We start from the raw sequence: 56,100 nt of genomic DNA on the forward strand, positions 1-56,100 counted from the left end.
AGATCTCATGAAAGTCTCCGCCAATCAGCAGCCGGGATGGCGGTGATGCTTAACCAAACGTCTAGGCTAGCAAAAAGTTGCTGCGCTGCACAATATTTTCTGAGCGGGCCGCGTTTCCGGGTGCGCGACAGCTCGTCAGCGAGGAACTTCGGCCGGGATTTGGCGTTGAAGTTGTCGATTGACAGCATTGATGCTGCAAGCCAACGAGGCTTTTCAGATGTCGAACAAACCCAACTTCTTCTCTTCCTTTGCAACCCTCGTCGCCGATTTCTCGGGAAAGCCGTTCACCTTCGTAGCGGCGCTGGCGCTCGTGCTTGCCTGGGCGATTTCCGGCCCGTTTTTCGGCTATTCTGAGACCTGGCAGCTTGTGATCAATACAACCACGACTATCATCACCTTCCTGATGGTATTTGTCTTGCAGAACAGCCAGAACCGTGACGGGAAGGCGGTCCAGGCCAAGCTTGACGAACTCATCCTGACGAGCCAGGCCGCCAACAAGTTTGTCGGTATCGAAAAGCTGGAGGAAGAAGAACTGAGGGAAATGAGCAAGACGCTTGCCGCGCAAGCCGAATGCGTTGAGGAAAAGGCGGATGAGAAATCTGCCACGGAGGCAGCCTCCACCTGATGCACAGGCCTCGATGCGACGCGGTTTAGTTCATCGTCTCTGAGGTCTGGTCGTGATGTTGCCGGCGCATTTCCTCGATGGCCTCTGCCTCTTTCTTCTCAGCCGCAATCCAGTGATTTCCGGCCTTACTTGATCGGATCAGTTCGTCGAGTTTGGCATGGAGCGCCATCATGTCTCGATTTTGCGAGTGCTGCACCAGCAGCAAAATGAAAAATATAATAAGTGTACCGACCATGTTGGTCAGCAGAAGCCACTGCCGAGGGAAAGAAAAACTAAGGCCGACTGCCGTCCAGATGGTTACGAAGGCGACCAGCGTGCCAACGGCCACACGATGCCCTGCCCATAAGACGGCTAAGTCGGAGATCTGTCGAAAGCACCAGCGCATACGGCTCTCCACAGCGCACCAGACGGAAGAAGGTTGCGCGCCCCACATGGTCTAAAACCCGCGTTTGCGCGGGTTTTAGATTGCGACAACTCATCCCCACCGCGACAAGACGGTCAATTCAATTTGACCGACGGTTCCCGGCCCCAGACACGCAGTTTGCCAAGTACCTTGATAAAGGCCGCGACATCCCCTGCCGCTCTAAGCTTGATCACGCCCTCATCCAGTGAATCGGCAATTCCGGCCTTCTGCATGAGGGGCAGAGCTGTTTCCACATAGCCGATAAACTTGCAGTGCACGAAGGCATCCGACACGAAATCACGGGCCGTTGCCTCTTTCAGGAGATCGCTGCTCCCCTCTGAGGAAGGGAGGAGCGCGACGGCGTCGTAGAGCACCGAAGGTCCGCCGTCGATCATCTGATGCGCCTCGATCCAATTGCCGTCCGAGAGCGTCACGCCGCCGATCTTTGGCGCGATCACTTCGAATGTTGCCCTCTGTTCGGTGATCTCAGCAAGCAGCGCCTTGAAGATAGCGGCATCGCTACCATCGGTGACAAGAATGCCGAGCTTGCGTCCTTCGAACCGTTTCGGACCGCGCTCGATAATGCTGAGCGCCGGCGACGGCTCGAGATCCTGGCGCGTCGGCATGGCGGCATCGGCAGGCTTCGGCATCGATTTGAAGCCGAGTGCGTGGCCGACCTTGCTGGCCAAAGTCTCATCGATGTTCATCAGATGCGAGACCATGCGTTCGCGAATGACAGGTGTCTCGACCTTGCTCAGTTCGAAGATCAGCGCTGCCGCGATATGGCGTTGCTCCGGCGGTGTCTGGCTGATGAAGAACTGTCTGGCCTGGCTGTAATGATCGGCAAAGCTTTCCGGCCGCAACCGGACTTTGGGACCCTGCTCCTCGGCGGGGAAGTGACGATAGCCCTGAACCGGCGACTCTCGCGGTCCCTGATTCCAGGAGTTCGGCTGGTAATTGACCCGTCCGACAGGATTGCGCATCGCCATATGGCCATCCTGCTGGAAATTGTGGAAGGGACATTTCGGAGCATTGATCGGCAGATGGGTGAAATTCGGACCGCCCAGACGTTTCAGTTGCGTGTCGAGATAGGAGAAGTTCCGTCCCTGCAGAAGCGGGTCGTTGCTGAAATCGATGCCGGGCGGAACGTTCTGCGTCATGAAGGCGACCTGCTCGGTCTCGGCGAAAAAGTTTTCGGGCATCCGGTCGAGCACGAGACGGCCGACCGGTTTGACCGGCAGGGTCTCCTCGGGAATGATTTTCGTCGGATCGAGGATGTCGAAGTCGAACGTATCGGCGAAGTCCTGATCGAAGAGCTGGACACAGAGCTCCCATTCCGGGAAGTTTCCTGACTGGATCGACTGCCAGAGGTCGCGGCGATGGAAGTCCGGATCCGCACCGTTGATCTTGACCGCTTCGTTCCATGCGACGGATTGCAGGCCAAGTTTCGGTTTCCAATGGAATTTGACGAAGGTCGATTCATCGGCGGCGTTGACGAAGCGGAAGGTGTGAACACCGAAGCCCTCCATGAAGCGGAAGGAGCGGGGGATGGCGCGGTCCGACATGACCCACATGATCATGTGCATGCTTTCGGGGGTGAGGGTGATGAAGTCCCAGAAGTTGTCGTGCGCCGACTGCGCCTGCGGAAATTCCCTGTCTGGTTCAGGCTTCACCGAATGGACGAGGTCCGGAAATTTAATCGCGTCCTGAATGAAGAAGACGGGAATGTTATTGCCGACCAGATCCCAATTACCCTGCTGAGTGTAGAGCTTTACCGCAAAACCGCGCACGTCGCGCGCCAGATCAAAAGATCCCTTGCTGCCGGCGACTGTCGAAAACCGGACGAAGGCCGGCGTCTTTTCGCCAGGCCGCTGGAAAAGATCGGCCCGGGTATAGGCGGCAAGCGACTCGTATGTTTCGAAGTAGCCATGGGCGCCGTAACCGCGCGCATGGACGACCCGCTCCGGGATGCGCTCGTGGTCGAAATGAAAGATCTTCTCGCGAAAATGGAAATCATCGATGAGGGCGGGGCCGCGGGCGCCGATGCGAAGCGTATTCTGATCGTCGGAGACGGGGCCGCCTTGGGCTGTGGTCAGCACCGGCGAACCGTCTTCGGCAAACTGATGAAGCTCGCCGCCTGCACCCAGGTGCAGTTTCTGATCATGGATCGTTGCGCTGTCCGAGGGCGAGATCTTGGACGTCTTCTTGGCCATCTATTTTCTCCGGAAAAGGTTTGACTTAACCGAAGCTCAAAAATGGCCACATGTTCCGCTCGCCGCGAAATAAACTGCAACCTGGCGAAGGGCTGCGTTTCAAACAAGGCAACATAAATAGGGCGCGCGGCCTTTCGACCCCGCGCGCCCCGAGTTCATCCCGTGCCTTAGCGCCGGGAAGTGACGATCAGATCTTCCTCTTCGTCGCGTTGCGATCCGCCAAACGCCGCGGCGGCAGAGGCGATGAAAGCCCCGATCAGAAGTGAAAGCGAGCCGAGCAAGGCCGTGGTGGAGGCCGCCTTGCGTGCATCGTCGGCCGCTTTCTGGGCGGCGACCTTGGCGTCGTCGATGCGCTTCAGCACCGTGTCGACGCGGGTGCGTGCATCGGCTTCGGAAAGGCCGGTCCGAGAAGCGACGATGGTGGCAAGATAGGCCTTGTCATCATCGGGAATCTTGCCCTCGGCGGCGCCGTTGAGCAGGATGCGGGAAACCTCCGATGTTGCCGCGGCATCATTGGATGGGGCCGCTGCTCGCGCTTGATCGGGACGCAGCAATGCGTCGGTAAAATAGGACGTGGAGAGATCCACCGGCGAAGTTGCCGACGATGCAGCTGCCGTACCGGCGGCCGTGGCAGTCGATCCCACGGCATGTGCCGCCGAACCCACCGCTTGTGCACCCGCGCCGGCGAGCGACGTCAGCGACGACGCAAGAAACCCTGCGACGAAGATTGTCGCCAAAGCCCAGCTCAGGAAACCATGCGCGGTGTCACGGAAGAACACTTCATCTGTATGGACGGCCGCCCATTTCGTCCGCAGCCGGCCGGTGATATAGCCTCCGAGCGCGGAAGAAAGCCATTGCACGAGAACGAGCCAGATTGCTGCCGTGACGCCAAGCGTCCCGAGCGAACTGCCTTGCCCCGACCAGGGGGACACCATGGTCAGACCAAGCCCGGATCCCAGCAGCAAAAGGATGAGCGTCACGCCAATGGCTGCCGCGGCTCCCCCGAAGATGGGCCCCCATGTCATAGCCGATTTGGAGGATTCGACCGGAGTGGCAATCTCTCCGGAACCTGTCATTGAAATCGACATATCTGTTCCTATCGCATAAACAGAGCCAGAAGAATGATGATAGGCAGTGGAACACCGAGCAGCCAAAGTAGAATACCGCGACCCATGAGAGACCTCCTGTCAGAAACTGACGTTACGTTGTTGATGCCACTCAACTTTTGATCACGGTATTTGTTCCCGCCGGCTGATCGTCGATGATCTTCACACCGAGTTTTTAAGATCGACGAAAATCTTGGGCACTGCAGCTAACCCTGACCGAGAAGCGCGCCTATATCTGGGGACCCTAAAGTGATTTGGGGGTGAGTTCTGGGAAAATTCCTCTCCCGCTACTCCTAAGCGACAGCATTCGTGACTGCGTCAAAGCGTAACTGGAGAAGCATCAATGAACAGATTTCGGGCATTTGTAGCAGCCGGAGCAATCAGTCTTGCCGCGATGACCTCAGGCTGCTCGACACCGCCGAATTCATATGGCTCGGCATCGGGATATCAGCCGGGAGATTCCATGAACCCGGCCTGCGCCGATGGCTTCCGACCCGGCGACGGCCGTTCGTGCAGCTATTAAAAGGGAGGCGCTCGCATCTGCAAAGAGCGAGGGTATGGGGGAGAAGTCAGGCAGGCGCTCCGTAGTCGGGAGCGCTGGCCGGTAGGATCGCGATCGCGCCCGGACGTCATTTCCGTTTGATTGTAGCCCCAACGGCAGCGCCGAGCGCAATCCCGAACGTGATGCCGATCGCGACGTCGTCGAACAGAATCGGGTCGACCGCGGCGCCTATTCCAATTCCTATTGCCATACCGAGACGATATCTGGTTGCTGTGGCGGTAGTATGTGTTTGAAAAGGAGCTGCGAGCGCGGTCCCACGCTCCAATGATCAAGAGAGAACGGCCACGTGATCTCGTGGCAGCGACGTGACGTCAATCTGCCGCCCGACCCCATTCTAAAGTTAATGGCGGTCGCGTCCTGCCTCAGCCTCTACATCATTCGACCGTCTACGCAAAGCTGGCCGGTTCGTCGTTTGTTGCTTTAGTTAAAAGACGCCGGGAAGACCGGCTCCGGAGGTATCACGTCGATCAAGGCGCCGCCGGCGCCCCGATGGCGCAAACGACCGCGGCGACGCTGTTCTCTCGCGACCTGGATCTTCGGGCCTATGCCAACAATGTCACTGACCGCTCAAGCGCAATGCATCGATCAACTTGTGCACCTTGTCGGTCGCGTAAACGATATCCTCTCGGGGCAAATGCACCGTAATTTCGATCTCCTGCCATCGGCCGCCATTGTTTTTCGCGTAACTCACGGCGGCCTGTAGAGATCCGAATTCAACTGCGAGCGCATCAGCGATCCAGAACTGCACGGTGCAATCGGCTTCGGAATAGTCGGAGAGTGCTTTGAGTGGGTCTAGGGCCATGCGATCGGCTCTACACCCTTGCCGGTTCTTTGGCTACCGCAGGTGAAGCGCCGCCGCTGTTTTCGAGTCGCGCATAACGTTTGCAATCTTGCGCCAATGCGGTGCGCTAGGGCAGAATGATCGCGGATCGCGGCCTCTTGATGAGCCACCAGGAGCAAGCGATCACAGACGTCAGACTGGTTTCTAAAAGTGGGAAGAAAACGCCTGCCTTCGGATTTATTACGAAACAGGCGATTAACTTGAAAAATGGCTCCCCGGGCCGGATTCGAACCGGCGACCTGTCGATTAACAGTCGAATGCTCTACCGCTGAGCTACCAGGGATCACTGCTTGGCGCGGTGTGAGTGGGCTAATACAAATGCTTGTCCGATTTGCCAAGCGGTTTTTTCAAAAAAATGAAATGAACTTGTATTTGGGATGCCTGAGCCCATCTCTGGGGAATGACCAACGGGAATGATCGCGAACAGACGAGGGCCGGCGAAAGGCCACGAAAGCGGGCAGGGCGCTTCGGCATCGATCATGCAAGCGGCAGGCTTATGCTCGGCTCCTTCAGTATCGGAATGCCCCGTTCGCGCATCGCGCGGATGGCAATCGGCGTGGCCCTCATTCTTTGTGGGTTCTTAGGCTTCCTGCCGATCTTGGGATTCTGGATGCTGCCGCTCGGCTTTCTTGTGCTTTCGCACGATCTGCCTGTCGCGCGCCGGCTTCGACGGCGGCTGGCGGTCTGGTGGCACAGGCGGCGGAAACCGGCTGGCTGACAGTTGTCTCCGGAAAGGTTTGGCGGAACCCTGAATGGCTTTTGCCTTCATGGTTTATGGATTGTAAAATGCGAAAACGCGCCAATTGGTCCAGGTGAGGAAATGAAAGCATTTTTTATCGTCGTTGTGTCGGCGTCCGCGATTTTCTCAAGCGTTCCCGCCGAGGCTCTCGATAGCCGGGGTTTTGACGCCCGCGGCGTCTGCCGCCGTGCCGAAGGCTGCGTGGTCGACCAAGGTCAAGGCGGCGGCTATAACGGACCTCGCAACTATCGCAATTTCAATGGCCGGAACGAGCGTGATGGCAGCAACGATCGCCACCGCGACGATCGCCGTTATCGCAATCAGAACAGAACCGACAATGTCGATCCAGCAGCCAGCCGGCTTGCCGCAGGCCCAGCGATTGAGCCGGCCACGCCGCCTAAGCGAATTTTGGCCTAAAGCGCGTCGTAGTTAACTTGATTCATACGACGCGCTTTAGCTCCTTGTTTTTATGCATGTCGTTACCCGGGAACCGCTGCACACTTCCGGGCGACATGCATTAATTCGACCTGAGTTCGCTTTCCTCGAACACTCCACTGGGACCCGGATCGAGGCTGGTCACCATGAAGAGGCTGCAGACGGTAAGCAGGAGGACGAGCTTCAGCGCGTAGGAGACGGAGAGCGGATGTCGCCCACCCCGTGATACGCGGGAAGGCGCCACATAATAATTGTAATAGAAGTGCGGATCACTCGTTTCCAGCAGGTTCTGGTAGACGTGCGGCGGAATATCCGCGTGTTTCACCGGTGGAGAACCTGGAAATTTTACGTGGAGATCGCGGCTCTCGGCGTCGTATGCCGCATGCACGTGCTTCGATTTGAGGGCAGCCCAATCCATTGCAGCTCCTAGCACCCTCCCGGTGGCAATATGAGGCCTCAAGAACGATCGTCAAGCTGACAATTCGTTTCAAATGCAAACATTGGCAGGAAATGGGCTATCGTCACGGTCATGGAAATTCCAGCCTGCGCCCGCGCGGTCGGATAGGGGAATATGGCTTTTTGGGCAGCGGCGGAATGGCGTTTTTCCGAAATGCCCTCTTGCGATTTCCTTACGATCATTCTAAACGCTCGCCACGGCTCAGATAACGAGCGCGTGAGGCCTCGTGGCGGAGTGGTGACGCAGAGGACTGCAAATCCTTGTACCCCGGTTCAATTCCGGGCGAGGCCTCCAAAATTTTCCACACAACGTATATCGCCTGCCTGCGGCCCGTTAACGACGAGGCGTCGCGCCTGAGCGTAAGGCTACCAGATCCGCGGGCCGGCCGAAAAATCGAACTGCGACGGATTGATTCCCCTGAGGCGGTAAAGCGCCTTCAGGCCGCCCTTGCGGATTTCCGCCTGATATTCCAGATCGCTTGATCCCGACCCGCTACCGATTTCGGGACCGGCGCCGAGCAGCCGTCGCATGGCCTGCGGCGAAACGCCGGTGAAGCTGCGAATGTCGCCGCTGCTGTATTTGATCAGCAGCAGGCGGGCATCGGCATTGTAGTGAAGCACGTCGATATCGCGCGATTTTATCAAAAACGTTTGCATGCGCACACCCATAGCGAAAGGTGTGGGCGCCGCAACAAAATGGTTGACGTAACGTTAATGCGCGTGAGGCGGTCGAGGCTGGAAGTGCTGGCTACTGTTGGCGCCATGGGAAGCGGCCAGCGGGGTCGCGCCGTGATTTCAAACGAACCGAGCGCAAATGAAACCGGCGTCTGCCTGCATGAGATTGCTGCAGACGATATGCCGGGACTATCTCTGAGCGCCCTTTGGCGCCCAATCACTTCAGGGTCGTTTCGCCGTCAAGCAGCCCGCAGCAGAATATGCCGATGAGCGCTGCGACGATGAAAAAGTCGAACAGCGAGAAATACTCGAAAATTGCAGACATGGCCTGCTCCTCCTATTTCCTCCGTTGAAGATGATAACATGAAGGGGCAGGGGATTCCACGTTTGCGTTGCAACGCTTCAATCCCCCTGTGGCGCGGAAGATGCGCCTGCCGGATTCTTTACGCCGGAGGTTGCCAAGCCTTGAAAGCATCCGTGGCGGGGATTAAGAGACGAAGGACAGGAACCGCTTTCAAGAGCCAGAGGACATGATGGATTTCGAAGCAGCGCGCGCAAAGATGGTCGACACCCAGGTTCGCACGACGGACGTTACCTCGCATTCCGTGCTGACGGCGTTTCTCTCCGTGCCGCGTGAGGCATTCGTGCCGGAGAAGGCGAAGCTGCTGGCTTACATCGACAACGATGTAGAGATATCGGCCGCAGCACCGGGAAAGCCGGCCCGATTCCTGATGGAGGCATCGCCGCTTGCCAAGCTGCTGCAGCTTGCCGCGATCACCAAGAATGATTTCGTCCTCGAAGTCGGTTGCGGCACGGGTTACACATCGGCGCTGCTGTCGATCATTGCCGGCTCCGTCATCGCGCTTGAATGCGATGAGACGCTGGCCGCCGAGGCGAAGGCGCAGCTTTCCGGCTATGCCAAAGTCGAAGTCGTGACCGGACCACTCGAAAAGGGCTACGCTGCCGGCGCTCCCTATGATCTGATCTTCGTCAATGGCGCAGTCGAGGAGGTTCCGGCGGCTCTTCTCGGTCAATTGCGTGATGGCGGCCGTCTGATCACCGTCGAAGGTTACGGCAATGCTGCCCGCGCCAAGGTATTCGTCGCCGAGCGCGGCGCCGTTTCGGAAAACGTCTTCTTCAATGCCTCCGTGAAGCCGCTGCCCGGTTTCGCCAAGGCGCGCGAATTCGTTTTCTGAGGCCATTTTTATCGATGAATTCAGCAACGGGCGCCAATGGAGCCTGTTAGACCGGCTCATAGGCCTGCCTATCTCTCCGTCGTCATGCTCGGGCTTGTCCCGAGCATCTGGTGAGCCGGCTGCAGATCCTCGGCACAAGGCCGAGGATGACGCCGAGTAAAGAGCAAGGCCTGTTATCAATGCTCGGTTTTTTCGAGTGCCGCCGGAAAGCCTTCACAAACATCATTTACCCTGACGCCGCCATGTCGCAAACATCGGGTAACAAAACTGTGCATGGCCGCACTCATTTGATTCGCGATGATTTTTTTCACGTCTGAGGTATTCTAAGGTCGCGGTGATTCGGATGACCGCTCCACATCGTCCGGTCGTTGTTTTTGGATAACGGGGATTGAAATGGCTCAGCCAGGTGTAGCGCGTGAACCGTCCATGGAAGAAATTCTGGCCTCCATCCGCCAGATCATCGAAAGCAATGAGCCCGGCGCCGGCAAGGCGATCTCCGCATCCCTGCCGCCGGTCTACGGTGCCGATGAGGATGAGAACGGCTCCGAAATCCATCTGACGGTGGATGACACCTATGCCGGCGTGGAGTTCCCCGAACCGGCCATGCGCTCCTCCGATCCGCGTTTCGTCGCCGCCAATTCGGCCGGCACCGCCCCTGAAACAGAAGTGCCGGCCCGCGCCCTGTCGCTTGCCGATGTCGCCGCCCGCGTGCGCGCCGCCTCCGAGCGCAGCGCCGTACAGGCCGGTCAGGCACTGCGTGAGATTCCGAACGGCTTCCGCCAGCCCGAACCGCAGCCGGCAGTGATGCCGGAGCCGCCGCGTGCAGCAGTACCGCAGCCGCAGCCGACGCAGCCTGTTTTTCCTCCGGCTAGCGTTGCGCCCGTTCCGCAGGCGGTGATCGAGCCGGCCGAGCCGATCTATGCGGAAGCACCGCGGGTCGCAGTCGAGGCGCCGGCGCCCGCCGTTGAAACAATGCCGCCCGCTTTGGAACCCGCACAGTCGTCGGCTGAACGGTTCCTGCCGAGCGTCATGGACGAGGTCCAGCCGACGCTGCTTTCACAGGATGCCGGTCTGCAGATCAGCCGCTCTTTCGAGGAGCTCGCCGCCGCGATCGACGGTGCGGAGCGCCGCTCGCTGGACGAGATCGCAGAGGATATGCTGCGTCCGATGCTGCGCGAATGGCTTGATGATAATCTGCCGACGCTGGTCGAGCGGCTGGTGCGTGAAGAGATCGAGCGCGTGGCGCGCGGCCCGCGCCGCTGATCGGATTGCTTTTTCCTGAAAAGCCGCTCCGGTCTCCGGGGCGGCTTTTTTATTGACTTGCCGGTGCCCATCCTATTTACAAACGGCATCCTCGAACCTCGAAATTGGTCAGAAAATGCTCGACAAGACCTATGATTCAGCTGCCGTCGAACCCAAAATCGCTGCGAAATGGGATGAGGAGGACGCCTTCCGCGCCGGCGCGAACGCCAAGCCCGGGGCCGAGACCTTCACCATCGTCATCCCGCCGCCGAACGTTACCGGTTCGCTGCATATGGGCCATGCGCTGAACAACACGTTGCAGGACATCATGGTTCGCTTCGAGCGCATGCGCGGCAAGGACGTGCTCTGGCAGCCGGGCATGGACCATGCCGGCATCGCCACGCAGATGGTCGTCGAGCGCAAGCTGATGGAACAGCAGCTGCCCGGCCGCCGCGACATGGGCCGTGAAGCCTTCATCGACAAAATCTGGGAGTGGAAGGCTGAATCGGGTGGCCTGATCTTCAACCAGTTGAAGCGCCTGGGCGCCTCATGCGACTGGTCGCGCGAACGCTTCACCATGGACGAGGGGCTGTCGCAGGCGGTTCTCGAGGTTTTCGTCACGCTCTACAAGGAAGGCTTGATCTACAAGGACAAGCGCCTGGTCAATTGGGACCCCAAACTCCTGACTGCTATCTCCGACATGGAAGTCGAGCAGCACGAGATGAAGGGTCATCTCTGGCATCTGCGTTATCCGCTCGAGGCGGGCGTCACCTATCAATATCCGATCGCCTTCGATGAAGAGGGCAAGCCAACCGAATTCGAGACGCGCGATTATATCGTCGTCGCGACGACGCGGCCGGAGACGATGCTGGGCGATACTGGTGTTGCCGTGAACCCTGAAGACGAGCGTTACAAACCGATCGTCGGCAAGCATGTCATTCTGCCGATCGTCGGCCGCAAGATTCCGATCGTCGCCGACGATTATGCCGACCCGACGGCCGGCACCGGTGCGGTGAAGATCACGCCCGCACATGATTTCAATGACTTCGAGGTCGGCAAGCGCGCAAAGCTGCGGGCCATCAACGTCATGAACGTCGATGCCACGATTACCATCAAGGAGAACGAGGATTTCCTCGAAGGCCTCGACAATCCGGCCGCGCTGCATGGCGCCTGGGATCGTCTGGAAGGGCAGGACCGTTTCTTTGCGCGCAAGGTGATCGTCGAGATCTTCGAAGAGGCCGGCCTTCTCGACAAGATCGAACCGCACAAGAATATGGTGCCGCACGGCGACCGCGGCGGCGTGCCGATCGAGCCGCGGCTGACCGAACAATGGTTTGTCGACAACAAGACATTGGGACAACCCGCGCTGGAATCCGTTCGCGAGGGAAAAACCAGGTTCATTCCCAGGAACTGGGAAAATACCTATTTCAACTGGCTGGAGAACATCGAGCCGTGGTGCATCTCCCGACAGCTCTGGTGGGGACATCAGATTCCCGCCTGGTATGGCCCGGACGGTCAGGTCTTCGTCGAAAAGACCGAGGAAGAGGCGCTGCAGGCGGCAATCCAGCATTACCTTTCGCATGAAGGCCCCATGAAGGCCTATGTCGAGGACCTGCTCGAAAACTTCAAGCCGGGTGAGATTCTGACGCGGGACGAGGACGTGCTCGACACATGGTTCTCCTCCGCACTCTGGCCCTTCTCGACGCTCGGCTGGCCGGACCAGACGCCGGAACTCGCGCGTTATTATCCGACCAGTGTTCTGGTCACCGGTTTCGATATCATCCCGTTCTGGGTCGTTCGCATGATGCAGATGGGCCTGCATTTCATGAAGGACGAGAACGGCGATCCCGTCGAACCCTTCCACACGATCTACATTCACGCGCTGGTGCGCGACAAGAATGGGCAGAAGATGTCGAAGTCGAAGGGCAACGTCATCGATCCCCTGGAGCTGATCGACGAATATGGCGCCGATGCGCTGCGTTTCACGCTGGCAATCATGGCGGCACAGGGCCGCGACGTGAAGCTCGATCCGGCCCGCATCGCCGGCTATCGCAACTTCGGTACCAAGCTCTGGAACGCCACGCGCTTCGCCGAGATGAACGGTGTCAAGAGCGACCCGCATTTCGTGCCGGAGGCGGCCGAACTCACCATCAACCGCTGGATCCTGACGGAGCTTGCCCGTACGGAACGTGACGTTACGGAAGCGCTTGAAGCCTTCCGCTTCAACGATGCCGCCGGCGCGCTCTATCGCTTCGTCTGGAACCAGGTCTGCGACTGGTATCTCGAGCTCCTGAAGCCGGTCTTCAATGGTGAGGACGAGGGTGCCAAGGCCGAGGCCCAGGCCTGCAGCGCCTATATTCTCGAAGAGATCTACAAGCTGCTGCATCCCTTCATGCCCTTCATGACCGAAGAGCTTTGGGCCCATACCGCAGGCGAGGGCAAAGAGCGCGGCACTTTGGTTTGCCATGCCGAATGGCCGTCGCCCTCCTATGCCGACGACGCGGCCGCCGACGAGATCAACTGGCTGATCGACCTCGTCTCCGGCATCCGCTCGGTGCGCGCCGAAATGAACGTGCCGCCGTCGGCAACAGCCCCGCTCGTCGTCGTCAAAGCCAACAACCTGACGCGCGAACGGCTGTTCCGCCATGACGCCGCCATCAAGCGGCTTGCCCGCGTCGAGGCCATATCGCTGGCCGACGATGCGCCCAAGGGGGCTGCTCAGATCGTCGTCGCCGAGGCCACTATTTGCCTGCCGCTCGGCAATCTGATCGACCTTTCCGCCGAAAAGGCCCGTCTCGAAAAGGCAATCGCCAAAATGGAAGGTGAGATCTCGCGCATCGACGGCAAACTCTCCAACGAGAAGTTTGTCGCCAACGCCAACCCCGACGTGGTCGAGGCCGAGCGCGAGCGCCTCGATGAGTTGAAGGGCCAGATCGCCAGCTTGAAGACCGCCCTCTCCAGGGTAAGCGAAGCCGGGTAAGGTTCATCGCCCGTTTTGGTATTTTATTTCAAAGGCGCGTCCCTCCTTGGGCGCGTCTTTTTCGTTGGTTTCGGCGCGCGTGATTCGGTCCTGAAGAAGGCTGATTTCAGGCGCTGAGCCTGTGGATTACGGCTGGACGGACCTCCCGGGGGCGAAAACTGACACTGTTGTCGGATTGATACAGCTTCCGCAATGTTTGGAATGAAAACCCAAAAGCCCGTCTTGAAACCGATAACCTGGGAATAAAATTTTATTAACCAGATTTTTTGACGTGTCCGTCAATTTCTTTACGTAAGTTAGTCGCTGCAATGCCTGGGAGCGCTGCCATGGGGCGCGTTGCCATGTCGAGCGAACACTTACTAGAGTGACGTGACATCAATTGCTGGAGTGGGGGAGACACAATGGCATCGCGTAGGTTTTCCAAGGGCGTAACGACCCTCGTTATTTTTTCGTCGCTTGCATCGCCGTCCTTTGCCGGCGGTCTGGAGCGCGGCGGATACAATATCGACCTTCTCTTCGACAATTCGCGGTTCTCGGTGCAATCCGGTGCGACCTATGTCATGCCGCAGCGCAGGCTGACGAACGTCAAGGACACCAAAGCCTCGGACGGCCTCGGCACCAACGGCACCGGCGGTGGTTCGACCACAGCGGATGAGACGGAGGATTACTGGGTCCCCTATCTCGGGGTGAAGGTTGGTTTCGGCGACGCCATCGACTGCTTGGGCGATTATTCGACGCCCTTCGGCGCACACACCAATCCCGGCACCGATTGGCTGGGCGTCAACAACAACATCGAAACCAAGATCAGCACCCGCAACTACGGCCTCACCTGCTCCTATCGTTTCGATATGGGCCCTGGCCAGCTTCGCCTGATCGGCGGCGGGTTCTATCAGACGGTCGAGGGTTTCAAGACACGCCTCGTCGCTCCGATCACGGGGGCGGCTTCGGCGATTTATGACGGCACCGGCCGTCTGGACCTTGCCGACCAGGCCATGGGATGGCGGGCGGGCATCGCCTACGAAATCGAGGAGTATGCCTTCCGCGCCAGCCTGGTCTACAACAGCAAGGTCAAGTATGACGATCTCACGGGCACGGTCGACTTGACCGAGGTGCCGAAGGCCGTCAGTCCCACCAATCCCTACCTCGGTGTCGTCACGCCCGTCTACGGTTCGGCCGAAGCGCCCGATTCCGTCGAGTTGAAGCTGCAGAGCGGCATTGCCCCCGACTGGCTTGCCTTCGGTTCGGTCAAGTGGACGAACTGGAGCGTGCTTCAGTCGATCTCCTTCTGCCCGAAGGCCACCAAGGGCGTCGTCGCCTGCAACGCCGGCAGCCAACTCACCTCGCTCGACCTCTTGTATCGCGACGGCTGGACGATCAGCGGCGGCGTCGGCCACAAGTTCAACGACCAATGGGCAGGCGCCCTCAGCCTGACCTGGGATCGCGGCACAAGCCAGGGCTATGGCGCCCAAACCGACACGTGGACGCTTGGCGCAGGCGTTTCCTATACGCCGGTCGAAAACGTCGAATGGCGTTTGGCCGGTGCGCTCGGCATCATGACCGCCGGTGACTCCGGCACCTTCGTCTATAACGGCAAGACTTACGGCGACGATGTCTCTTATTCCTTCGGCGACGATCTGGTGGCGGCCCTTTCCACCAGCGTAAAGATCAAGTTCTGATCCTGCGGCCCAAGTAGAGGTCTGAGAGCCCGGCAGTCTGCCGGGCTTTTTTTGAGCAGTCCGCAAGACAAATGGACGTTCTGATTTGTGACGATTCAGCAACACTTTTTTACGACGATTGCCGTAAGGTGGCAGCGGGGTGAAATTGTCCATTTCCCGCCACAAAGAGGGAGCAGCGCTATTTGCGGGCAAGGTGATGGGCAGGCTTACGGTGCGTGTAAATAGTAGCATGGGTCTATTTTTTTCCGGCAACAAGAGATCGCGCGATACGATTGGCAACAATCGTTTGATCGTGGCCGTTTCGCTTTCTGCACAAGGCTGTTGCGACCGCCAATCCGGTCTCGCGGCGGCGCCGTCGAGCCGTTCTTTGTTGACGTTTTCGGCCCGCTCGGATGAGCGGCACGGCTTTGCTGGAGATGTCGATACTGGTTTCGTCACATTTGCTGTTTACGATTATGGTGAAGGCGGGAAGGCGGATGCCGCACCTGCCGAAAACCTGCCACGGAGAGTGCAGTCGAGCCATGCCGTGAGCCGGGTGGTTCTGAATGATGCGCTGAAAATTCGGCCTTCGGGAGAGGGCCAGTGGGCTGGATGCGACGCGGGCAAAGGAGCCATGGAGCTCGCCGCGGGATCGCTCGCCTCGAAGAAATACATCCGCGGAATGCCCGGCGCGAGCGCCGCTGCTTCCTGCCTGCGATGCGCGAGAGAAATCGGTTGAAATGGTGACGTCCGAGTTCAAACTGTTCAAATTCATGCTGATGGGCATGTCGATGGCCGTGGCGCTTGCGCTGTCCGGCCCGGTCCGCGCATTCGACATCAAGGCCGGCGTGAGCAAGGAATCCGGCCCCTTCGACCTCTTCAAGTTCGGCTTCAAGGCCTATAAGAACGGACAGAAGGAAGAGGCGGTCGAAGCCTATAAATACGCTGCTGAAAAGGGGCACACCGGCTCGCGCTGGGCGCTCGCCAATATGTATGCCGATGGCGACGGCGTCACGCAGGATGATTTCGAAGCCTTCAAGATCTACAGCGAAATCGCTCAGCAGGGCGTCGAGCCGGGCTCGGAAGATACTGGCTTCTTCGTTAACGCACTGCTCTCGCTCGCCAATTATTACAAGCACGGCATATCAGGCAGTCCGGTCCGGATCGACCTCAGCCAGGCGCGCCAGCTTTATTTTCAGGTGGCATCCACCTTTGGCGTCCCCGAGGCGCAGTTCCAGCTGGCGCAGATGATGCTAGCCGGCGAGGGCGGCAATTCCAGCCCGCAGCAGGCGAAAAAATGGCTGAACCAGGCCCGTAAGAGCGGTCACCCGGGCGCCATGGCGGTCTTCGGCAATATTCTGTTCGACGAAGGCCAGACGGCGCGCGGCCTGGCGCTGATGACGGCGGCGCTCGACCGCTGTAAGCCCAAGGATTGCAACTGGATGGAAGCGCTGCAGGAACAGGCCTTCTCGGTTGCCAATGAGGCCGACCGCCGCACGGCGGTATCCCTCTCGCACAGCATCGCAACGAGCTCCGACGACTAGAATTAAGCGAAAAGCCTCAGGCCGCGAAATCGAAATAGGCGATCACCGGCACGTGGTCGGACGGCTTTTCCCAGGCCCGCACGTGTTTTTCGATTGCAGCCGACGTCATTCGGTCGGCGGCCTCAGGCGACAGCAGCAGATGGTCGATGCGGATGCCGTTGTTCTTCGGCCAGGCGCCGGCCTGATAATCCCAGAAGGAATAGAGCTGCGTCGCATCCGTCGTCGCGCGCACGGCATCCGTCAGCCCGAGATTTTCGAGCCGGCGGAACGCCTCCCGCGTCTGCGGCAGAAATAGCGCGTCGCTTTCCCAGACCTTGGGATCGAAGCAGTCGTGCGGTTCCGGGATGACGTTGTAATCGCCGGCAAGGACCAGCATCTCCTCATAGGCCAGCCGCTCGGCTGCAAACGTCCGCAGGCGCTCCATCCAGGCGAGCTTGTAGGGATATTTTTCCGTGTCGACAGGGTTGCCGTTCGGCAGGTAGAGGCAGCAGACGCGCAGGATACGTTTGTCGGGCAGGGTGAACACCGCTTCGATGAAGCGCGACTGTTCGTCCAGCGGATCGCCAGGCAGGCCGCGGTTCACTTCGGAAGGTGAACTCTTCGAGAGGATCGCCACACCGTTGAAGCCCTTCTGGCCGTGCGTCTCGACATGATAACCGAGCGCCTCGATTTCCAGCCTGGGAAAACCTTCGTCGACCGTCTTGATCTCCTGCAGGCAGACGATATCCGGATCGGAATCCTTCAGCCATTGCGTAAGATTGTCGATGCGCGCCTTGACGCCATTGATGTTCCAGGTCGCGATCTTCATGGCTCTGTCCCGTTGCGCATGATGCATGTCGCCCGGAAATGCGCAGCGGTTCCGGGATAACGACATGCATAAAAACAAAAAGAACCAAAGCGCGCCGCATGAATCAGCTTCGAGGCGGTGCGCTTTAGTGCGCTTCTTTTATCGTGGTCTTTCGTCGTCGGACAAGACGATAAACCGGCCGAAAGCATTATCTTCGGCCGGTTCGATGGGGAGAACGCAATGCGTTCGGATCTTCAGATCGAGAAGCTGGTGCCACAGCCGCAGCTTGCCACTGCATTCGGGTTCTTGATCTGGAAGGATTGACCGAGCAGATTGTCGACGAAGTCGATCTCGGAACCCGCCATGTAGACGAGCGAAAGGCTGTCGATCAGCACCTTGGCATTATTCTTTTCGACGACGACGTCGTCGTCATCAGCGCTGTCGGCAAGGTCGAACTTGTAGGAAAAGCCCGAGCAGCCGCCGCCTTCGACGGAGACGCGCAGCGCGCTCTTGCCGGCCTCGGCGCCGACGATCGCAGCGATACGCTTTGCTGCAGCATCTGAAAGGGTTACACTCGTATCCGTCATGTTTCCTCCTGCCGGGGTCAAGATCCGGAGAGAATGGGTTTTGGCACTCGAATATTCAAATGCCTGATATCAAACAAACTTATCATGATCTTCGTAAAAAGACCATGATGCGCCGAGGTGGTCGAGAAAGCGCCTCTTTGCCGTTTCTTCGGGCTATAGGTATGAAGAGCGCAAAGCGGCGTCAATGGGCAGATGCGGCAACATGCAGGATGACGGTGAACAATGACGATCGATAGGCGTGCTTTAGGTTTCGGCAGCGGTGAAAGGGCGGTCTATGCGGCCGACCCCTGGACGACGCGCGGACGGCTTTATCAGGAGGATGAAAGCCCGACGCGCTCCGACTTCCAGCGCGACCGTGACCGCATCGTCCATACCACCGCCTTCCGCCGGCTGAAGCACAAGACCCAGGTCTTCATCGCTCAGGATGGCGATCATTACCGCACCCGGCTGACGCACACGATCGAGGTTGCGCAGATTGCCCGCGCGCTCGCCCGCGCCCTGAAGCTCGACGAGGATCTGGCCGAGGGCGTGGCGCTCGTGCACGATTTCGGCCACACGCCGTTCGGTCATACCGGCGAGGACGCGCTGCACGAGGTGCTGCTGCCCTATGGCGGCTTCGACCACAATGCACAATCGCTGCGCATCGTGACCAAGCTGGAGCGGCGTTATGCCGAATTCGACGGCATCAACCTGACATGGGAAAGCCTCGAAGGTCTGGTCAAGCACAATGGTCCGCTGCTGACGCCGGATGGCGTGGGCACGCGCGGCCCCGTTCCGCAGCCGATTCTCGATTATTGCGAACTGCACGATCTCGAGCTTGCAACCTATGCCAGCCTCGAGGCCCAGGTTGCGGCGATCGCCGACGACATCGCTTACAATACTCACGATATCGACGACGGCCTGCGCTCCGGCTACCTGACTTTCGATATGCTGGAGGAAATCCCGTTCCTTGCCGGGCTGATGGCCGAGGTCAGGGCGCGATACCCGCATCTGGAGCCGAGCCGCTTCACCCATGAGATCATGCGCCGGCAGATCACCCGCATGGTCGAAGACGTGATCGGCGTCGCGCAGGCACGCCTTTCCCTGCTGCGCCCCGAGAGCGCAGCCGACATTCGCGGTGCCGACCGGGTTATCGCCACGTTTTCCGATCACATGGCCGAGACCGACAGGCTGATCAAGGCGATGCTCTTCAAACGTATCTACCGCAATCCCGATATCATGCGCATCCGCGCCGGCGCGGCCCAGATCGTCACTGATCTCTTTGCCGCCTACATGGCCAATCCCAAGGAGATGCAGAGCCATTACTGGGTCGATCATATCGCCGGCCTGTCGGATGCGCCGAAGGCCCGCCATGTCGGCGATTATCTCGCCGGCATGACCGACACCTACGCGATCAGCGCCCACAGGCGATTGTTTGACCAGACTCCGGATTTGCGATAGGCAGCGGTCGCCCCGCCGACGGCCGATTTAAGCCTTTGGCACAGCCTATGCATGGAAGAGTGTGATGAACCTTTTTACCGACTTCGAAGCCAGGATCAAAACCGCCCTTGAACAGATCGATCTGGTCAGGGAAAAGCGATCCGAGCTCGATTTCGGCCGTATCGCCGTCGAGCCGCCGCGTGACGCGAGCCATGGCGATGTCGCGACCAATGCGGCGATGGTGCTGGCAAAACCGCTCGGAACCAACCCGCGCGCGCTGGCCGACATCATCATCGCCAAGCTCCGGGAGGATGCCGACGTTGCCGATGTTTCGGTCGCCGGCCCCGGTTTCATCAATATCCGTCTCTCTGTTGGCTACTGGCAGCGCCTGCTCGCCGCGATGATCGGCGCCGGCACCGATTACGGCCGGTCGACGCTGGGTGAGGGCCGGAAGGTCAACGTCGAATATGTCTCGGCCAATCCAACCGGCCCGATGCATGTCGGCCATTGCCGCGGCGCCGTCGTCGGCGACGCGCTCGCCAACCTGCTCGCCTTTGCCGGCTACGGCGTCGAGAAGGAATATTACATCAACGATGCCGGCTCGCAGATCGACGTGCTCGCCCGTTCCGTCTTCCTGCGTTATCGCGAGGCGCTCGGCGAAAAGATCGGCGAAATTCCCTCGGGTCTTTATCCGGGCGACTATCTCGTGCCTGTGGGACAGTCGCTTGCCGCCGACTATGGCGTGCGGCTGCACAACATGCCGGAAGACCAATGGATGCCGATCGTCAAGGATCGCACCATCGATGCGATGATGGTGATGATCCGCGAAGACCTGGCGGCGCTGAACGTCCATCACGACGTCTTCTTCTCCGAGCGCACGCTGCATGCCCATGGTGCAGCCGCGATCCGCACGGCGATCAACGACCTGACCTTCAAGGGCTACGTCTACAAAGGCACGCTGCCGCCACCGAAGGGCCAGCTGCCTGAGGATTGGGAGGATCGCGAACAGACGCTGTTCCGCTCGACCGAGGTCGGTGACGATATCGACCGGCCGCTGATCAAGTCGGACGGCTCCTACACCTATTTCGCCGCCGACGTCGCCTACTTCAAGAACAAGTTCGATCGTGGTTTCGACGAGATGATCTATGTGCTCGGCGCCGACCATGGCGGCTACGTCAAGCGCCTGGAAGCGGTTGCACGCGGCGTTTCGGACGGTAAGGCCAAGCTGACGGTACTACTCTGCCAGCTCGTCAAGCTCTATCGCAACGGCGAGCCGGTGAAGATGTCGAAACGCTCGGGCGATTTCGTCACGCTTCGCGACGTCGTCGAGGAAGTCGGTCGTGATTCGGTGCGTTTCATGATGCTTTACCGCAAGAATTCCGAGCCGCTCGACTTCGATTTCGCCAAAGTGACGGAACAGTCGAAAGATAATCCGGTTTTTTACGTGCAGTATGCGCATGCCCGTTGCATGTCGGTCTTCCGGCAAGCGAGGGAGGCTTTCGGCGACCTCGATGTTTCCACTGCCGAACTGGCGCAAACCGTTGCAGGCATTGGCGATCCGGCCGAATTGCAGCTCGTCGCCAAGCTCGCCGAATTCCCGCGGATCGTCGAGGCTGCAGCCCAGTCACAGGAGCCGCATCGGGTCGCTTTTTACCTCTACGACCTTGCAAGTTCTTTCCACGCGCACTGGAACAAAGGTAAAGATCAGCCGGAATTACGATTTGTTAATGATAAAAACCGAGAATCAACTATTGCCAGACTTGGGCTGGTGTACGCCGTCGCGTCGGTTTTGAAGTCGGGACTTGCCATTACAGGCACTGCCGCACCGGACGAAATGCGATAACGTCACCATTTCCCCACAATGCGCTGGCAATTCAGAGTTGGCGTTTGCGAGTGGGATAGGCATGGCTGATAAACAACTTGCGTATGATACGCGCGGAAAAGATGACCTGTTTGCCGACGATGATCCGTTGGCCGAACTTGCCCGTATCGTCGGCTTCGAGCCGCGTGTTGCAGCAAACACGATAACCGAGCCCGCGCGGCAGGAGCCCGTCCTCGATCTCGAGGACGAGCTTGGCCGCGAGTTCGACCGTTACGATTCGCCACGTCCGCTCGCAGAGCTCGACCGGCCAGCCGAGCCGATCTCTGACGACGTCATCCCTGAAGATTACATCGAGCCCGTTCTCGATGTTTCTCCGGCTGTCGAGAGGCAGGAGGTTGCAGAGCCGGTTTCCGTCGTCTCCGTTGAGGCTGAGGAAGCAACAGTGCCTGCAGCAGGCAACTGGGATGCGCCCGCCGCCGACCCGGCGGCTTGGCCGCAGCAGCTTTCCGTCGAGCCCGCTTTCGAGACGCCGGTGCAATCGGCTATCGGCGGTGCCCGCGACCTGATCGAGGAGCTTGAGCTGTCGATTGGTGCTGCTCCGGTCTCTTCGCTGCCGCAGCCTGCCAAGGCGCCGCAATGGTCGGCCGCCAGCATCAGGTTGCCGCTTGCCAATTTCCACGCCGCGAAACGCGAAGAATCGGTTGTTCCGCCGAAGCCCGAGCCTGTGGTCGAAGCAGCCGCAGCGCCGGTGGCTGAAGCGCCTTCCGCCGATCTGCCCGCTGCAGAGCCGCAGCCCGTGATCGAGCGGTCCGCTCCCGCCGTCGAGCCGTTGGCTCCGATCGTCACTGCCGAGCCGTCCGAGGAATTCGAATCCGCGTCTCCTTCGCTTGGCTTCCCCGCCGAGCTCGATCGTCACGACGAGGTGATCGCGTCGAAAGAGGTTGCCGAGGTCGAGGACTTCGTTGAAATCGAAGACGAGCTGGAGGATTTCGGGTCTGACGCCGGTTTCGATCTCATTGCCGCCGCGGTCGAAGGCGAGATCCAGGCCGATGCCGCGCTGACCGAGGTCGTGCCCGACGTCCCGCACACTGCCGGCACTTTCGATCTTGACGATCTGCTCGCCGACGTCTCACGTTATCCGGTGCCGCAACGCCCCAATTCGGCGACGGTTTCGCCGCAGGCCGAATCGATCGAGGCAGCCCCCGTTTCCGCCGCATTTGTCCATCCGCAAGTGATCGCGCCGGCACCGGTCGCCGTTCGGCCTGCTCCCGCCGAGCCGGCTCCGGTCTATGCTACTGAAGCCGCAAGGCCGGTCGCGCCGCAGTTTGCCGAGGTCGCTGCACCTCAGCCTGCCGCGACGGCATATTCACCAGCGCCGCAACCCGTACCGGAAGCCGACGATCCCTTTGCCGGCCATGATTTTGAGCTGGACCTTGCCGGCATCGAGCTGGAACTCGCCGATCTTGATTTCTCCGAACCGCCCGAGCTGGCGCCGGTTGAACCCGCGCCGGAGCCGGCAGTCCGTGCTCCCGAGCAGGCCGCTGCCGTCTCGTCTCTGTCAGCCCCCGTTTTTGCGCCTGAACCGCAAATTCCTGCTTTCCTGCAGGCGGCTTCCGCCCCTGTACGGCCCGCTCCGGCTGTCGCTGCCGAGCCCCAGGTTCGGGCTCAGGCTCAGGTTCCAACTCCGGCTCCGGCCTTCAACTGGACGCCTGTCGCTGACTCGACCGAAGACTTGCCCTTTGATCCGGCGATGATCTCCGATCCGGAGGATCGTCCTGAGGCTGTCGAGGACATGCACGTGCCGGCGCTGCCGCCGGTCGAGCAGCCAGCTCCGGTCGCGAAAACGCAGGATTTCGAGTTCGATCTCGACGCGGAGATCGCCAGCTTCTTCGAACCGGCCAAGCCGCGGGAAACCCCGGCGCCGGCCACGGATACGGCTGCCGCCGCGGCAAAGGTGGTCAAGCCCACCATCGCCGATGGCCTCGATGATTTCGAACGGGCGCTGGAGGAGGATTTCCGCCGCAGCGTGCGCGAGCCGGTCGAGCGCCGCGAAACCTCCGAAGTTCGGATTGAATCGGCAAGCCAGGCGGCTGATTTCAGCCGGGCCCGGTCAATGCGTCGGCTGCTTGCCGGAGCCGTCGTGCTCGTGGTCTTCGCCGGCGTCGGTTACGGTGTTTATTCCTCCGTCTGGAACGGCGAGGGGCTCGGCATTGTCGCATCGGGCGAGCCGCGCGTGATCGCTGCCGACAAGGAGCCGGTCAAGGTGGTTCCGGAAAATCCCGGCGGCAAGACCGTGCCGAACCAGGACAAGGCGGTCTACGACCGTGTTGCCGGATCTGCCGAGGAGCCGAAGCAGAAGGCGTTGGTTTCTTCCGACGAGGCGCCGGTCGATGTCGTCCAGCGCACGCTGACACCGGAAGCGCTGCCTGAGGACGACGAGAACGCCAACTCGGGTGATCAGGTCACGCCGACCGCGGTCGGTGAGACCGAGGATCCTCGTCTGCTGCCGAACCAGGACAATGCCGACAACGCGCCCGCTGGCGATGCCGACAAGGCGCCGTCCGTTTCGCCGCGCAAGGTCCGCACGATGATCGTCAAGCCCGATGGCACGCTGGTCGCCCGCGAGGAGCCAGCAGCCGTCGACCACCAGCCGGCTGCCCCGGTGACATCGTCTGCTCAGCCGATGCCGGCGTTGACGGCCCCGTCTGCACAATCGGCTTCATCAGTGCCGGCGGTCGGCGGAACGGCCGCAAGCTTCCCGTCAAGCGCCGAGGTTGCTTCCGCCGATGCTCGTTCTGCGGCACCTGCCGAAACGACGCCGGCACAGCCGCCGCTGACAGGCGGCGCCGATACGCAGGCTGCAAATCCCGCCCCGGTCCAACCGCCGGTGCGCCCGGTCAAGACCACGGCGACGACCGATACCGCTCCGGTTCCGATCGCCCGTCCGGCCGAGCAGCCCGTCAACGTTGTCGGCACCGTGACCGAGAAGGGCAATGTCCGCCCGCCGGCACAGCAGCCGAAGCCGGCACAGCAGCCGAAGACGACTGAGGTCGCAGCCGCGGCACCGGTCGCCGCTCAGCCGCAGCAGGCCGCGTCCGCCGGCGGCTACGGCATCCAGATCGCTTCGTTGCCGTCGCAAGACGAGGCGACCAAATCCTATGCCAACCTGTCGAAGAAATTCGCCGGCGTGCTTGGTGGCCGCGCACATGAGATCCGCAAGGCCGATATCGCCGGCAAGGGCACTTTCTACCGTGTCCGTATTCCGGCCGGTTCCAAGGACGAGGCCGCAGCGCTCTGCGAACAGTATCGCGCGGCGGGCGGCAGCTGCCTGATCTCCAAGTAGCATCAGGTTTGAATGAATAACAAGAGCGGCGGGCCGGATCGGTCCGCCGCTCTTTTTTGTGCATCGCTTTCGACCTTGCTCGCATTTGGCCGGGCGCCGTCTATGATTCTCACATGACCGAATCAAAAGCGACGATCCTTGGCTGCAGCGGCCTTGCCCTCACATCTGAAGAGAAGGCCTTCTATCGGGGCGAACGGCCCTGGGGCTTTATCCTCTTCGGCCGCAACATCTCCGAAGCAGCGCAGATTACCGATCTTGTCGCTGAATTGCGCGACAGCGTCGGCTGGCATGCACCGGTGCTGATCGACCAGGAGGGCGGCCGCGTCCAGCGCATCCGTCCACCCATTCTCAAGCGTTATCCCTCCGGCCAGGTGCTCGGCGATCTTTATCGCCGCGACCCGGCGCTTGGGCTCCGTGCAGCCTGGGCGATGTCGCGGCTGCACGCCTTCGACCTTTCGAGCCTCGGCATCGATGTCGATTGTCTGCCGGTGCTCGATGTTCCGGTCGAGGGCAGCAGCAATGTCATCGGCGACCGCGCCTATGGCGGCGATCCCGAGACCGTCATCGCGATGGGCCGGGCGGCTGCCGAGGGGCTGAAGGCCGGCGGCCTGCTGCCGGTGATGAAGCATATGCCCGGCCACGGCCGCGGCTTTGCGGACTCACATCTGGAACTTCCTGTCGTCACCGTCTCGCGCGATGAGTTGGAAGCCCATGACTTCCCACCCTTCGTCGCGATGAAGGACGAGTTGATGGCGATGACCTGCCACGTCGTCTTTACCGCCATCGATCCCGACAATCCGGCGACGACGTCGCGCAAGGTGACCGACGGCATCATCCGCGAGCATATCGGCTTTACCGGTCTGCTGCTCTCCGACGACAGCTCGATGAATGCTCTTTCCGGCACGATCGGGCAACGCGCGGCGAATATCATTGCAGGCGGATGCGATATCGTGCTGCATTGCAACGGTGATATGGACGAGATGCGCGAGGTCGTGGCAAATGTTCCGCAGCTTGCCGGTCAATCGCTTGCCCGCACAAAAGCGGTGGAGGCGGGCTTCACGGCGGCAGATGCCGCCGACGAAGCGGCTTTGAGGGCGGAATTCGAGGCGATGTTTGCGACGGTCTGATTGTAGAGGAGCAGGGTGGTGAACACGGTCAAGGGCACGGAGCGTCCGCAGGCGGCAACGCCGATGGACAAGCTGTGGCAGGAGAATGGTGCCGAGCGCGCCAGCCACGAGCCGGCGCTGGTGATCGATGTCGCCGGCTTCGAAGGCCCGCTCGACCTGTTGCTCTATCTTGCCCGCAACCAGAAGGTTGATCTGTCGCGCATTTCGGTGCTGGCGCTTGCCGAGCAATATCTGCAGTTCGTCGAAAGCGCCCGGCGCATCCGCATCGAGCTTGCCGCAGATTATCTCGTCATGGCAGCCTGGCTTGCCTTTCTCAAGTCGAGGCTGCTCATTCCGCAGCAGGCCAAGGATGACGGTCCTTCCGGCGAGGAACTGGCGGCAACGCTGGCCTTCCGGCTGAAACGCCTCGAAGCCATGCGCCAGGCGGCGGAGGGCCTCGTCAACCGCAACCGCCTCGGCCGCGACATCTTTGTGCGCGGCGCGCCCGAGCATATTCCCGACCGGCAGCAATCCGCTTATGCGGCCAGCCTCTACGATCTGTTGACCGCCTATGCGGCACTGCGCCAGCGCAATGCCGTCACCCATGTGACGATCGAAAGACGCAGCGTCTGGTCGCTGACCGATGCCCGCGAATTGCTGACCCAGATGATCGGCGAGGTCGGCGACTGGACGGCGATGGAGCATTATCTGCTGCGCTATCTCGCAACGCCCGAGGAACGCGTCACGGCGATCGCCAGCGCTTTTGCCGCCTCGCTGGAACTGGTGCGCGAGGGCAAGCTGGAAATCCGCCAGGACGGCGCGTTTCAGCCGATATACATGCGCCGCGGTCCCAAACACGCCACGCTGCAGGTGGTGGAGCAGGAGCAGCCGGCTTGATCGATCCGAAGAGCGATGAGGATTTCGAGGACGATTTCGAAGGCAGGGGCCGCGACCTGCAGGCCGAGATCGAGGCAGAGCGCATCGCCGAGGCGCTGGTCTTCGCCTCCTCGCAGCCGGTTTCCGAGAATTTCCTGGCTGAGCGTCTGGCTGAGAATACTGATGTGCGCGCAATCATGCTGCGTCTGAAAGCGCAATATGCGCCGCGCGGCGTCAACCTCGTGCAGATCGAGGGCGCTTGGGCCTTCCGCACCGCGGCCGATCTGTCCTTTGTCATCCGGCGCGATGAAAACGAGGTGAAGAAGCTTTCGCGCGCCGCACTGGAAGTGCTGGCGATCATTGCCTATCACCAGCCGGTGACGCGGGCCGAAATCGAGGATATCCGTGGCGTTCAGACCTCGCGCGGCACGCTCGACGTGCTGATGGAAGCCGGCTGGGTGCGGTTTCGCGGCCGCCGGCGCACGCCGGGCCGGCCGGTGACGTTGGGCACGACACGCGATTTCCTCGACCATTTCGGTCTTGAGGAACTGCGTGACCTGCCCGGTCTCGAAGAGTTGAAGGGAGCGGGCTTGCTGTCAGGCCGGATTCCGGCGAATTTCAATATTCCCTCGCCGTTGATGAACGACGAACTGACCGAGGACGAGGACCCGATCACCCAGATGGACCTCGAGGAACTCGGGCTGCTGGCGCCGCGCGGCGCCTCCGAAGATTGAGGGGCTTGCGTCTTGCTTTTGCCATGCATGGCGAAAACAATGGGGGTCATCACTTTTCGACGGGTCAATGGCTTGTCACAAAGGGCGATACCGTGACATTAAGCGCAGTTCAAAAGGCGTGATGTTGGAAACGGTGTTCGAAATCCTTACATCGTGGGAACATAGAAACAGGGAGTAAGCGTAATGGGTTCTTTTGGCATCTACCACTGGCTGATCGTTCTGGTCGTCGTGCTGTTGTTGTTCGGCCGCGGCAAGATTCCGGAACTGATGGGCGATGTCGCCAAGGGCATCAAAAGCTTCAAGAAGGGCATGACGGACGAAGACGCGCCGGATACGGCAAAGACCGTCGATCACAAGGCCGACGAAACGAAATAACCAAGTCCGGGAAAAAGCGCAGCCCCCGCGCTTCCCGTCCAGGAGCCTTGCATGTTCGATATTGGCTGGACCGAGCTTTTGGTCATTGCGGTCGTGCTGATCGTGGTCGTCGGTCCCAAGGATTTGCCGCCGATGCTGCGCGCTTTCGGCAAGATGACGCAGCGCGCCCGCAAGGTGGCGGGTGACTTCCGCGCGCAATTCGATGAAGCGTTGCGCGAGGCGGAGCTTGACGATGTCCGCCAGACGCTCAGCGACGCTCAGAAGCTCAACCCGGTGAACAGCCTGCGCGAGGCGATGAATCCGCTTCGCCAGATGGGCAACGAGATCAAGGCCGACCTGCAGAAGGCGACCGTGGCCCCGGAAAACAAGACCGAGGTGCCGCCTGTTGCGGTTTCCACGCCGGCGCCGTCGATGAGCCTGCCGGAAACGCCGCCGTTGGTGCCGGCGCCTGCGCAGCCTGAACCCGTCGCAGCAGCGATCGTCCAGGCGGAAACGGTTGCCGTCAAGCCGAAGGCCGTACGCAAGCCACGCGCCAAGGCCGCAGATAAGGCCGCCTTTGCCATTGCCGCGCCTGTGGAAAAGCCAAAGCGCACGGCGGCGGTCAGGAAGCCTGCCACGCCGAAGACGCCCGTACAGATGAAGAAAAAGGACGAGGCATGAGCGGTGAGACCGAAGATAAGCCGCAGCCGTTGATCGAGCACCTGATGGAGCTGCGCACGCGGCTGATCTGGTCGATCGGCGCGTTTTTTATCGCCTTCATCGCCTGCTTCTTTTTTGCCAAGCATCTCTTCAACTATCTGGTCATCCCCTACAAGACAGCCGTAATATGGGCGCATCTCGACGTCGAGAAGGCCCAGCTGATCTACACCGCGCCACAGGAATTCTTTTTCACGCAGGTCAAGGTGGCGATGTTCGGCGGCCTCGTGGTCGCTTTCCCGATCATTGCCGCCCAGGTCTACAAGTTTGTCGCGCCCGGCCTCTACAAGAACGAGCGTCAGGCCTTCCTGCCGTTCCTGATTGCCTCGCCGGTCCTGTTCCTGATGGGCGGCGCGCTCGTCTATTTCTTCTTCACGCCGATGGTCATGTGGTTCTTCCTGTCGATGCAGCAGGCGCCGGGTCATGACGAGGTGGCGATCTCGCTGATGCCGAAGGTCTCGGAATATCTGAGCCTGATCATGACGCTGGTCTTCTCCTTTGGCCTCGTCTTCCAGCTTCCCGTCGTCACCACGCTGCTCGCCCGTGTCGGGCTTCTGACATCGCAATGGCTCGCCGAAAAACGCAAGTTCGCCATCGTGCTTGCCTTCATCGTCGCCGCCGTGTTGACGCCGCCAGATCCGATGTCCCAGATCGGCCTTGCGATACCGACGATCCTTCTCTACGAGATTTCCATCCATGCGGCGCGACTCGTGGAGCGCCAGCGTGCCCGGCAGGCGGTCGAAAAGGACACCGAATCCGCGGACGTTGCCAAGACGGACAGCGCCTGAGCGGCAATCCGGAAATCCTTTTCACGAACGCTCTCATCCGGTCGAAGCCCGGTCAGGCTTTGGCCGGGTCACTTCTGTTGCAAACGATCTGGAACGACGATGCTCGATATCAAATGGATCCGTGAGAATCCCCAAGCGCTTGATGCCGCTCTTGCCAAGCGCGGTGCGGAGCCCCTGGCCCAAAATCTTGTTGCCCTCGATGAAAAGCGCCGCTCCGCCGTGCAGAAAGCGCAGGACCTGCTGTCGCGCCGCAATCTCGCCTCCAAGGAGATCGGCGCGGCGCTGTCCCAGAAGAATGGCGAGCTTGCCGAGAGGCTGAAGGCCGAGGTCGCCGAGCTGAAAGCGCTGCTGCCGACGGTCGAGGAAGAGGACCGGCAGCTGACGGCCGAACTCGCCGACGCGCTCTCGCGCATCCCCAACATCCCTTTCGACGACGTTCCTGTCGGCAAGGACGAGCATGACAATGTCGTCACCCGCACCGTCGGCGAAAAGCCGCGCTGGAACCACACGCCGAAGGAGCACTTCGAAATCGGCGAGGGGCTCGGCTATATGGATTTCGAGCGCGCCGCCAAGCTCTCCGGCTCGCGCTTCACGGTTCTGACCGGGCCGCTCGCCAGGCTCGAGCGCGCGCTCGGTCAGTTCATGATCGATCTCCACACCCGTGAGCACGGTTATACCGAAGTCAGCTCGCCGCTGATGGTGCGCGCTGAAGCCCTGTTCGGCACCGGCAACCTGCCGAAGTTCGAAGAGGATCTCTTCAAGACGACGGACGGTCGTTATCTCATTCCGACGGCGGAGGTGACGCTGACCAATCTGGTGCGCGAGGAAATCCTCGACCAGGAAAAGCTGCCGCTCCGCTTCACCGCCTTGACGCCGTCCTTCCGTTCGGAAGCGGGCTCGGCCGGCCGCGATACGCGCGGCATGCTGCGTCAGCACCAGTTCTGGAAATGCGAACTCGTCTCGATCACCGATGCCGAAAACGCCATCGCCGAGCATGAGCGCATGACGGCCTGCGCCGAAGAAGTGTTGAAGCGCCTCGGTCTGCATTTCCGCACGATGACGCTTTGCACCGGCGACATGGGCTTCGGCTCGCGCAAGACCTACGATCTCGAAGTTTGGCTGCCGGGACAGAACACCTTCCGCGAAATATCGTCCTGCTCTGTCTGTGGCGATTTTCAGGCCCGTCGGATGAACGCGCGTTACCGCCACAAGGACGACAAGAGCAACAGGTTCGTCCACACGCTGAACGGCTCCGGCACCGCTGTCGGCCGCTGCCTGATCGCCGTTCTCGAAAATTATCTGAACGAGGATGGGTCCGTCACGATTCCGGACGTTTTGCTGCCTTATATGGGCGGATTGACCAAAATCGAACGGGCGGCCTGAGGCGATGCGCATCCTGCTGACGAATGACGACGGCATTCACGCCGAAGGCTTGTCCGCGCTGGAGCGGATCGCCCGCACGCTGTCCGACGATGTCTGGATCGTGGCGCCCGAGACCGACCAGAGCGGCCTTGCCCATTCGCTGAGCCTGTCCGAGCCTTTGCGGCTACGCAAGATTTCCGACAAGCATTTCGCCTTGCGCGGCACGCCGACCGATTGCGTCATCATGGGCATCCGGCAGGTGATGGACATCAAGCCCGATCTCGTTCTCTCCGGCGTCAATTCGGGCTCGAACGTTGCTGACGACGTAACCTATTCCGGCACGATCGCCGGCGCCATCGAAGGCACGATGCAGGGCGTGCGCTCCTTCGCGCTGAGCCAGGCCTATCTCTATGAGGATGGCGCGCGCATCGTGCCGTGGGAGGTCTGCGAGACACATGCGCCGGCTCTTCTGGAAAAGCTGATGGTTCTGGACCTGCCGCAGGGCACGTTCCTCAATCTCAACTTCCCGAACTGCCGTCCCGACCAGGTTGATGGCGCCGAGGTGACCATGCAGGGCAAGCTCGCCTTCAACCTGCAGGTCGACGCCCGCTCCGATGGCCGGGGATTTCCCTATTACTGGCTGAAATTCGGCGAACGCGCCGGCGCCTTCATCGAAGGCACCGATATTCACGCTCTGAAGCATAACAAGATTTCGGTAACGCCTTTGAAACTGGATCTGACCGATTATTCCGTGACGGACCGCGTGGCGCGGGCCTTGGGATACGGAGCACAGGTTTGACGGCAAGACTGGCCGAAAAAGAGGGCTTTGCGGCGCTCGTCCTCAGATTGCGTGCCGAAGGTATCTCCGACCTCGATCTGCTGACGGCGGTCGAGCAGACGCAGCGCCCGCTGTTCGTGCCGCCGCAATTTTCCGATGATGCCTATTCGAGCCGGACGATACCGATCGAATGCGGTTCCTTTCTTGAAGGCATCGATTTTGTCGTCCGCATCCTGCATCACCTCAAAGTCAAACCAGGACAGCGTGTTCTCGAAATCGGTACCGGCAGCGGCTTTACCGCCGCCGTCATCGGCAGAATGGCCGAGCGTGTTCTGTCCATCGACCGCTACAAGACCCTAACATCGGCGGCGCAGCGGCGCATGGAATCGCTTGGTCTGCGCAATGTCATCATCCGCCACGCCGACGGCAGTGCCGGCATGCAGGGAGAGGGCACCTTCGACCGCATTCTGGTGACGGCGGCCTTCAACACCATGCCGCGTTTTTATACCGACCAGCTAGTTTCCGGCGGCTCGATGATCGCGCCGTTGATGATCTCCGAAACCGAATGCCGCATGGTGCGGTTGACGAAAACCGGCAGCCGGTTCGAACGCGAGGAGCTGTTCGAAGCCCCATATTTGCCGATCGTTCCGCGCCTTGCCTCGCTGCTGTAAGCTCTACGATTTTTCACCCGTAAGCTATGGTTATCAACTTCTCAAAAATATCGCACTGATTCCAGCATCTTAACCGCGTGGTAATACTAACGCGTTTTAATAGACTCACAAATGGTTGCGTTCTCAGTGGGTCGAGTCAATGCGTTTCAGTCTTTCGCCTAAGTTCGGGAAGTCGGCCGGTAATCTTCTGGTTGTGGGTCTTCTGGCGAGTGCCGCAACGGGCTGCAGTTCCGATGTGACACGGTTTGGCGGCTTGTTTTCCTCCGCAGGGCAGGATCAGATCACCACCAGTTCTATTCCGCGCAGGGGTGGTGCTCAAGGCGATCCGGTGCCACGCGCCGATCTCGGCGGCTCCGCCGTTGCCAGCCAGTCGGGCTACGGCGGCGGCAATGGTCAAGTGAGCCAGCCTTATCCGTCGAACCCAAGTTACGATCCGGTTCGCACCTCAAGTGCACGCATGGCTTCCGCGCCGGTCTCGGTCCAGCGTTCCGAGCTTGCTGCCCCGACGGCTGTTGCGCCTTCCCGCCAGCGGGAAAAGGAAGTTGCGCTCGCCCAGCCTTTCCCTTCCGAGCCCCAGGCCGAAAAAAACCGATTGGTGGCCCCGACTGCGCCGAAGCTGACGCCTGATACGCTGACGACGGGCACGACGCCGAAGGTTTCCGGCTGGTCCGGGACCAATGCCCCTTCCGTAACACTGCGTCCGGGTGAAAGCGTTGCCACGCTCTCCAGGCGCTTCGGTGTTCCGGAAAAGGAAATCCTACGGGTCAACAACCTGAAGACGGCTTCCGCCGCGGCACCCGGCCAGGCGATCCTGATCCCGACCTTCAATGGCGGCAACGCCGCCAAGGCAGCGTCGCAGGCGGCCGACCTCTCCAAGCCCGGCAAGATGCCGGAACCGGTCAAGACGCCCGAGCAGAACGTTGCCGTCGTTCCTGGCGCCAATTCCGCCCGCGACAAGACCATGGCGAGCGCTGATGCTACCGGCAAGCTTCCGGTTGGCGCAGGCAAGGATCCGAAAGCGCCTGCCGGCAGCTATGTCGTCAAGCAGGGCGATTCGCTGGCAAAGATCGCCAAGGCGACCGGTAGCAATATCGACGATCTCAAGGCCGCCAACAATCTTTCGGCCAACTCGCTCCGGATCGGTCAGGCGCTGAAGATCCCGAACGGCACTGCCGACACTATCAAGACAGCGTCGATCCAGCCCCAGAAGGTCGATCCGAAGCCGGCTCAGACGGCACCCGCCCAGCAGACGGCCTCCGTTGAACCTGCACCCTATAAGGCGCCGGTCGCCACCCAGACGGTCGACGATGTCGAGAAGAAGTCTGACGTCAGCTCGGCCGCGCCGGAATCGACCGGCATCGGCAAATATCGCTGGCCGGTCCGCGGGCAGGTCATTGCTTCCTACGGCGCCAACGTCAACGGCAACCGCAATGACGGCATCGACATCTCGGTGCCGCAGGGAACGCCGATCAAGGCCGCCGAAAACGGCGTCGTCATCTATGCCGGCAACGGCCTGAAGGAACTCGGCAACACGGTTCTCGTCCGTCACGACGACGGCACCGTCACCGTCTACGGCAATGCCGATACTTTGAGCGTCGCTCGCGGCCAGAAGATCCAGCGTGGCCAGACCGTCGCCGTCTCCGGCATGAGTGGCGACGTCAAGCAGCCGCAGGTCCATTTCGAGGTGCGCAAGGACGCATCCCCGGTCAACCCGATGACTTTCCTGGAATAGGTACAGCGTCCCAGGAAGCGAGAAAAGCCCGGCTACCCGCCGGGCTTTTGTCATTCAAAGCATGTCGCGCAAAAGTGTGCAGCGGCAGAGAAGCAAATCTGAAAGATCGTAACGCGCTTTAGGCCCGGTCGATATGGACGCGCATGCGTCCGGCCAGATCCTGGATATACTGCCAGGCGACGCGGCCGGAGCGGGCGCCGCGCGTCGTTGCCCATTCCAGCGCCTCGGCATGCATCTTGTCGCGTTCGAGCCCGAGCTTGAAATGGTCGGCATAGCCGTCGATCATGCCGAGATAGTCTTCCTGGCTGCATTTGTGGAAGCCGAGCCAGAGGCCGAAGCGGTCGGACAGCGAAACCTTCTCTTCCACCGCCTCCGACGGATTGATTGCCGTCGACTGCTCGTTTTCCATCATGTGGCGCGGCAGGAGATGGCGGCGGTTCGATGTGGCATAGAACAGCACGTTGTCCGGCCGCCCTTCGACGCCGCCGTCGAGTGCTGCCTTCAGGGACTTGTAAGCGGTGTCGTCATGATCGAAGGACAGATCGTCGCAGAAGACGATCACGCGGTAGGGCGTGTCCTTCAACAGGTCGAGCAGATTGGGAAGGCTGGAGATATCCTCGCGATGGACTTCGACCAGTTTCAGCGAAACACCGCTTTCGCGGCTGACATCCTCGTGCACGGCTTTGACAAGCGAGGATTTCCCCATGCCGCGCGCGCCCCACAGCAGCACATTGTTGGCGGCATAACCCTCCGCAAAACGCACCGTATTTTCATGCAGAATGTCGCGCACATGATCGACGCCACGGATGAGCTTCAACGCCACCCGGTTCGGCTTCTTCACAGGCTGCAGATGCTGGCGCAAAGGCGCCCAGACGAAACAGTCGGCAGCATCCCAGTCGTTGACGGCAGGTGCCGGCCCGGCAAGACGCTGGAGGGCATCGGCGAGCCGTTTCAGTTCGGCAAGCAGGGCATTGTTGATTTCCTCGGTCATCGCAGGCCTCCTGTTTTTCGCTGCGGTAATCCGCTTTGATCTTTCGCTGCGGGGTAGCATGGCGTTTTGACGGCGGAAAGGTTATGAGGCAGCGGAATCGGTACTGTTCCCGGCTGTTTCTGTTGCATTCACCGAAGCGGTAACTATAGTCCGGCAACCTGAAAAAAGAGGCGGTGTTCCGCCGTGAAGCCTGAGGAGTTTAGCATGTTCATCACCCCGGCATTCGCCCAGAGTGCGACCGATACCGCAACCGGTTTCGGTGGCTCCGGTTTCGAAATGATCATCCTGTTCGTGCCGCTGATGGTCGTCTGGTACTTCCTGCTGATCCGGCCGCAGCGCGCGCAGGCAAAAAAGCGTGACGAGACCCTGAAGGCGATCCGTCGCGGCGACCAGGTCGTCACCGGTGGTGGTCTCGTCGGCAAGGTCACCAAGGTCGTCGACGACAAGGAAGTCGAAGTCGAGATTGCCGATGGCGTTCGCGTACGCATCGTCCGCAGCGGCATCTCCGAAGTGCGGGTCAAGGGTGAACCCGTCAAGGCCGACGCAGCGTAACGAGCGATAACGGCAGAACCGCCGGATCGGAAGATCGTCGAGAGAATGTTGCATTTTTCCCGCTGGAAAACACTTCTGATTTGGCTGGCCGCGTTTGCGGCCATCGTCATCGCTGCGCCCAATCTGCTGAGTGAGCAGCAACGTTCCTCTCTGTCGCCCTGGTTGCGTCACGACCGCGTGACGCTTGGTCTCGATCTGCAGGGCGGCTCGCATATCGTTTTGAAGGTCGAGCGTTCTGATGTCGTCAAGGACCGACTGGAAGAGGCGGTCGCAAATGTGCGCAATGCGCTGCGTGGCGCCGGCATCCGCTATACTGGGCTGACCGGTAATGACCAGACCGTTACTGTCCGCATCACCGATCCGGCTGAGACGCAGAAGGCGGTTGATCTCCTGAAGCCTTTGACGGCGGCTGCCGGCAGTTTAGGGCCGGAGGTGGCGCTGCGGCAGGGCGAGGAGGGACAGCTCTCGCTGCAGATTTCCGACGCCGGCATCACCGCTGACGTCGCCTCCGCCCGGACTCGGTCGCTCGATATCGTTGCCCGCCGTATCGCTGGATTCGGCCATGCGAATTTCGTCGTTCGCCCCGATGGCGCCGACCGGATCGTCGTGCAGGTGCTGGGATCGGTCGATGCGGAACGGCTGAAAAACCTGCTCAACCAGCCGGCCAAGCTTTCCTTTCATCTGATCGATGCAAGCATGTCGGGGCAAGAGGCGCTGAACGGTCGTTGGCCCGCGACATCGCAAGTGCTCTATTCGCTTGATGATCCGCCGATCCCATATCTCGTCGACCGCACGGCTTTCGTCTCCGGAAGCAATATGGTCGGTATCGAGCCTGTCGTCGATCCGCAGACGCAGGATACCTCGATTACTTACCGCCTCGATGCCGAAGGCACGCAGCGGCTGGCGGAGGTGACGGGGCAGAATATCGGCAAGCACCTTGCCATCGTCTTCGACGACCAGGTGATGTCGTCACCGGCCATCGATGCGGCGATCACCAGCGGCGAGGGCGCGATTTCAGCGAACTTCTCCGAGGATGGCGTCCGCGACCTTGCGATCATGCTGCGCGCCGGCGCCCTGCCGGCGACGCTGACGAGTGTCGAGGAACGCAGCGTCAGCCCGAGATTCGGCGCTGATTCGATCTTCAGCGGCCTTGTTGCCGGCCTCGTCGCCGTCGTGCTGGTCGCAGCACTGATGATCGCGCTCTACCGCATTCTTGGCGTCATCGCCGTCGTCTCGCTTTTCTTCAATCTGATCCTCATTGTCGCGGTGCTCAGCCTTGCCGGCGCGACGCTCACCTTGCCCGGTATTGCCGGTATCGTCCTCATCGTCGGCATGGCGGTCGACTCGAACGTTCTGATCTACGAGCGCATCCGCGAAGAGGAGAAAACCGCCCATTCCTTTGCCGAGGCCGTCGGTCGCGGTTTCGCGCGCGCATTCGCAACGATCGTCGACGCAAATGTCACGATCTTCATCGCCGCCATCATCCTCTTCTACCTCGGCAGCGAATCCATCCGCGGTTTCGCGGTGACGCTGGCGGTCGGCATCCTGACGACAGTCTTTACGGCCTTCACGCTGACGCGCTCGATCGTCGCCGGCTGGCTGAAGAGGCGCCATCCCCGGCATCTGCCGAAGAGCGTTCTGACCGATCTCTTCGAACACGCCAATATCCGTTTCATGGGCATCCGCCGTTATGTCTTTACCGCGTCAGCGGTCATCTCGCTGATCGCCATGGCTGCCTTTGCCACCGCCGGCCTGCGACTCGGCATTGATTTTACTGGCGGCTCGCTCATCGAGGTGACGGCGAAGCAGGGCACGGCCGACCTTGCCGATCTTCAATCACGCCTCAACGATCTCAATCTAGGCGAGGTGCGGGTGGAGCGCACCGGCGGGCCGTCGAATGCGCGGATCAGCATCGCGTCCCAAGGCGGCGGCGAAAATGCCGAACAATCTGCGGCGACACTGGTGCGCGACGAGCTCCAGGAGGATTATGATTTTCGCCGCGTCGAGGTCGTCGGCCCCGCCATCTCCGGCGAATTGACGATGATGGCAACGCTCGGCGTGCTTGCAGCGCTTGCGGCGATCCTCATCTATATCTGGATCCGCTTCGAATGGCAGTTTGCGGTCGGCGCCATCGTCGCAACGCTGCACGACGTCATCATCATGCTCGGTCTCTTCGTCCTTACCGGCATAGAATTCAACCTGACGAGCATCGCCGCAGTGCTGACCATCGTCGGTTACTCCCTGAACGACACGGTCGTGGTCTATGACCGAATGCGCGAGAATCTGAAGCGATACAGGAAGATGCCGCTGCCGATCCTGATCGATGCTTCGATCAATCAGACGCTGTCGCGCACCATTCTGACCGCCGCGACGACGCTGCTCGCCTTGCTCGCGCTCTATCTTTTTGGGGGCGATGTCATCCGCTCCTTCACCTTTATGATGCTCTTCGGCGTCGCTCTCGGCACCTTCTCTTCGATCTATATCGCCGCTCCCGTGTTGATCGTCTTTCGGCTACGGCCGGAGGCTCCCGACGGGGAAGAGAGCAACAAGACGGATGTTGGTGTAAAATCCGGCACGGTGGTTTGAAAACATGGCAAAAGGCATAGAAATCCGCGCCGCGCATTTCCCCGGGCGCGCGCCGATCGATGCATACGGCAATGGCGGCTTCCGCTTTGCCGATATGTCGCATCGCGGCTCGATTCTTTGCCTTCCCTCCGGCATTCACGGTTGGGACATGGACATGTCGAAACCGCTGTCGCCTGAAAATTTTCGGCGTGTGCTTGATGAGGCTGATGATATCGAGGTTCTGCTTGTCGGCACCGGAACCGAGCTTCGCCGTCTGCCCGAGGAGTTGAAACTGGCGCTGAAAGCGCGTGGCATCTCCTCCGATCCGATGAGCACGGGCGCAGCGGTACGCACCTTCAATATCATGCTCGCCGAGCAGCGTGCCGTCGCTGCGGCATTGATCGCGGTCTGACGATGGCTGAAGCCAACAGTGCGACGAACCAGGAGATCTGCCTGGCGATGCTGCGTGACAGCGACCGCGACCGTTATCTTGCCTGTCTTCTATCGCCGGAGGAAGAGCGCGGCGCGCTTGCAGCGCTTTATGCCTTCAATGCCGAGCTTGCCCGCATCCGTGATCTCGTGCACGAGCCTTTGCCCGGCGAGGTGCGGCTGCAATATTGGCGAGATCTGCTGGAAGGCAGCGCACACGGGTCGACGGAAGCCAATCCCGTCGCTTCAGCACTTCTGACCGCGATCGAAACCCATCGCTTGCCGCGCAAGACGCTGATCGACATGATCGAAGCCCGCACCTTCGATCTCTATGATGATCCGATGGAAACGCGTCTCTCGCTCGAAGGTTATGCCGGCGAGACGGCATCAGCCCTCATTCAGCTTGCAAGCCTGGTGCTTTCGCCTGAGGAGGCCGCGCGATCGGCGAATGCTGCCGGCCACGCCGGCGTCGCCCAGGCCGTCGCTGGCTTGTTGCTGCTGATGCCGCTGCATCGCCGCCGTGGCCAGGTCTATCTTCCGCTGCAGATCCTATCGGCCACCGGGCTCGAACGTGATGCTTTCCTTGCCGGCGAAGACAGGCCGCGCATCTCAGCTGCCATCGAGGCCTTCGCGGGCCTCGGTCGCGAACATCTGGTGAAGGCGAGGGCCGCTGGGCCGATTGCGCCGGCGGTCTTTCCGGCCTTTCTGCCGGCGACCCTTGCCGAACCGGTCCTTGTCAACGCGCAGAAACGCGGCGCGTTGATATTTGACCGGCCGCTGCAGTCGCCGCAATGGCGGCGTCAGTTGCGGATGGGGTTGGCCGCGGCACGCCGCAAAATCTGACATCGGTCAAATTCGCGCAAGTCTCGCGCGTTACAAGGCCTGAACCGCTACCCATTGAACGGAGACTCGGCGTGGGCATTATCGTCTGGTGCGTTCTTTTCGCCATCGTCATCTTCTTTGCTTTCGTGGCAACGCGCATGGCTGCGCAGAACAAGGAAGACGGCCTGCACGATACGGGCCTTGCCATCATCGAGTTTGGCCGCGCCTTTCCGACCGAGGCGATCCGCCAGTTGCAGGCGACTGAGAACGGCCAGGCCATCTTCGTGCGCCTGCATGACAACAAGGCCGGCTTCATGCGCAACATGTCACGCCACTTCGCCTGCCACCTGATCGAGCCGGGCCGGGTGCGCGTCGTCAGCTCGCAAACGGGCAGGGGCTTGATGATCCAGTTCCTCGATGCGCCTCATCACAACGGCGATTTTGAATTTGCTTCCGCCAAGGAGTCCTCGGAAGTCGCGCTCTGGCTGCTCGGCAATTATATCGCCGAGCCGGATAAGGATCTGCCGTCCGACCATATTTCGGCGGCGAACAAGCACTAAATAGCGGGTTAGGCGCTTTCGGCGAGCGGCGAGTTCTGGCCCAGCCAAGCGGCGCAGTCTGCAAGGGCGCGGCGTGCGATCAACTGCCGTTTCATGATCGTCTTGTCCTTGCCGCGGAAGCGTTTGACGCCCTCGGGCTTGACGATCGAACCCGGTTGGAGTTCCGGAAACAGCCCGAAATTGATGTTCATCGGCTGGAACGAGCGTTTGCCCGGCTCCTCGTCGGTGACGATATGGCCGCCGGTGATATGACCGAGCAGCGAGCCGAGCGCCGTCGTTGCCGGCGGCAGCGAGATCGCCTCGCCCTTGCGTTCGGCGGCGGCGAAACGGCCGGCCATCAGCCCGACGCTGGCGCTTTCCACATAACCCTCGCAGCCGGTGATCTGGCCGGCAAAACGCAGGCCGGGCCGCGATTTCAGCGTCAGCGACGGGTCGAGCAGGGTGGGGGAATTGATATAGGTGTTCCGGTGCAGACCGCCGAGACGGGCAAATTCCGCATTTTCCAGACCCGGGATCATCCGGAAAATTTCCGCCTGCGCGCCATATTTCAGCTTCGTCTGGAAGCCGACCATGTTGTAAAGCGTGCCAAGCGCGTTGTCCTGCCGCAGTTGCACGACGGCATAGGCCTTGATCGTCGGGTTATGCGCGTTGGTCAGCCCCATCGGCTTCATCGGCCCGTGGCGCAGCGTCTCGCGGCCGCGTTCGGCCATCACCTCGATCGGCAGGCAGCCGTCGAAATAAGGCGTGCCTTCCCATTCCTTGAAACCGACCGTGTCGCCCGATATCAGCGCGTCGACGAAGGCATTGTACTGCGCCTCATCCATCGGGCAATTGATGTAATCCTTGCCGGTGCCGCCGGGGCCGACCTTGTCGTAGCGCGACTGATACCAGCAGATATCCATGTCGATGCTCTCGCGGTACATGATCGGCGCGATGGCGTCGAAGAAGGCGAGCGAATCCTTGCCGGTTTCCGCCTGGATGGCGTTTGCAAGCGACGGCGCCGTCAGCGGCCCGGTGGCGACGATGGCAAGATCCCAGTCCTTTGGCGGCAGGCCGGTAACCTCTTCCCGCACGACCGTGATCAGCGGATGGTCATGGATCGCCCTGGTCACCGCCTCGGAGAAGCCATCGCGATCGACGGCGAGCGCACCACCGGCCGGCACCTGGTGCCGATCGGCAGTGGCCATGATCAGAGAGCCGGCCATGCGCATCTCCGCATGGATGACGCCGACGGCATTGCTGGTCGCATCGTCGGAGCGGAAGGAATTGGAGCAGACGAGTTCGGCAAGGCCGTCGGTCTTATGCGCATCGGTGCCGCGCACCCCGCGCATTTCATGCAGGATGACGGGAACGCCGGAGCTGGCGATCTGCCAGGCGGCTTCCGAACCGGCAAGCCCGCCGCCGACGACGTGGATGGGGGAATAGGAGGAGGAGATCGTGTTCATTCCGGGCTGATATCATGTCGGCAGGTGCGATCCAACACCCGGAATCAAAAACGGCGCCCTGCGGCGCCGTCTTGGGAGCATCACGCTCGCTATGAGCGGCCGTTATGAACGGCCGGCTATTAGCGGAACGAGCGGGATGCGATATTGCGGATGTCGTAACGGCTGACGCCGATGTCGGACAGGGTCTGGTTCGAAAGACCGCCGAGTTCGTTGAGCGTACGGCGGTAGCTGAGCCAGCTTCTTGCAATGCGGATCGGGTTCATTGTCTTTTCCTCTAACATATGTCCGCTGGATGGCGGGATCGCCTATCTCTCTGCGGTTGATGTTTATATAGGCGAGAACCGTCCTATTGTGCAGTGCAAATAAAAGGCGTCTGCCATGCAATTGTGCAGTGTGATGCTCGTCAATTAGGCGGTGAATATTTTTTGAGCGGGCTAACGAAGCCGTAAAAGCATGCAACCGCCGCGGTAGCCGCATGCGGGCAAACGAAAACGCCCGCTGTGGGTACAGCGGGCGTTTCAACCGAGAACGATCCTGCTTGGGAGGAGCAGCGGATCGCCTGGATTAGCGGGAAGATGCCTCACGGGCAACGCGATTGATGTCCGAACGGTCGATGCCGAGATCATGCAATTCGCGGTTGGTCATGCGGCCAAGTTCCGTGACCGTCTGACGATACTTGCGCCAGTTATTGAAAGAGCGAGAGAAGTTCATGTTAAGCCCCTTTCTGAGGGTTTCATCTGCCAGCAGCCACCGATCGGCGCTGACCTCTATTTGATGGCCAGAATATATGTTGCGGCGCGAAAGACTAAAACAGCCAAGTTTTCAGATCACCTATGCGCGATATGCAATGCTTCAAGGGCATTTGACGCACACTTACCGCTTTTTGGTCAACGAATAGGCAGAATGGCTTTCAGGAAAGCAATCCCATTTGGAGGGACGAACGTGTGCCATCGCTCACAAACGCCGCTGTTTTCGGCGGTTTCGGCTGTGTATCCGCTATTAAGGAGGTGTTCCGCCCCGATCGAAGCTGCCCATCTGTCTGCAGCGTTGGCGAGCCGGTGTGACGGCAATGTGGCAGGACGGCGTCAAACGACGGAAATCCTCGGGCCGCCAATCTTTAGCTCAGTTTTTGCTGAACAAAAACGCCCGCCGGGGGAGGATCCGGCGGGCGCGTTATGGTGACCGGCAACTGGGAGGAGGAGTGTTGCCAGCCTATCGCAGCGCGCTGGGAGGAGGAGTGCGCGGCTGCGAATCTCGTCACGGACAAAGTAATCCGCGGGCGTCCGGTTAAATCCGGGCCGGGGTGCCATCCCCGTGCTTCTATGGTTCGAAAAATAGTATGACTAATGATTACTTTGCAGTGCAATAAATTCATAAGTGATATGCGATGGACGCATGCCTCTCCGTCCATATACCTATATTAGCGCTTCTGAGGTTAGCGCCCGGTTAATGCCCGGTACAAGTTAGACCAATGAGGAAGTTGTATATTTGCGCAAGAGCGTTTGCGAACACCTGTGCCGCGTCTATAACGACGTGAGCCGTAGCGCCGCAGTCGGCGTTGCGGAAATCGAGGGGTGGAGCATGTATCGCGGCAGATTGGAGCGGGATCTTTCGCTCTGGGTTGGCAAGGGTCTGCTGGGGCAGGAAACGGCGGGCGCGCTTCTCGCCGAATATGACAGCCGCCCGGCAAGCTTCAGTCTCGGCAGGGTGCTGATGGCACTGGCAGCAGTGCTGCTTGCAGCCGCCATCCTGCTGGTCGTCGCCTCCAACTGGGAGGCTATTCCGCGCCTTGTCCGCGTCGGTGCCATCCTCGCCCTGATCTGGGTGGTGCATATTGCCGCTGCTCGGATGCTCGCCCGCGGTGCGACAGCCGCGGCAAGCGGCTTGTTGATCATCGGCGCGATGAGTTTCGGCGGCGCCATTTCGCTGGTCGGACAGATGTATCATCTCTCCGGCGACGAGCAGACGGTGATGTATCTCTGGTTCGCGATTGCGACGATCTCGGCGATCCTGTTCCGTTCGGGCGCAGTGGCCGTCGTCGCCGGCTTCCTCTCCTGGGCGTCTTTCGCCGTCTATCTGGAGAATCACGACACACATTGGATAGGGCTCGATCCGTGGATGGCGCCGGTTATGGCGGTGATCATTATCGGGCTGGTGCGGTATACCGGCGCCGAGCGGGCCCGCCATCTGGCCTATCTGCTTTTGATCGGTTGGCTTGCCTGGCTCTATACGCTTTATGAGGAGATCGCCGTGGCGCTCGCCTTCGCAATCGGCGGCATGGCGGCCTTCGTCCTGACGGCATTGCCGCTCCCGCGGATTAGCGCCCTGGTCAGGAGCGCCGGTGCGGCCCCGGCCTTCTACAGCTTCCTTGTCGCCGCGATCGGCTTGCTGCTGCTGCATTTCGAAATCGGGGACGGTTGGCGGCTGGTGGTGCTCGGCGTGGCGACGCTTGCTGCTTCAGTGCTGGCGATTGCCCTGCATGGCAGGGACAACGGTGCGGTGCGTTATCTCGCCTACACCACGTTTGCCGCCGAAATGCTTTATCTCGCCTCCGTGACGGTCGGCTCGATCCTCGGCACGTCGAGCCTCTTCCTGTTCTCCGGTCTCGTGGTCGCGCTGGTTGCCTGGATCGTCATCCGCCTTGAGCGGCGTTTTTCGGCGAATGCACAGGGGGAGCGCGCATGAGCTCGTTCATGGCAAGGCTGCGATCCGGCAAGGGCTATCTGCTTTCGGCGATCATCGTCGCCGGCCTGCAGACCCTTATCCTTGGCACAATCATCCAGAGCCGGGCGTCGATCCTCGCCGATGGCGCCGAGGTGCTGCTGAAAACGGCGCCGGTCGATCCGCGCGATTTCCTGCGCGGCGACTATGTCGTCTTGAACTACGATATATCCTCGGTGCCGGTGCAGACGGTTTCCGGCGGTATTCCGACCGAGCCCGGCGAGCGGACTTTATGGGTCCGGCTGAAGAAGCAGGAAGATGGTTTCTGGACGGTGATCGAATCGTCCTTTCACGGACTGTCACCGCTACCGGAGACGGTGATCCTGCGCAGCCAGCCATTCTACAGTGGCGGACTGGCCGCGGGTGACAGCATCCGCGTCGAATACGGTATCGAGCGCTACTATGTTCCCGAAGGCGAGGGCAAGCCGATCGAGGCGGCTCGCAATGACGGCAATGTCGCAATCGCCGTGCGCGTCTCGCCCGCGGGAGGCGCGCAAATCCGCAGTCTTCTCGTTGACAGCAAGCCGGTTTACGACGAGCCGCTCTATTGATCCGGCGGCAGTTCGGAAGAGGGCGGCTTCCGGGCCGCAAATCCCTGTCATTTGCCGTTCATTTTTCCTTTGCCTCGACCAAATCGGGTGATATAGAGACGCCGCGCTCCGGAAGGCCTCATGCGCAGGCATAGGCATGCGGTTTTGTGAACGCGGGTATGGTGAAATTGGTAGACACGCCAGATTTAGGTTCTGGTGCCGTAAGGCGTGGGAGTTCAAGTCTCTCTACCCGCACCAAGCTGTTTGCAGGCGGGAGACTGACATCGGTTGCCTCAGGGCAGCCGAGAGTTGTCCCGAATACCCCGCGAGTGCCGTTCCCCTTTGGGCGGAATGATACAGGAATTGCGAAAAGTCACGCGCGGCACGCTGCCGGCGTCGTGCTCATTGAAACGAACGGCGTCTGGGCACGGCCGCCACGAAATGAAGGTAGGAAGACATGCAGGTTATCGAAACGCTCGCTGAAGGGCTGAAGCGCGAAATCAAGGTCGTTATCCCGGCCAAGGACATGCAAGACAAGATGAATGAGCGTCTTGCCGATGTGAAGGACAAGGTCCGCATCAACGGCTTCCGTCCGGGCAAGGTACCCGCTGCTCACCTGAAGAAGGTCTACGGCAAGTCGATCATGGCCGACCTCGTCAACGAGATCGTCCGCGAGCAGCCGTCCGCCATCCTGTCCAGCCGCGGCGAAAAATCGGCCACGCAGCCGGAAATCGCCATGACCGAAGACAAGGACGAAGCCGACAAGATCCTCGCCGCCGAGCAGGATTTCGAATTCACGCTGTCCTATGAAGTGCTGCCGCCGATCGAGCTGAAGTCGGTCAAGGGCATCAAGGTCACGCGCGAAGTCATCGACATCTCGGACGACGAAGTCAACGAGCAGGTCCTGAAGGTTGCCGAAAGCGCTCGCGCCTACGAGACCAAGACCGGCAAGTCCGCGAACGGCGACCGCATCACCATGGATTACGTCGGCAAGGTCGACGGCGAAGCCTTCGAAGGCGGCACCGACCAGGGCGCCGAACTGGTGCTCGGCTCCGGTCGCTTCATTCCTGGCTTCGAAGACCAGCTCGTCGGCGCCAAGGCTGGCGACGAGAAGACCATCACCGTGACCTTCCCGGCTGACTATCCGGCCAAGAACCTCGCTGGCAAGGAAGCGACCTTCGACGTATCGGTCAAGGATGTCGCAGCACCTGCCGCTGTCGAGATCAACGACGAACTCGCCTCCAAGCTCGGCATCGAATCCGCCGATCGCCTGAAGGAAATCGTCCGCGGCCAGATCGAATCGCAGTACGGCTCCCTGACCCGCCAGAAGCTGAAGCGCCAGATCCTCGACCAGCTCGACGAGATGTATAAGTTCGAAACCCCGAACTCGCTCGTCGACGCCGAATACAACGGCATCTGGAGCCAGGTGAACAACGACCTCGCCCAATCCGGCAAGACCTTCGAGGACGAAGACACCACCGAAGAGAAGGCACGTGAGGAATACAAGACGCTCGCCGAGCGTCGCGTCCGTCTCGGCCTCGTTCTCTCCGAAATCGGCGAAAAGGCCGGCGTAGAAGTCAGCGAAGACGAAATGCAGCGTGCGATCTACGAACAGCTGCGCCAGTATCCGGGCCAGGAAAAGCAGATCCTCGAATTCTTCCGCAGCCAGCCGGGTGCCGCCGCGTCGATCCGTGCGCCGATCTTCGAAGAGAAGGTCATCGATCACCTGCTGACCGAAATCGACGTCACCGACAAGAAGGTGACCAAGGAAGAGCTGCTCGCCGAGGAAGAGGGCGAAGCGAAGGCCGAAACCAAGAAGGCCGCTCCGAAGAAGAAGGCTGCCGCTAAGGCCGAAGCTGCCGACGCCGGCGAAGGCGAAGAAGCCGCTCCGAAGAAGAAGGCTGCTCCGAAGAAGAAGGCGGCTGACGAAAGCGCCGAATAATCGCTTTTCAGTTCTGAAGTTTGAAAGGCCTCGCCATCGTGCGGGGCCTTTTTCTATTATCCGGGGCCGTCAGTCTCGAAGGCCTCCCACTATTGAGTTTTATTCAAGGCAACAACAAATAGTTGCAATGAAGTATAATTCGATGCAGATTTCGCTGATGGTGGGAGGACCGGAAAATGACCGCAAAACATGACATGAAGAAATGCGTGGAAGAAATCTACGCTGTGCGTGACCGCGGCGATATCGAGGGCACGCTGGCGCTGATCGGCGAGGATTGCACCTTCCGGATGGCCGGCAATACACGGTTGGCGCCTTTTTCAACTGAATCCGGCGGACATGCTTTTCGTCAAGTGATAGAGCAACTCATCACTGTGTGGGATCTATCCAAGATCAAGACGGCCGGCATCTATGTGGACGAGGACGAGCATATGGTCTTCGCTCATCGCGAAGGTGAGGTCAGGCACATCCCATCGGGTGCGAGCTTCTATACGGAATTCGTCGACAAGATCCATTTCAGGGACGGGAAACCGGTCAAGATCGTCGAATTCGTCGACACACTGCAAGTGGCTGAGACAAGCCAGATAATCCAGGTCGCTTAGCGTAACGGAAGTCGGAACTCCCGACTCCGTTGTCGTCAAGGATGCCTGCCGACAGCGTATGAGCCGCCGCTGCAAGAAATGCCGGTCAATGCGCGGCGGATCGGCCGTGTGTCAGTTCCGCCACCTTGCGGATGTGGTTCACCGCCGCGGTGCCGCCTGCTGTCTTGGTGAAGAGGCTGAGTGTCTCTTCCTCATCATCGGCGACCGGCGTCAAGGCCTGATCCATGTAGGTCTTCGACTTGGCTTCCCGTGAGATCAGGAATGCGGAAATCGACAGGCTGATGATCGTGCCGGCAAGCGAAGCATGTTTTCTGAAGGTCTCCCAGGCAAAGCGCGGCCAGAAGACCAGAGGATTTTCGCGCGGCAGTTCCGGGCGCCGCTCTGCCGGCGTCTTCAGGCGCAGCAAGCCGCTCTGCAGCGGATGCACATTTTCCAGCGGCACGGTGGTTGCGAAGGAGACGAGAACCTTGACGAGCCTTGCAAGCGGTACCCCGGTCGCCACAGCGCGGCGCAGCAGGGTTTTCATGTGCTTCGGCGAATAATAGAGCGCCCAGGCCTCGTGGTAGATGGCTTCCCACTCCTGCTTGCTCATCTTCGGATGGGCGGTGCAGACGTGCTCGACATCGTAAATGTTGAGATCGGCATCCATCTCGATGCCCTTCTTCCATAGGACCTGATGATCCTCGGAACCGGGCAAGGGCGTCAGGATGAAGAATTCGATGACGTCCAGCGGCAGCTCGTCCTGGATAATCGCGATGTCGCGGCGGATCGATTCCGGCGTGTCGGCGGGAAAGCCCAGGATGTAACCGGCCAGCGTCATGATGCCCTGCGCCTTCCAGGCGAGCAGCATCTTGCGGTATTCGGTGATCTTGTTCTGGTTCTTCTTGGCGGCGGTCAGATTGTCTGGGTTGACGTTTTCGAGGCCGATGAAGACGCGGGTGACGCCGGCCCGCCGGGATTTTTCGATGAAATTGGGGATCTTGTGGCAGAGCGTGTCGACCTGGATCATCAGGCCGAGCGGAATGCCGTCCCGCTCCTTGAGTTCGATCAACCGGTCGAAGATCGCTTCCCAATCCTTGTTGCGGGCGAAATTGTCGTCGGTGATGAAGAATTTGTGGATGCCTTGCGCCCAATTCATCCGCACCAGCTTTTCGACGTCGTCGGCCGAGCGGAAACGCGACTTGCGTCCCTGCACGTTAATGATGGTGCAGAACGAGCACTGGTAGGGACAGCCGCGTCCGGCATCAAAGCTGGTGCTGAGCCCGAGCGTGCGCTGGATATTGTCCTTCGGCAGGAAGGGAACCGGCGTGCCGCCGATGCCGGGAAGGTCGTTCATGAAATTGTAAAGCGGCTTAAGCTCGCCGGCGGCCGCATCACGCAGCACCATCTCCAGGCGCCCTTCAGCCTCGCCGGCAAACATCGAGATGCCCATGTCACGGCAGGCGTCGAGCCCGACTGCCTGGCCATCCAGCATCGACAGGCAGCCGGAAACATGGAAACCACCGATGGAAACCGGCAGACCGGCCTCGCGGAACGGCCGGGCGATATCGAGCGCGCGCGGATACTGATTGGTCTGAACGCCGACCAGCGAGATCATGCCGAAATTGTCGTGGCGCTTGAACTGTGCGAGCAGCCGGGCGACATCGATCCGCGTATTGGTCTCGTCGATCACGGTGATATCGATCGCGGTATCGGGCCCGAGCACCTGGCGCTCGGCACATTCGGCGGCGATGCCGTAGAGCGCCGCGAGCGAATTGGACGGAATCATCGCCCGCCACCAGCGGATGACGTAGCCGTCATCGTCGTAATGCGACGGCTTGATCAGGATCAGCTGAAAACGTCGGCGCGCAGCTTCCAAGACGTGGGACAAGAGTATCTATCTTTCTTCAGAAGCTTCTGCCGGAGCAAAATAGTGTTGAAGGCATATATCAGGCATGACGTATCAATGCGATTCAGGAGGTCAAACTAAGGCGTAAAACGCGGTAATGCACGCAAAACGCTTCGCACGCCAAATTCATCAATATACTACCCGATATCGAGCAGCAATGCGCGGTGGTCGGAGACCTCGGGCGCCTCGACCACTTCGAACCTGGCAATGTTCACCCCCGGTGTAACCAGCATGTAATCCGCAAAGCGGCCCTGCTTCAGATAGTAGGAGGTCCGCGTGTCTACAAGGCCGTTTCCGGTGACGAGATCCGAAAGCCCCAATCTGGCGAGAATCGCAAAGGTCGCGCTGTCGGGCAATACGTTGAAATCGCCGCAGACCACGAGCCCTTCGTCACCCGGCCAGATGCGCTCGATGAGCGCGGTTAGCGCTGCGGCCTGTTCCTCGCGCGCCGCCGTGTCGCCCTTGCCTGCGGGATCACGCAGGCCATGCATGTGGGCGATGGTCACGGTAGAGGCGTGCTCATGGCTGAAGAGACGGATGCAATGAGCGTTCCGTGGCCGCGGATGTTCGCCCCAGCCATTGGCGGAAAAACTCCCATGCACGAAGTCCAGCCCCTGGGCGATGACCGAATGCGATTTGCGCACGAAGGTTGCCAGCCCGAATTCGGCGGCAATAGTAGTATCGCCGTTAAACAGCTCGCCTCTCGACGTCGGACAGAAGAAGCCGTCATGGCCGGGCAGGGCGGCGCCGATCTCTGCAAACAGGTTTGCGCGCTGCGGCAGCTCCAGCCCCGCATCCCGATAGATCGACCATCGGTCATCCGCACCCGGCGCCCGCAGCACCTCCTGAAGACACAGCACATCCGGATCGGCCTGCGCGATATAGTCGATCAGGGCCTCATGCAGCCTGCCGCCCCATGCGTTCAGCGAAATGATGCGCAATGCCGTTCGGCTCCGTTTTGACGGCCGGATCCAGACGAAAGCCCGCCGTCTATGAGACGCCCTCAGAGTTCCGACTTGATGTCACCCATCCGGTTCCAGGCGTCGAGGCCGGCGATCTTGTAGGCTTCGGCGAGTGTCGGATAGTTGAAGGTGTTTTCGACGAAATATTCGACCGTGCCTTTGAGATTGAGCACCGCCTGGCCGATGTGCACCAGCTCCGTGGCGCCTTCGCCGACGATATGCACGCCGAGCAGGCGCCGCGTCTTCAGCGAGAAGATCAGCTTCAAAAGCCCGGTGTCGAGGCCCATGATATGACCGCGCGAGGTTTCGCGAAAGCGGGCGATGCCGCATTCATAGGGAATGCCGCGCTCTTTCATTTCCTCTTCGGTCAGGCCGCAGGTGGAAATCTCCGGTACGGCATAGATACCGTAGGGGAAATATTTCGGCGGTTCCTTGGCGACGGCGCCGATCGCGACGCGGGCGGCGATGCGGCCCTGTTCCATCGAGGTCGAGGCAAGGCTCGGAAAGCCGACGACGTCGCCGGCGGCATAGATGTTGGCAACCGATGTCTGGAAGGTTTCCGGGTTGACCTTGAGACGGCCCCGGCTGTCGGCTTCGAGGCCGATGGCCGGCAGGTTCAGCGCGTCGGTCGCCCCCATGCGGCCGGCGGCAAACAGCACCATATCAGTCGTCAGGCGACGGCCGCTGTCGAGCGTCAGCTCGACCTTGCCGTCCTCAAGCCTCTCCACCTTATCGGCCTTCTGGCCGAGCAGCAGCTTCATGTTGCGGTCGCGCAGCTGGTAGGTGAAATCCTCGACGATTTCCTTGTCGATGAAGTCGAGCATCGTCGCCTTCGGGTCGATGACGGTGACAGCCGTGTCGAGCGCGCTGAAGATCGTCGCATATTCGATGCCGATGACGCCGGCGCCGATGACGACCATTGAGCGCGGCAGCTCCTGGATATCGAGCAGTTCGTCGCTGTCGAGAACGGTCTTGCCGTCGAAGGGTATGTAATCAGGGCGGAACGGCTTTGTGCCGACGGCAAGCAGCACGCTGGCGCCGGTGACCTGGGTGATCTCGCCGTCATCCTTGATCACCTGCAGCGTCGACGGATTGATGAAGCTCGCCTTGCCGCGAATATGCTGCACGCGGTTGCGGGCGAACTGGTGTTCCAGCACCTCGACCTCGTGGTTGAGCGTAATCAGCAGGCGGCGGCGCAGATCATCTGCACTGATCTCCTCCTTGACGCGGTAAGACCGGCCGTAAAAGCCGCGTTCGCGCCAGCCGGAAAGATTGAGCGCCGTCTCGCGCAGCGTTTTGGAGGGGATGGTGCCGGTATGCACGGACACGCCGCCGACGCGTTTGCCCTGCTCGATGACAAGCACTTTCTTGCCGAGTTTTGCAGCCTGAATCGCGCCGCGGCGCCCTGCGGGACCGCTGCCCACCACAACAAGATCGTACTGAAGCATCGTCTGGCCCCGGATTGGAAATGGAATCATTTGCGACACAAAGATGTCGCCCGTCTATCGGTAGCCGGTCAATGTTACAGATTGTTTTACGAGTGCCGATTCAAGCCTGCGTGTGCTTTTCAGATCAGCTTCAGCCCCTTAAAGCTGACATGGCCGTCCTTGCCGATGATGATGTGGTCGTGGACGGTGATGTCGAGCGCCTTGGCCGCCTCGATGATCACCTTCGTCATGTCGATGTCGGCGCGTGATGGTGTCGGGTCGCCGGAGGGGTGGTTGTGGACGAGGACCATCGCCGTTGCCGAAAGCTCGAGCGCGCGTTTCACCACCTCGCGCGGATAGACCGGCGTATGGTCGACCGTGCCGCGGCCCTGGACCTCATCGGCAATCAGCACGTTGCGCTTGTCGAGGAAGAGGATGCGGAATTGTTCGCGGGTCTCGTGCGCCATGGCGGCGTGGCAGTACTCTATGACCGAAGACCACGAGGAGAGAATTTGTTTGCTCCTGAGCTCGCTCTTCAGGGTCCGGTGGGCAACCGTCGAGATCAGCTTCAGGTCGAGGGCCACGGCCTCGCCGACCCCCTTTATCTCCGTGAGCAAAGCCGCCGGCGCGCCGAAGACGCCGGAGAGCGAGCCGAACCGTTCGATCAGCGACTTGGCGATCGGTTTGGTGTCGCGCCGCGGGATCAGGCGGAAAAGCAGCAGTTCGAGGATTTCGTAGTCGGCAAGCGCGGTGTCGCCAAGCTCGCGGAAGCGGTCGCGCAGCCGCTCGCGATGGCCGTGATAATGCTCCTGGCCAGCGAGCGAAGCGGGCAGGGTGGCCTTGGCATTCGGTGCGGCCGGTTTTTGCGGCCGCCCGCCGAAGAACGAGCGTTCGTCGGCGGCAAGGGGCTCTTGCGTCTCGAACGGCAGCTCGTCGTCGGAAGATGTCGCAACCGGCCCCTTCGCCATCGGATCGTCACCCGGCAAATGACGGCAGGCCGGGGCGGTCGAGACCACCAGGCGACAGCGTGAAGATCTCACAGCCGTCGGAGGTGACGCCGACGGTGTGTTCGTACTGTGCCGAAAGCGAGCGGTCGCGGGTGACCGCCGTCCAGCCGTCGGCAAGAACCTTCACATGCGGCCGGCCGAGATTGATCATCGGCTCGATGGTGAAGATCATGCCTTCGCGCAGCTCAGGCCCTTCGTTGGCGCGGCCGTAATGCAGGATATTCGGCGAATCGTGGAACAGCCGGCCGACGCCGTGGCCGCAGAAATCGCGCACCACCGAACAGCGCTCGGCCTCGGCAAAGGTCTGGATCGACTCGCCGATTGCGCCGGTGCGGGCGCCGGGCCTGACGGCGGAAATGCCGCGCATCAGCGCTTCATAGGTAACCTCGAGCAGTCGCTCGGCGGCGCGCTTGACCGTGCCGACAGGATACATCCGGCTCGAATCGCCGTGCCAGCCGTCGAGCACAAAGGTGACGTCGATATTGACGATATCGCCTTCGCGCAGCGGCTTGTCATTCGGAATGCCGTGGCAGACGACATGGTTGATCGAGGTACAGGTCGATTTGGTGTAGCCGCGATAGTTCAGTGTCGCCGGCTGGGCGCCGTGATCCATGCCGAAATCGAAGACGAAGCGGTCGATGTCATCGGTCACCAGCCCTGGCTTGACGATGTCGGCCAGCGCATCGAGACAGCGCGCCGTCAGCTGGCATGCTTTGCGCATGCCCTCGAATGCTTGTGCATCATAAAGCCGGATGGCGCCCGTATTCTTCGAGGGCGCGGAAGAGGCTTCGATATAGTTCACCATTGCAGGGCCTTAGCGGAGAATATTAGAATTGTTCATAATGCAGCTATGCCGGGTTCGTCCATCGCGATCAACCGCCCGGACGAGTTTTCTGACCAAATCCGATCGCTCCGGCATGCAGCCTTTTGCATCCCTTCGCCGTCAAATCATTGGCCGGTGTGGAATATCCACAATCTTCTCGGGGGGATAGGATTGATTGGATGACGCCACCCCGCTACTCACCGATTGGTGACAGCGGGGAAGGGTCGGTCGTGCTTGATGAAGCGGTAAAATTTGAAATTTCGTCCGGGGCCGACGGCGAGCCGGAGCGGCGCGTGCGGGATCGCGGCGCCACCGAGCGCGCCATCCTTGCCGCCGCCAAGGGCCTGCTGGCGGAAGAAGGTTTCCAGAATTTCGGCATCAATGCGGTCGCCCGCCGCGCCGGTTGCGACAAGCAGCTGATCTATCGCTATTACGGCGGTCTCGAAGGCCTGGTCGAGGCGATCGGCGCCGATCTCGGCACATGGGTGAAGGATCGCATTCCTGAGGACACCGGCGGCATGTTCCTGCTCACCTATGGCGACCTGATGGAGCGGCTGTCGCTTCTCCTTCTCGACGCCTTGAGAAACGATCCGCTGATGCGCCGCATCCTCGCCTGGGAAATATCAGAGAACACCGAGCAGGTGAGGCGGCTGTCGGAAGCGCGTTCGAAGGCGCTGGCTCTCTGGCTGGAGCGCATGCGCGGCTCGCTGACGCCGCCGAAGGGCGTCGATGCAACAGCCGTCAACGCCGTCGTCATGGCTGCGATCCAGCATCTCGTGCTTGCCGCCGCAGCCGGCGGGCAGTGCGCCGGCCTGTCGCTGAAGACATCAAAGGACTGGGAAAAGGCGGCAACGGCGCTGAAGCGCATCGTGCGCGGCGTCTACGGCTGATACCTGTCTTATCCACAGGGGGCGGCGGCCGCATTAACCTTAACAAATGGTTTACGTTGCCTGGCCGCGGTTAACCCGACAGTGTGGTGATGAGCAGAGATGGAATGAGTAGAGCCCCGAGTTGACGCCATGGGAACCAAAATCGCCAAAGCCTTGTTTTTCGTAACGGCGATGATGTTTTTCGCAGTCCTGGCGCTGGATATCGCAATTCCGACGCTGGTGCTTTGCACCATGGCATTGTCGACCTGGTTGGTCTCCCTCGATCTGCCCGTTTCGCGCAAGCATGGAGGAGAGGCCGCATGAGGTGGTTTCTGATCATCTGGGCCGGCCCTATCGTCTTTCTGGGCGGATGGTATTGGCTCTCCTATTACGACATGAACTTCGGCATCTTCATGTTGACGCGGCAGGTGCATGACCTGACGTTTCAGCTGTATGGCGAGGCATTGGGCATTCCGCCGGAGAGCATTCCGCCGCTTGTCGCCCGCGCGATCGCTGTCGACAGTCTTGTCGTCTTCGCCATCCTCGGCTTCCGCAAACGCCAATCGATCATTGCCTGGTGGAAGGCGCGTCAGCTGAATTCGTCTTCCGACCTTGCCAGCAAGGAAAGCCTGTCGAGCGCGCCCTGAAGGATGAAACTTGCCGCGGCCGAATCGATCCGTTCGGCCCGCTTTGCGCGCGAGACGTCCATTTCAAGCAACGTCCGTTCGGCCGCCACGGTCGACAACCGTTCGTCCCAATAGACGAAGGGCAGGGCTGTCTTCTGCTCCATGTTGCGCACGAAGGCGCGCGTCGCCTGCACCCGCGGACCCGCCGATCCGTCCATGTTCATCGGCAGCCCGATGACGAAGCCTGCAACCTTTTCCGATTGTGCGAAATCCAGCAGCGCCTGCGCATCGATGGTGAACTTGACGCGCCGGATCACCGTACGGGGCGTGGCGAAACGCCGCCCGAGATCGGACATCGAAAGCCCGATCGTTTTGGTGCCGAGATCGAGGCCGGCAATCGCCTGCCGCGGGGCAAGCGTCTCGGCCAGTTCCTCGATTGTCAGCACCGTCATCGCCATTCCATCCCGTCAAAAGAAATTGAAGTCGCCGCTGCTTTTCTTTGCGGCCGCATAAGATATGTCCATAGAGCATGATGCCGAAAAGTGTGAACGGTTTTCTCATGACATCATGCTCCAATTCCTTGATTGAGATGCGGATTCAGAAAGTCATCCGGATCTCCCAAACCGGCTTTTGCATCACCTAATAACGGAGACATTTCATGAAGATCACCTGGCTCGGCCATTCCGCCTTCCGCATCGAGACTGGAAAGGCGAAAATCCTGCTCGACCCGTTCCTCAGCTATAACGCCTCGTTTTCCGGCCAGGATATCAAGGATGTTTCGGCAGGCGTTACCCACATCCTGCTGACGCATGGCCATGGCGACCATGTCGGCGATACCGTGGCGCTTGCCAAGGAAACCGGCGCCGTCGTTCTCGCCAATGCCGATCTCGCCGCCTGGCTCAGCTCCAAGGGCGTCGACAAGATCGAGATGGGCAATACCGGCGGCACGATCGCGCTCGGCGGCTTCTCGGCGACCTTCACCAATGCGCTGCACTCGTCTGCCCAGATCACCGAGGATGCTGTCTCGCATGCGCTCGGCAACGCCAACGGCCTGATGCTGCATTTCGACGACGAAGCCTCGATCCTCGCCATGGGCGACACCGACATCTTCTCCGACATGGCGCTGATCAACGAATTACACCAGCCTGATATCGGCTTCGTGCCGATCGGCGACCGCTTCACCATGGGCGGCGCGGTGGCTGCCCTGGCCTGCCGGCGCTATTTCAACTTCAAGACCGCGATTCCCTGCCATTACGGCACCTTCCCGATCATCGAGCAGACGGCCGATAAATTCGTTGCTGGCATGGAAGGATCGGAGACGGATGTGAAGGCGCTGAAGCCTGCCGAGAGCCTTAAGATCTGACGAAATCCCGTTGCACCGGGCGGACATGGCCTTTATAGCGGGTAGGAAAAATCCTATCCGGAGAATGCCATGTCCGTCGACCTTGCCACCGTGAAGCGCGTCGCCCACCTTGCCCGTATTGCCGTCTCCGAAGACGAGGCAAATCGCATGGTCGGCGAGCTGAACGGCATCCTGGGATTCGTCGAGCAGCTCTCCGAAGTCAATGTCGACGGCGTCGAGGCGATGACATCC

58 protein-coding genes and 3 tRNA genes (2 of these 61 running past the window's edge) are annotated in these 56,100 nt (G+C 60.5%); 39 read left to right on the top strand and 22 right to left on the bottom strand.

Annotation, left to right across the window (positions count from 1 at the left end):
* Positions 1-9: the beginning of an extracellular catalytic domain type 1 short-chain-length polyhydroxyalkanoate depolymerase gene (locus GR197_RS10820; protein WP_164009217.1), read on the bottom strand. Its footprint begins 1,083 nt before the window's first position; 9 of the gene's 1,092 nt are visible here — the first part of the coding sequence; its start codon is at positions 7-9; its stop codon lies off the left edge, out of view.
* Positions 10-217: 208 nt separating this feature from the next.
* Between GR197_RS10820 and GR197_RS10825 the strand changes: the two genes are divergently transcribed.
* On the top strand, positions 218-625 hold the full coding sequence (locus tag GR197_RS10825) for a low affinity iron permease family protein (protein WP_164009219.1): 408 nt from the start codon (positions 218-220) through the stop codon (positions 623-625).
* A gap of 25 nt (positions 626-650) precedes the next feature.
* Here GR197_RS10825 and GR197_RS10830 read toward each other — a convergent pair whose 3' ends face one another.
* The 3 genes from GR197_RS10830 to GR197_RS10840 form a co-directional block, all read right to left on the bottom strand.
* Positions 651-1,010 carry a low affinity iron permease family protein gene (locus tag GR197_RS10830; RefSeq protein ID WP_164009221.1) on the bottom strand — a complete coding sequence of 120 codons (360 nt, stop codon included), beginning with the start codon at positions 1,008-1,010 and terminating at the stop codon, positions 651-653.
* Between the two features lie 113 nt (positions 1,011-1,123).
* Complete coding sequence (locus GR197_RS10835) at positions 1,124-3,241, bottom strand: catalase (protein WP_164009223.1); 2,118 nt, start codon at positions 3,239-3,241, stop codon at positions 1,124-1,126.
* A gap of 167 nt (positions 3,242-3,408) precedes the next feature.
* Entirely contained in the window at positions 3,409-4,329 is a 921-nt protein-coding gene (locus tag GR197_RS10840; protein ID WP_164009225.1) for a hypothetical protein, read from the bottom strand.
* 361 nt (positions 4,330-4,690) lie between these two features.
* Between GR197_RS10840 and GR197_RS32275 the strand changes: the two genes are divergently transcribed.
* Positions 4,691-4,870, top strand: a complete 180-nt coding sequence (locus tag GR197_RS32275; RefSeq protein ID WP_164009227.1) for a hypothetical protein — start codon at positions 4,691-4,693, stop codon at positions 4,868-4,870.
* A gap of 595 nt (positions 4,871-5,465) precedes the next feature.
* Here the strand turns inward: GR197_RS32275 and GR197_RS10850 are convergent.
* Together GR197_RS10850 and GR197_RS10855 are read right to left on the bottom strand one after the other, a co-directional pair.
* The gene (locus GR197_RS10850) at positions 5,466-5,711 is read right to left on the bottom strand and encodes a hypothetical protein (RefSeq protein WP_164009228.1); all 246 of its coding nucleotides are present in this window, start codon (positions 5,709-5,711) and stop codon (positions 5,466-5,468) included.
* A 247-nt stretch (positions 5,712-5,958) separates the two neighbouring features.
* Positions 5,959-6,033: transfer RNA gene (locus tag GR197_RS10855), tRNA-Asn, on the bottom strand.
* A gap of 117 nt (positions 6,034-6,150) precedes the next feature.
* On the opposite strand from GR197_RS10855, the gene GR197_RS32280 reads away from it, so the two are divergent.
* Together GR197_RS32280 and GR197_RS10865 are read left to right on the top strand one after the other, a co-directional pair.
* Positions 6,151-6,468, top strand: coding sequence for a hypothetical protein (locus GR197_RS32280; RefSeq protein ID WP_164009230.1), 318 nt, complete (start codon positions 6,151-6,153; stop codon positions 6,466-6,468).
* Positions 6,469-6,570: 102 nt separating this feature from the next.
* Positions 6,571-6,906: a hypothetical protein gene (locus GR197_RS10865; protein WP_164009666.1), complete on the top strand. Its 336-nt coding sequence runs from the start codon at positions 6,571-6,573 to the stop codon at positions 6,904-6,906.
* A 100-nt stretch (positions 6,907-7,006) separates the two neighbouring features.
* Here GR197_RS10865 and GR197_RS10870 read toward each other — a convergent pair whose 3' ends face one another.
* Positions 7,007-7,342: a KTSC domain-containing protein gene (locus GR197_RS10870; RefSeq protein ID WP_164009232.1), complete on the bottom strand. Its 336-nt coding sequence runs from the start codon at positions 7,340-7,342 to the stop codon at positions 7,007-7,009.
* Between the two features lie 38 nt (positions 7,343-7,380).
* Positions 7,381-7,563 carry a hypothetical protein gene (locus tag GR197_RS10875; protein ID WP_164009234.1) on the bottom strand — a complete coding sequence of 61 codons (183 nt, stop codon included), beginning with the start codon at positions 7,561-7,563 and terminating at the stop codon, positions 7,381-7,383.
* Positions 7,564-7,601: 38 nt separating this feature from the next.
* On the opposite strand from GR197_RS10875, the gene GR197_RS10880 reads away from it, so the two are divergent.
* Positions 7,602-7,675, top strand: a tRNA-Cys gene (locus GR197_RS10880).
* A gap of 71 nt (positions 7,676-7,746) precedes the next feature.
* Here GR197_RS10880 and GR197_RS10885 read toward each other — a convergent pair.
* Complete coding sequence (locus tag GR197_RS10885; protein ID WP_164009236.1) at positions 7,747-8,049, bottom strand: hypothetical protein; 303 nt, start codon at positions 8,047-8,049, stop codon at positions 7,747-7,749.
* Between the two features lie 536 nt (positions 8,050-8,585).
* Here GR197_RS10885 and GR197_RS10890 point away from each other — a divergent pair.
* On the top strand, positions 8,586-9,251 hold the full coding sequence (locus GR197_RS10890; RefSeq protein WP_204330164.1) for a protein-L-isoaspartate O-methyltransferase family protein: 666 nt from the start codon (positions 8,586-8,588) through the stop codon (positions 9,249-9,251).
* Positions 9,252-9,427: 176 nt separating this feature from the next.
* Here the strand turns inward: GR197_RS10890 and GR197_RS32640 are convergent, their stop codons facing one another.
* Entirely contained in the window at positions 9,428-9,562 is a 135-nt protein-coding gene (locus GR197_RS32640; RefSeq protein ID WP_281409519.1) for a hypothetical protein, read from the bottom strand.
* 82 nt (positions 9,563-9,644) lie between these two features.
* Between GR197_RS32640 and GR197_RS10895 the strand changes: the two genes are divergently transcribed.
* The 5 genes from GR197_RS10895 to exoR all read left to right on the top strand — a co-directional run bounded on the left by GR197_RS10895 (position 9,645) and on the right by exoR (position 16,672).
* Positions 9,645-10,514: a PopZ family protein gene (locus GR197_RS10895; protein WP_164009238.1), complete on the top strand. Its 870-nt coding sequence runs from the start codon at positions 9,645-9,647 to the stop codon at positions 10,512-10,514.
* Positions 10,515-10,629: 115 nt separating this feature from the next.
* A complete protein-coding gene (locus GR197_RS10900; protein ID WP_164009240.1) occupies positions 10,630-13,473 on the top strand; it encodes a valine--tRNA ligase in 2,844 nt (947 codons plus the stop codon).
* Positions 13,474-13,874: 401 nt separating this feature from the next.
* Complete coding sequence (locus GR197_RS10905; RefSeq protein WP_164009242.1) at positions 13,875-15,149, top strand: OmpP1/FadL family transporter; 1,275 nt, start codon at positions 13,875-13,877, stop codon at positions 15,147-15,149.
* A 139-nt stretch (positions 15,150-15,288) separates the two neighbouring features.
* Complete coding sequence (locus GR197_RS10910; RefSeq protein WP_348643268.1) at positions 15,289-15,867, top strand: hypothetical protein; 579 nt, start codon at positions 15,289-15,291, stop codon at positions 15,865-15,867.
* Position 15,868: 1 nt separating this feature from the next.
* Entirely contained in the window at positions 15,869-16,672 is an 804-nt protein-coding gene (gene exoR, locus GR197_RS10915; protein WP_164009244.1) for an exopolysaccharide production regulator ExoR, read from the top strand.
* 16 nt (positions 16,673-16,688) lie between these two features.
* On the opposite strand, the gene xth is transcribed toward exoR, so the two are convergent.
* Both xth and erpA read right to left on the bottom strand, forming a co-directional pair.
* Positions 16,689-17,480: an exodeoxyribonuclease III gene (xth, locus tag GR197_RS10920; RefSeq protein WP_164009246.1), complete on the bottom strand. Its 792-nt coding sequence runs from the start codon at positions 17,478-17,480 to the stop codon at positions 16,689-16,691.
* A 233-nt stretch (positions 17,481-17,713) separates the two neighbouring features.
* Positions 17,714-18,046 carry an iron-sulfur cluster insertion protein ErpA gene (gene erpA / locus GR197_RS10925; RefSeq protein WP_164009248.1) on the bottom strand — a complete coding sequence of 111 codons (333 nt, stop codon included), beginning with the start codon at positions 18,044-18,046 and terminating at the stop codon, positions 17,714-17,716.
* 222 nt (positions 18,047-18,268) lie between these two features.
* Here erpA and GR197_RS10930 point away from each other — a divergent pair, with 222 nt between their 5' ends.
* From GR197_RS10930 to GR197_RS10990, 13 genes are all read left to right on the top strand, one after another.
* Positions 18,269-19,486, top strand: coding sequence for a deoxyguanosinetriphosphate triphosphohydrolase (locus tag GR197_RS10930; RefSeq protein ID WP_164009250.1), 1,218 nt, complete (start codon positions 18,269-18,271; stop codon positions 19,484-19,486).
* Between the two features lie 64 nt (positions 19,487-19,550).
* Complete coding sequence (gene argS / locus GR197_RS10935; RefSeq protein ID WP_164009252.1) at positions 19,551-21,308, top strand: arginine--tRNA ligase; 1,758 nt, start codon at positions 19,551-19,553, stop codon at positions 21,306-21,308.
* Positions 21,309-21,369: 61 nt separating this feature from the next.
* Positions 21,370-24,630 (top strand): SPOR domain-containing protein, encoded by a 3,261-nt coding sequence (locus GR197_RS10940; RefSeq protein ID WP_164009254.1) that lies wholly within the window; start codon positions 21,370-21,372, stop codon positions 24,628-24,630.
* 113 nt (positions 24,631-24,743) lie between these two features.
* On the top strand, positions 24,744-25,757 hold the full coding sequence (gene nagZ / locus GR197_RS10945) for a beta-N-acetylhexosaminidase (RefSeq protein WP_164009256.1): 1,014 nt from the start codon (positions 24,744-24,746) through the stop codon (positions 25,755-25,757).
* Positions 25,758-25,775: 18 nt separating this feature from the next.
* Positions 25,776-26,633, top strand: coding sequence for a segregation/condensation protein A (locus GR197_RS10950; RefSeq protein WP_164009258.1), 858 nt, complete (start codon positions 25,776-25,778; stop codon positions 26,631-26,633).
* A complete protein-coding gene (gene scpB / locus GR197_RS10955; RefSeq protein WP_164009260.1) occupies positions 26,630-27,346 on the top strand; it encodes an SMC-Scp complex subunit ScpB in 717 nt (238 codons plus the stop codon). Before GR197_RS10950 ends, scpB begins: the two co-directional genes overlap by 4 nt.
* Positions 27,347-27,529: 183 nt before the next feature.
* Positions 27,530-27,721, top strand: a complete 192-nt coding sequence (locus GR197_RS10960; RefSeq protein ID WP_007628469.1) for a twin-arginine translocase TatA/TatE family subunit — start codon at positions 27,530-27,532, stop codon at positions 27,719-27,721.
* Positions 27,722-27,772: 51 nt separating this feature from the next.
* Positions 27,773-28,381 carry a Sec-independent protein translocase protein TatB gene (gene tatB, locus GR197_RS10965; protein WP_164009262.1) on the top strand — a complete coding sequence of 203 codons (609 nt, stop codon included), beginning with the start codon at positions 27,773-27,775 and terminating at the stop codon, positions 28,379-28,381.
* Positions 28,378-29,205: a twin-arginine translocase subunit TatC gene (tatC, locus tag GR197_RS10970; RefSeq protein ID WP_164009264.1), complete on the top strand. Its 828-nt coding sequence runs from the start codon at positions 28,378-28,380 to the stop codon at positions 29,203-29,205. Before tatB ends, tatC begins: the two co-directional genes overlap by 4 nt.
* A gap of 99 nt (positions 29,206-29,304) precedes the next feature.
* The gene (gene serS, locus GR197_RS10975; protein ID WP_164009266.1) at positions 29,305-30,588 is read left to right on the top strand and encodes a serine--tRNA ligase; all 1,284 of its coding nucleotides are present in this window, start codon (positions 29,305-29,307) and stop codon (positions 30,586-30,588) included.
* Between the two features lie 4 nt (positions 30,589-30,592).
* Complete coding sequence (gene surE / locus GR197_RS10980) at positions 30,593-31,366, top strand: 5'/3'-nucleotidase SurE (RefSeq protein WP_164009268.1); 774 nt, start codon at positions 30,593-30,595, stop codon at positions 31,364-31,366.
* Positions 31,363-32,016, top strand: coding sequence for a protein-L-isoaspartate(D-aspartate) O-methyltransferase (locus tag GR197_RS10985; RefSeq protein ID WP_164009269.1), 654 nt, complete (start codon positions 31,363-31,365; stop codon positions 32,014-32,016). The genes surE and GR197_RS10985 overlap by 4 nt, the downstream gene beginning before the upstream one ends.
* Positions 32,017-32,155: 139 nt before the next feature.
* Positions 32,156-33,748: a peptidoglycan DD-metalloendopeptidase family protein gene (locus GR197_RS10990; protein WP_164009271.1), complete on the top strand. Its 1,593-nt coding sequence runs from the start codon at positions 32,156-32,158 to the stop codon at positions 33,746-33,748.
* A gap of 118 nt (positions 33,749-33,866) precedes the next feature.
* Here GR197_RS10990 and GR197_RS10995 read toward each other — a convergent pair whose 3' ends face one another.
* Entirely contained in the window at positions 33,867-34,739 is an 873-nt protein-coding gene (locus GR197_RS10995; protein ID WP_164009273.1) for an ATP-binding protein, read from the bottom strand.
* Positions 34,740-34,943: 204 nt separating this feature from the next.
* Between GR197_RS10995 and yajC the strand changes: the two genes are divergently transcribed.
* From yajC to GR197_RS11020, 5 genes are all read left to right on the top strand, one after another.
* Positions 34,944-35,291, top strand: coding sequence for a preprotein translocase subunit YajC (gene yajC, locus GR197_RS11000; protein WP_007628493.1), 348 nt, complete (start codon positions 34,944-34,946; stop codon positions 35,289-35,291).
* 45 nt (positions 35,292-35,336) lie between these two features.
* Positions 35,337-37,877 (top strand): protein translocase subunit SecDF, encoded by a 2,541-nt coding sequence (secDF, locus tag GR197_RS11005; protein ID WP_164009276.1) that lies wholly within the window; start codon positions 35,337-35,339, stop codon positions 37,875-37,877.
* Positions 37,878-37,881: 4 nt separating this feature from the next.
* On the top strand, positions 37,882-38,268 hold the full coding sequence (locus tag GR197_RS11010; RefSeq protein WP_164009278.1) for an Mth938-like domain-containing protein: 387 nt from the start codon (positions 37,882-37,884) through the stop codon (positions 38,266-38,268).
* A gap of 2 nt (positions 38,269-38,270) precedes the next feature.
* A complete protein-coding gene (locus tag GR197_RS11015) occupies positions 38,271-39,128 on the top strand; it encodes a phytoene/squalene synthase family protein (protein ID WP_164009280.1) in 858 nt (285 codons plus the stop codon).
* A 71-nt stretch (positions 39,129-39,199) separates the two neighbouring features.
* A complete protein-coding gene (locus GR197_RS11020) occupies positions 39,200-39,667 on the top strand; it encodes a hypothetical protein (RefSeq protein ID WP_164009282.1) in 468 nt (155 codons plus the stop codon).
* Between the two features lie 8 nt (positions 39,668-39,675).
* Here the strand turns inward: GR197_RS11020 and trmFO are convergent, their stop codons facing one another.
* From trmFO to GR197_RS11035, 3 genes are all read right to left on the bottom strand, one after another.
* The gene (gene trmFO / locus GR197_RS11025) at positions 39,676-41,112 is read right to left on the bottom strand and encodes a methylenetetrahydrofolate--tRNA-(uracil(54)-C(5))-methyltransferase (FADH(2)-oxidizing) TrmFO (RefSeq protein ID WP_164009284.1); all 1,437 of its coding nucleotides are present in this window, start codon (positions 41,110-41,112) and stop codon (positions 39,676-39,678) included.
* Positions 41,113-41,231: 119 nt separating this feature from the next.
* Positions 41,232-41,375, bottom strand: coding sequence for a DUF1127 domain-containing protein (locus GR197_RS11030; RefSeq protein WP_003539017.1), 144 nt, complete (start codon positions 41,373-41,375; stop codon positions 41,232-41,234).
* A gap of 301 nt (positions 41,376-41,676) precedes the next feature.
* Positions 41,677-41,823: a DUF1127 domain-containing protein gene (locus GR197_RS11035; protein ID WP_164009286.1), complete on the bottom strand. Its 147-nt coding sequence runs from the start codon at positions 41,821-41,823 to the stop codon at positions 41,677-41,679.
* 870 nt (positions 41,824-42,693) lie between these two features.
* Between GR197_RS11035 and GR197_RS11040 the strand changes: the two genes are divergently transcribed.
* From GR197_RS11040 to GR197_RS11060, 5 genes are all read left to right on the top strand, one after another.
* On the top strand, positions 42,694-43,797 hold the full coding sequence (locus tag GR197_RS11040; protein WP_164009671.1) for a DUF2157 domain-containing protein: 1,104 nt from the start codon (positions 42,694-42,696) through the stop codon (positions 43,795-43,797).
* Positions 43,794-44,384, top strand: a complete 591-nt coding sequence (locus tag GR197_RS11045) for a GDYXXLXY domain-containing protein (RefSeq protein WP_164009287.1) — start codon at positions 43,794-43,796, stop codon at positions 44,382-44,384. The genes GR197_RS11040 and GR197_RS11045 overlap by 4 nt, the downstream gene beginning before the upstream one ends.
* A gap of 152 nt (positions 44,385-44,536) precedes the next feature.
* Positions 44,537-44,621, top strand: a tRNA-Leu gene (locus tag GR197_RS11050).
* 199 nt (positions 44,622-44,820) lie between these two features.
* The gene (gene tig / locus GR197_RS11055) at positions 44,821-46,305 is read left to right on the top strand and encodes a trigger factor (protein ID WP_164009290.1); all 1,485 of its coding nucleotides are present in this window, start codon (positions 44,821-44,823) and stop codon (positions 46,303-46,305) included.
* 176 nt (positions 46,306-46,481) lie between these two features.
* Entirely contained in the window at positions 46,482-46,904 is a 423-nt protein-coding gene (locus GR197_RS11060; protein WP_164009293.1) for a nuclear transport factor 2 family protein, read from the top strand.
* An 85-nt stretch (positions 46,905-46,989) separates the two neighbouring features.
* On the opposite strand, the gene GR197_RS11065 is transcribed toward GR197_RS11060, so the two are convergent.
* The 5 genes from GR197_RS11065 to map all read right to left on the bottom strand — a co-directional run bounded on the left by GR197_RS11065 (position 46,990) and on the right by map (position 52,993).
* Positions 46,990-48,774, bottom strand: a complete 1,785-nt coding sequence (locus GR197_RS11065; RefSeq protein WP_164009296.1) for a B12-binding domain-containing radical SAM protein — start codon at positions 48,772-48,774, stop codon at positions 46,990-46,992.
* A 155-nt stretch (positions 48,775-48,929) separates the two neighbouring features.
* Positions 48,930-49,733 (bottom strand): endonuclease/exonuclease/phosphatase family protein, encoded by an 804-nt coding sequence (locus GR197_RS11070; RefSeq protein WP_164009298.1) that lies wholly within the window; start codon positions 49,731-49,733, stop codon positions 48,930-48,932.
* A 62-nt stretch (positions 49,734-49,795) separates the two neighbouring features.
* Positions 49,796-51,202: a Si-specific NAD(P)(+) transhydrogenase gene (gene sthA / locus GR197_RS11075; RefSeq protein ID WP_164009300.1), complete on the bottom strand. Its 1,407-nt coding sequence runs from the start codon at positions 51,200-51,202 to the stop codon at positions 49,796-49,798.
* Positions 51,203-51,321: 119 nt separating this feature from the next.
* Positions 51,322-52,149: a RadC family protein gene (gene radC, locus GR197_RS11080; RefSeq protein ID WP_164009302.1), complete on the bottom strand. Its 828-nt coding sequence runs from the start codon at positions 52,147-52,149 to the stop codon at positions 51,322-51,324.
* A gap of 7 nt (positions 52,150-52,156) precedes the next feature.
* Positions 52,157-52,993: a type I methionyl aminopeptidase gene (map, locus tag GR197_RS11085; RefSeq protein WP_164009304.1), complete on the bottom strand. Its 837-nt coding sequence runs from the start codon at positions 52,991-52,993 to the stop codon at positions 52,157-52,159.
* 248 nt (positions 52,994-53,241) lie between these two features.
* On the opposite strand from map, the gene GR197_RS11090 reads away from it, so the two are divergent.
* The 3 genes from GR197_RS11090 (at position 53,242) to GR197_RS11095 (ending at position 54,527) form a co-directional block, all read left to right on the top strand.
* Entirely contained in the window at positions 53,242-53,901 is a 660-nt protein-coding gene (locus tag GR197_RS11090; protein ID WP_164009674.1) for a TetR/AcrR family transcriptional regulator, read from the top strand.
* 129 nt (positions 53,902-54,030) lie between these two features.
* Positions 54,031-54,204, top strand: a complete 174-nt coding sequence (locus GR197_RS31950; RefSeq protein WP_204330167.1) for a hypothetical protein — start codon at positions 54,031-54,033, stop codon at positions 54,202-54,204.
* On the top strand, positions 54,201-54,527 hold the full coding sequence (locus GR197_RS11095; protein ID WP_164009306.1) for a DUF6105 family protein: 327 nt from the start codon (positions 54,201-54,203) through the stop codon (positions 54,525-54,527). Before GR197_RS31950 ends, GR197_RS11095 begins: the two co-directional genes overlap by 4 nt.
* On the opposite strand, the gene ruvX is transcribed toward GR197_RS11095, so the two are convergent.
* Positions 54,470-54,958, bottom strand: a complete 489-nt coding sequence (gene ruvX, locus GR197_RS11100) for a Holliday junction resolvase RuvX (protein ID WP_164009308.1) — start codon at positions 54,956-54,958, stop codon at positions 54,470-54,472. The genes GR197_RS11095 and ruvX overlap by 58 nt on opposite strands.
* A 206-nt stretch (positions 54,959-55,164) precedes the next feature.
* Here ruvX and GR197_RS11105 point away from each other — a divergent pair, with 206 nt between their 5' ends.
* Together GR197_RS11105 and gatC are read left to right on the top strand one after the other, a co-directional pair.
* The gene (locus tag GR197_RS11105; protein ID WP_164009310.1) at positions 55,165-55,869 is read left to right on the top strand and encodes a metal-dependent hydrolase; all 705 of its coding nucleotides are present in this window, start codon (positions 55,165-55,167) and stop codon (positions 55,867-55,869) included.
* Between the two features lie 69 nt (positions 55,870-55,938).
* On the top strand, positions 55,939-56,100 hold the 5' portion of the coding sequence (gene gatC, locus GR197_RS11110) for an Asp-tRNA(Asn)/Glu-tRNA(Gln) amidotransferase subunit GatC (protein WP_164009312.1). The gene runs 126 nt beyond the window's last position; the window shows 162 of its 288 coding nt (coding positions 1-162); its start codon is at positions 55,939-55,941; its stop codon lies off the right edge, out of view.

The sequence above is a fragment of the Rhizobium phaseoli genome (genome assembly GCF_010668805.1).
GTDB classification, from domain to species: domain Bacteria; phylum Pseudomonadota; class Alphaproteobacteria; order Rhizobiales; family Rhizobiaceae; genus Rhizobium; species Rhizobium phaseoli_A.

Bases quoted from the DNA above. Each gene is read 5' to 3' on its own strand.
- GR197_RS10825 (WP_164009219.1), top strand. From the start codon at position 218: ATGTCGAACAAACCCAACTTCTTCTCTTCCTTTGCAACCCTCGTCGCC.
- GR197_RS10830 (WP_164009221.1), bottom strand. From the start codon at position 1,010: ATGCGCTGGTGCTTTCGACAGATCTCCGACTTAGCCGTCTTATGGGCA.
- GR197_RS10835 (WP_164009223.1), bottom strand. From the start codon at position 3,241: ATGGCCAAGAAGACGTCCAAGATCTCGCCCTCGGACAGCGCAACGATC.
- GR197_RS10840 (WP_164009225.1), bottom strand. From the start codon at position 4,329: ATGTCGATTTCAATGACAGGTTCCGGAGAGATTGCCACTCCGGTCGAA.
- GR197_RS32275 (WP_164009227.1), top strand. From the start codon at position 4,691: ATGAACAGATTTCGGGCATTTGTAGCAGCCGGAGCAATCAGTCTTGCC.
- GR197_RS10850 (WP_164009228.1), bottom strand. From the start codon at position 5,711: ATGGCCCTAGACCCACTCAAAGCACTCTCCGACTATTCCGAAGCCGAT.
- GR197_RS32280 (WP_164009230.1), top strand. From the start codon at position 6,151: ATGACCAACGGGAATGATCGCGAACAGACGAGGGCCGGCGAAAGGCCA.
- GR197_RS10865 (WP_164009666.1), top strand. From the start codon at position 6,571: ATGAAAGCATTTTTTATCGTCGTTGTGTCGGCGTCCGCGATTTTCTCA.
- GR197_RS10870 (WP_164009232.1), bottom strand. From the start codon at position 7,342: ATGGATTGGGCTGCCCTCAAATCGAAGCACGTGCATGCGGCATACGAC.
- GR197_RS10875 (WP_164009234.1), bottom strand. From the start codon at position 7,563: ATGATCGTAAGGAAATCGCAAGAGGGCATTTCGGAAAAACGCCATTCC.
- GR197_RS10885 (WP_164009236.1), bottom strand. From the start codon at position 8,049: ATGGGTGTGCGCATGCAAACGTTTTTGATAAAATCGCGCGATATCGAC.
- GR197_RS10890 (WP_204330164.1), top strand. From the start codon at position 8,586: ATGATGGATTTCGAAGCAGCGCGCGCAAAGATGGTCGACACCCAGGTT.
- GR197_RS10895 (WP_164009238.1), top strand. From the start codon at position 9,645: ATGGCTCAGCCAGGTGTAGCGCGTGAACCGTCCATGGAAGAAATTCTG.
- GR197_RS10900 (WP_164009240.1), top strand. From the start codon at position 10,630: ATGCTCGACAAGACCTATGATTCAGCTGCCGTCGAACCCAAAATCGCT.
- GR197_RS10905 (WP_164009242.1), top strand. From the start codon at position 13,875: ATGGCATCGCGTAGGTTTTCCAAGGGCGTAACGACCCTCGTTATTTTT.
- exoR (WP_164009244.1), top strand. From the start codon at position 15,869: ATGGTGACGTCCGAGTTCAAACTGTTCAAATTCATGCTGATGGGCATG.
- xth (WP_164009246.1), bottom strand. From the start codon at position 17,480: ATGAAGATCGCGACCTGGAACATCAATGGCGTCAAGGCGCGCATCGAC.
- erpA (WP_164009248.1), bottom strand. From the start codon at position 18,046: ATGACGGATACGAGTGTAACCCTTTCAGATGCTGCAGCAAAGCGTATC.
- GR197_RS10930 (WP_164009250.1), top strand. From the start codon at position 18,269: ATGACGATCGATAGGCGTGCTTTAGGTTTCGGCAGCGGTGAAAGGGCG.
- argS (WP_164009252.1), top strand. From the start codon at position 19,551: ATGAACCTTTTTACCGACTTCGAAGCCAGGATCAAAACCGCCCTTGAA.
- GR197_RS10940 (WP_164009254.1), top strand. From the start codon at position 21,370: ATGGCTGATAAACAACTTGCGTATGATACGCGCGGAAAAGATGACCTG.
- nagZ (WP_164009256.1), top strand. From the start codon at position 24,744: ATGACCGAATCAAAAGCGACGATCCTTGGCTGCAGCGGCCTTGCCCTC.
- GR197_RS10960 (WP_007628469.1), top strand. From the start codon at position 27,530: ATGGGTTCTTTTGGCATCTACCACTGGCTGATCGTTCTGGTCGTCGTG.
- tatB (WP_164009262.1), top strand. From the start codon at position 27,773: ATGTTCGATATTGGCTGGACCGAGCTTTTGGTCATTGCGGTCGTGCTG.
- tatC (WP_164009264.1), top strand. From the start codon at position 28,378: ATGAGCGGTGAGACCGAAGATAAGCCGCAGCCGTTGATCGAGCACCTG.
- serS (WP_164009266.1), top strand. From the start codon at position 29,305: ATGCTCGATATCAAATGGATCCGTGAGAATCCCCAAGCGCTTGATGCC.
- surE (WP_164009268.1), top strand. From the start codon at position 30,593: ATGCGCATCCTGCTGACGAATGACGACGGCATTCACGCCGAAGGCTTG.
- GR197_RS10990 (WP_164009271.1), top strand. From the start codon at position 32,156: ATGCGTTTCAGTCTTTCGCCTAAGTTCGGGAAGTCGGCCGGTAATCTT.
- GR197_RS10995 (WP_164009273.1), bottom strand. From the start codon at position 34,739: ATGACCGAGGAAATCAACAATGCCCTGCTTGCCGAACTGAAACGGCTC.
- yajC (WP_007628493.1), top strand. From the start codon at position 34,944: ATGTTCATCACCCCGGCATTCGCCCAGAGTGCGACCGATACCGCAACC.
- secDF (WP_164009276.1), top strand. From the start codon at position 35,337: ATGTTGCATTTTTCCCGCTGGAAAACACTTCTGATTTGGCTGGCCGCG.
- GR197_RS11010 (WP_164009278.1), top strand. From the start codon at position 37,882: ATGGCAAAAGGCATAGAAATCCGCGCCGCGCATTTCCCCGGGCGCGCG.
- GR197_RS11015 (WP_164009280.1), top strand. From the start codon at position 38,271: ATGGCTGAAGCCAACAGTGCGACGAACCAGGAGATCTGCCTGGCGATG.
- trmFO (WP_164009284.1), bottom strand. From the start codon at position 41,112: ATGAACACGATCTCCTCCTCCTATTCCCCCATCCACGTCGTCGGCGGC.
- GR197_RS11030 (WP_003539017.1), bottom strand. From the start codon at position 41,375: ATGAACCCGATCCGCATTGCAAGAAGCTGGCTCAGCTACCGCCGTACG.
- GR197_RS11035 (WP_164009286.1), bottom strand. From the start codon at position 41,823: ATGAACTTCTCTCGCTCTTTCAATAACTGGCGCAAGTATCGTCAGACG.
- GR197_RS11040 (WP_164009671.1), top strand. From the start codon at position 42,694: ATGTATCGCGGCAGATTGGAGCGGGATCTTTCGCTCTGGGTTGGCAAG.
- GR197_RS11045 (WP_164009287.1), top strand. From the start codon at position 43,794: ATGAGCTCGTTCATGGCAAGGCTGCGATCCGGCAAGGGCTATCTGCTT.
- tig (WP_164009290.1), top strand. From the start codon at position 44,821: ATGCAGGTTATCGAAACGCTCGCTGAAGGGCTGAAGCGCGAAATCAAG.
- GR197_RS11060 (WP_164009293.1), top strand. From the start codon at position 46,482: ATGACCGCAAAACATGACATGAAGAAATGCGTGGAAGAAATCTACGCT.
- sthA (WP_164009300.1), bottom strand. From the start codon at position 51,202: ATGCTTCAGTACGATCTTGTTGTGGTGGGCAGCGGTCCCGCAGGGCGC.
- radC (WP_164009302.1), bottom strand. From the start codon at position 52,149: ATGGCGAAGGGGCCGGTTGCGACATCTTCCGACGACGAGCTGCCGTTC.
- map (WP_164009304.1), bottom strand. From the start codon at position 52,993: ATGGTGAACTATATCGAAGCCTCTTCCGCGCCCTCGAAGAATACGGGC.
- GR197_RS31950 (WP_204330167.1), top strand. From the start codon at position 54,031: ATGGGAACCAAAATCGCCAAAGCCTTGTTTTTCGTAACGGCGATGATG.
- GR197_RS11095 (WP_164009306.1), top strand. From the start codon at position 54,201: ATGAGGTGGTTTCTGATCATCTGGGCCGGCCCTATCGTCTTTCTGGGC.
- ruvX (WP_164009308.1), bottom strand. From the start codon at position 54,958: ATGACGGTGCTGACAATCGAGGAACTGGCCGAGACGCTTGCCCCGCGG.
- GR197_RS11105 (WP_164009310.1), top strand. From the start codon at position 55,165: ATGAAGATCACCTGGCTCGGCCATTCCGCCTTCCGCATCGAGACTGGA.